Raw genomic sequence first — 56556 nt, forward strand, 5'->3', positions numbered from 1 at the left:
GGCTTATGACGGATCGCGCGCGGCCCCGCGGGGAGTTCCCGCGGGGCGCCGCTTTTTTGGTGGTGTGTCAGACCTTGGCCGCTACGGCGTCAGGCCTTGCGTGCCCGCGTCGTCTTCTTCGCGGGCGTCGCCTTCTTCGTGGCCGCGGCGGCCTTCTTCGTGGCCGCGGCGGCCTTCTTCGTGGCCGTGTTGTTGGCCCTGGCCGTCACCGTCTTCTTCGCCACCGCCGTCGCCGCGGCCGTCTTCCTGGCCGCGGTCGCACGCGGCGCCGTCACCGGGTCCGCGTCGCTGATGCGGTCGGCGCCGAGGATCTCGCGCAGGAACTTGCCGGTGTGGCTGGCCGGCACCCCGGCGACCTCCTCGGGCGTACCCTCGGCGACCACGAGGCCACCGCCGGCACCGCCCTCGGGACCCATGTCCACGATCCAGTCGGCGGTCTTGATCACGTCGAGGTTGTGCTCGATGACGATGACCGTGTTGCCCTTGTCGACCAGGCCGCCGAGGACCGTCAGCAGCTTGCTGATGTCCTCGAAGTGCAGACCGGTGGTCGGCTCGTCCAGGACGTAGACCGTACGCCCGGTGGAGCGCTTCTGCAGTTCGCTGGCCAGCTTCACGCGCTGCGCCTCACCGCCGGAGAGGGTGGTGGCGGACTGGCCGAGGCGGACGTAGCCGAGGCCGACGTCCTTCAGCGTCCTCAGGTGCCGGGAGATGGCCGGGACTGCCTCGAAGAAGTCGGTGGCCTCCTCGATCGGCATGTTCAGGACGTCGGCGATGGACTTGCCCTTGTAGTGGACCTCCAGGGTCTCCCGGTTGTACCGGGCGCCGTGGCAGACCTCGCACGGGACGTAGACGTCCGGGAGGAAGTTCATCTCGATCTTGATCGTGCCGTCGCCCGCGCAGTTCTCGCAGCGGCCGCCCTTGACGTTGAAGGAGAAGCGGCCCGGCTGGTAGCCGCGGACCTTCGCCTCGGTGGTCTCGGCGAACAGCTTGCGGATGTGGTCGAAGACTCCGGTGTACGTCGCCGGGTTGGACCGCGGGGTGCGGCCGATCGGCGACTGGTCGACGTGCACGACCTTGTCGACCAGGTCGTCGCCGTCCACGCGCGTGTGCCGTCCGGGGACGTTCCGCGCGCCGTTCAGCTCGCGGGCCAGGTGCGTGTAGAGGATGTCGTTGACCAGCGTGGACTTGCCGGATCCGGAGACGCCCGTGACGGCCGTGAACACACCCAGCGGGAAGGACACGTCGATGTCCTGCAGGTTGTTCTCGCGGGCGCCGTGCACCGTGAGCCGCCGGGACGGGTCGCGGGGACGGCGGACGTCGGGCAGCGGGATCGCCTTGCGGCCGGAGAGGTACGCGCCGGTCTGCGACTCGGTGTTGGCGAGCAGCTCCTTCAGCGAGCCGCTGTGCACGACCTTGCCGCCGTGCTCGCCGGCGCCTGGACCGATGTCCACCACCCAGTCGGCGACCTTGATGGTGTCCTCGTCGTGCTCGACGACGATGAGCGTGTTGCCCATGTCACGCAGCCGGACCAGGGTCTCGATCAGCCGGTGGTTGTCCCGCTGGTGCAGACCGATGGACGGCTCGTCCAGGACGTACAGGACGCCGACGAGACCGGAGCCGATCTGGGTGGCCAGGCGGATGCGCTGAGCCTCGCCGCCGGAGAGTGTGCCGGCCGCGCGGTTCAGCGAGAGGTAGTCCAGGCCGACGTCGACCAGGAAGCGCAGCCGTTCGTTGACCTCCTTCAGCACCCGCTCGGCGATCTTCTTGTCGCGGGCGTTCAGCTTCAGCCGGCCCAGGAAGTCCGCGCAGTCGCTGATCGACATCCCGGAGACCTCGGCGATCGACTTCTCCATGATCGTGACCGCGAGGACGATCGGCTTCAGGCGCGTGCCCTCACAGCTCGGGCAGGGCACCTCGCGCATGTAGCCCTCGAAGCGCTCGCGGCTGGCGTCGCTCTCGGCCTCGCTGTGGCGGCGCTTCACGAACGGCACCGCGCCCTCGAAAGGCGTGGTGTAGACCCGCTCGCGTCCGTACCGGTTGCGGTAGCGGACCTCGATCTGGGTCTTGTGGCCGTACAGCAGGGCCTTCTTCGCGCGCTGGGGCAGGCCCGCGAACGGGATGTCCGTACGGAAGCCGAGGGCGTCCGCGAGAGCGCCGATCAGACGGCCGAAGTAGTCCTTGGTGTGCCCGTGCGACCAGGGGTGGATGGCGCCTTCGTCCAGGGACTTGTCGGGGTCCGGGACGATCAGCTCCGGGTCGACCTCCATGCGCGTGCCGATGCCGGTGCAGTCGGGGCAGGCGCCGAAGGGCGAGTTGAAGGAGAAGGAGCGGGGCTCCAGTTCTTCGAAGGACAGGTCGTCGTACGGGCAGTACAGGTGCTCGGAGTACATGCGCTCGCGCTCGGGGTCGTCCTCCGGGAGGTCGACGAAGTCGAGCACGATCATGCCGCCGGACAGGCCGAGGGCGGTCTCCACGGAGTCGGTGAGGCGGCGCTTGGCGGACTCCTTCACCGTGAGGCGGTCCACGACCACCTCGATGGTGTGCTTCTCCTGCTTCTTCAGCGTCGGCGGGTCGGAGAGCTGGACGGTCTGGCCGTCCACGCGCGCACGGGAGTAGCCCTTGGTCTGCAGGTCGGCGAAGAGGTCGACGAACTCGCCCTTGCGCTCGCGCACGAGCGGCGACAGCACCTGGAAGCGGCTCCCCTCCGGCAGTTCCAGGACCTTGTCCACGATGGCCTGCGGCGACTGGCGCGAGATCGGACGGCCGCACTCGGGGCAGTGCGGCTTGCCGATGCGCGCGAAGAGCAGGCGCAGGTAGTCGTAGACCTCGGTGATGGTGCCCACCGTCGAGCGCGGGTTGCGCGAGGTCGACTTCTGGTCGATGGAGACCGCCGGGGACAGGCCCTCGATGAAGTCCACGTCCGGCTTGTCCATCTGGCCGAGGAACTGCCGGGCGTACGAGGAGAGCGACTCCACGTAGCGGCGCTGGCCCTCCGCGAAGATCGTGTCGAAGGCCAGGGAGGACTTGCCCGACCCGGACAGGCCCGTGAAGACGATGAGCGAGTCACGAGGCAGGTCGAGCGAGACATTCTTCAGGTTGTGCTCGCGCGCGCCACGGACGATGAGACGGTCGGCCACGCCGGTCCGCACCTTTCTTGAGAGAAGTGACAGGGGCGGGGCCCCCGTGCTTCTTCAGACTAGGGGGAGCCACTGACAACGCCGGTCGGATTGCCCGATTGCATAACAACCCCCGGCCATCCAGCATGCCCGACGTCGCCTCCGACGATATAGCACGTGCTTTCGATTTGCGGACGTGCTTCACCACCTTCACCCGAAGGTGTGGCGGGGCTAATGTCAGGCCCATGATTGATCACGCTCATGACCTGGCATGTGTACGCGACGCGACCGAACGGCTCCTGAGAGCGGTCGCCGAACTGGACAACGCATCGCTCGCCGAGCCGTCACGGCTTCCGGGCTGGACTCGCGGCCATGTCCTCGCCCACCTCGCCCGCAACGCGGACGCGCTCGTGAACGTTCTCGAGGGCCGGCCCATGTACGCGAGCGCCGAGGCGCGGGACGCCGACATCGAGCGGGACGCCCCCCGCCCCCTCGACGACCAGCTCGCGGACCTGCGCGAGACGGCGGCCCGCTTCCAGGCGGTGGGGGACGCCCCCGCGGACTGGACGCGCACGGTGGAGCTGCGCAACGGGGTCACCGACTCCGCGTCCCGCGTGCCGTTCCGCAGGTGGGTCGAGGTCGGTCTGCACCATGTGGATCTCGGTATCGGGTACGAGCTGGAGGATCTTCCGGCCGAGTTCACGCAGCGGGAGATCGGATTCCTCGTGGAGCGCTTCTTTGGGCATCCCGAGGTCCCCGCGACCCGCGTCACGGACGGCACGCACGCGTGGAGCACGGGACGCGAGGCGGCCGAGCCCGAGGTGACGGTCCACGGCGCTCCGGCGGACCTGCTGGGCTGGCTCGCCGGACGTCGCGAGGGGGCCGCGCTCAAGGCGACCGGCGGCGCACTGCCGAAGCTGCCGCCGCTGTAGCGCGACAACGGTCCGCCGGGCACTCCCCCGCTATAGGCTGATCGCCATGACGTACAGCGGAGAGGTCAAGGTCGGCGGACCGGCCGACGTGCACGAGCTGAAAGACCTGATGATCACGAAGATCGCGGTCGGCCCGATGGACAACAACGCCTATCTGCTGCGCTGCCGGGCCACCGACGAACAGCTCCTGATCGACGCCGCCAACGAGGCGCAGACACTCCTCGGCATGATCGGTGACGACGGCATCGCATCCGTGGTCACCACGCATCGGCACGGCGACCACTGGCAGGCACTCGCCGAGGTCGTCGCCGCGACGGGCGCGCGTACGTACGCCGGCCGGGAGGACGCTCCCGGCATCCCGGTGCCCACCGATGTTCTCGTGGACGACGGCGACGTCGTCAGGGTCGGGCGTGTCGAGCTCACCGCGCGGCATCTCGTGGGGCACACCCCGGGCTCGATCGCGCTGGTCTACGACGACCCGCACGGCCACCCGCACGTCTTCACCGGTGACTGCCTCTTCCCGGGAGGTCCTGGAAAGACGACGAATCCGGCGGACTTCACAAGTCTGATGGACGGTCTGGAAGAGAAGGTCTTCGGTCCGCTGCCCGACGAAACGTGGATCTACCCGGGCCACGGAAACGACACCACGGTCGGCGACGAACGACCGCACCTGGCGGAGTGGAGATCCCGCGGCTGGTGAGGTGTCGGCACAGTTCCCCGTGCCGCTTTCGCGGGCGCGTACGCGCGGCGTTCACAGGACCGCAACACCCGTTCCCACTATGCGGACAGTTACGGTCATGACCTGGACAAACGTGGGGTTCGCTGCCAATCTCCCGCCATGTACCTCGCCCCCCGCACCGTGCGCCGTGCGCTGGCCGCCGCCACCGTAGCCCTGCTCGCCACCGCCGTCGGCTGTGCTCCGCAGCCCGAGGACAACGCGTCGGCAAGCCCGTCCGGATCGGCCGCGAAGAGCTGCGCCCAGGGCACGTTGGCCACCAGGACCTCCGGCAAGCTGACGATCGCGACGGACGAGCCGGCGTACGAGCCCTGGTTCAAGGACGACAAGCCGGCGAACGGCAAGGGCTTCGAGTCGGCGGTCGCCTACGCCGTGGCCCGGCAGCTGGGTTACGGCAAGGACGCGGTCGTGTGGCAGAGCGTGCCGTTCAACAAGGCGTTCGCGCCCGGTGTGAAGACCTTCGACTTCGACATCAACCAGGTGTCGATCAGCACCGAGCGCAAGAAGGCCGTCGACTTCTCCTCCGGCTACTACGACGTGCGCCAGGCCGTCATCGCCCTGAAGGGCAGCAAGGCCGCCGGAGCGACGAGCATCGCAGGCCTGAAGGGCCTCAAGCTGGGCGCCCAGGTGGGCACCACGAGCCTCGACTACATCACCGACGTGGTGAAGCCGAAGCAGGAGGCCGCGGTGTACGCCAAGAACGACCAGGCCAAGTCCGCCCTGAAGAACGGCCAGGTCGACGCCATCGTCGTGGACCTGCCGACCGCGTTCTACATCACCGCGGCCGAGGTGACGAACGCGAAGATCGTCGGCCAGTTCGAGAACCAGGGTGCCGCGCCCGAGCAGTTCGGGCTGGTGCTGGACAAGGGCAGCGCACTGACCTCGTGCGTGAGCGGCGCCGTGGACGCCCTGCGCAAGGACGGCACGTTGGGCAAGCTCGAGAAGCAATGGCTCTCCGACGCCGTCGACGCCCCGGTGCTCAAGTGACGGTCACCAAGGGCGAGTCGGCCCGGGAGGGGGCCGACGACAAGGGCGACATGACCGGTGCCGCCGCCGACGGTGACGGCTACGTACCCTCCGAACGGCGGCTGGAGCGCGAGCGCCACCAACGCGCGCGTGCCCGCCGCGCCACGGCCGTCGCGGCGCTCTCGACGCTGGTCACGGCCGTCGTGCTGTATCTGGTCGTGGTCGACGCGCCCGGTTGGCCGCGCACCAAGGAGACCTTCTTCGACGCGCACTACGCGCGCGAGGCGCTGCCGAAGGTCCTTGAAGGGCTGTGGCTGAACGTCCGGCTGCTCGCGGTCTGCGGCGTCGCCGTCCTGGTCCTGGGCATGCTGATCGCGATCGCGCGCACCCTGCGCGGTCCGGTCTTCTTCCCGCTGCGGGTGCTGGCGGCGGCGTACACCGACTTCTTCCGCGGCCTTCCGCTGATCATCAACCTGATGATCGTCGTCCTGGGCGTGCCGGCGCTGCGACTGCAGGGCGTGACGGTCGATCCGGTGCTGCTGGGCGGTACGGCGCTGACGCTGACGTACTCGGCGTACGTGGCCGAGGTGTTCCGGGCCGGGATCGAGTCGATCCACCCTTCACAGCACGCCGCGGCCCGCTCGCTGGGCCTCACCAGCCGGCAGGCCCTGCGCTACGTCGTCCTCCCCCAGGCGGTACGGCGTCAGGTTCCGCCGCTGCTCAACGACCTGGTGTCACTGCAGAAGGACACCGGCCTGGTCTCGATCGGGGGCGCGGTGGACGCCGTGCGGGCGGCCGACATCATCGTGGGCCGCAGCATGAACTACACGCCGTACATCGTCGCGGGGCTGGTGTTCGTGGCGCTGACCATTCCGATGACCCGCTTCACGGACTGGGTGACGGCCCGGATGGACCGGCAGCGGGCCCAGGGAGGAGCGCTATGAGTGACGCAGACACGCCTGTCCTGCGGATGGAGTCCGTCCGCAAGACCTTCGGCGCTTCCGTCGTCCTGCGGGACGTCGAACTGGAGGTCGCGCCGCACACGGTGACCGCCCTGATCGGCGCGTCCGGCTCGGGCAAGTCCACGCTGCTGCGCTGCGCCAACCTCCTGGAGGAGATCGACGACGGTGCGATCTGGCTGGACGGCGAGGAGATCACCGATCCCCGTGCCGACCAGGACGCGGTACGGCGGCGCATCGGTGTGGTCTTCCAGGCGTACAACCTGTTCCCGCACATGACCGTGCTGGACAACATCACGCTGGCGCCGCGCCGGGTGCACGGCGTCGCCCGCGCCGAGGCCGAGGAACGGGCCGGGCAGCTGCTGGAGCGCCTCGGACTGGCCGCCAAGGCCGATGCCTATCCCGACCGGCTCAGCGGCGGCCAGCAGCAGCGTGTGGCGATCGTGCGGGCGCTCGCCGTGCGGCCCCGGCTGTTGCTGCTGGACGAGATCACAGCGGCGCTCGACCCCGAACTCGTGGGCGAGGTGCTGGAGGTGGTGCGGGACCTGAAGGACGACGGCATGACCATGGTGCTGGCGACGCACGAGATGGGCTTCGCGCGGGACGTGGCCGACCAGGTTTGCTTTCTGGACGGTGGAGTCGTCCTGGAGCGCGGCCCCGCCGAGCAGGTCTTCGGCGACCCTCAGCAGGAGCGCACGCGGCGCTTCCTGCGGCGGATCGTGGAGGCGGGCCGGCTGTGACGGCGCAGGCCCACGCGTCGAGGCAGGCCCACGCGTCGACGCAGGCCTACGCGTCGGCTTGGGCCTACGCGTCGGCTTGGGCCGTGCCCACCAGTGCGGCCACGCGCTCCACGCCGAACACATAGCCCTGCACTCCGCATCCGGCGATCACGCCGTCGGCGCGCAGCGAGACGTAGGAGTGGTGCCGGAACGACTCACGCTGGTGGATGTTGGAGATGTGCACCTCCAGCACGGGCATGCCGTCGCAGGTGTTGAGCGCGTCCAGAATCGCGACGGACGTGTGGGAGTAGGCGCCGGGATTGATGATGATCCCGCAGTGGTTCAGGCGCGCCTCGTGGATCCAGTCGACCAGTTCGCCCTCGTGGTTGGACTGCCGGAAGTCCACCGTGCCGCCGTGCGCCGCCGCGGCCTTGGCGCACAGCGCCTCGACGTCCGCCAGCGTGTCCTTGCCGTAGATCTCGGGCTGGCGCTGGCCGAGCAGGTTCAGGTTGGGCCCGTTGAGGATCATGATCGGGGCGTTGGCCAGGGTGCGGGGCACGGTTCCTCCGGTCCGTTCGGGGCGGTACGTCGACGACCGCTGCTCGCACCCGGTCTATCACGGTGGCCGCAGCGCAGGGCGGGCCGTGTGCCCCGGCGACTTCGGCGCACGCCGCGGTCGCCCGATCACCACCGCGCGCCCCGTAACCGCCGATCACAGCGGGTAGTTGACGCGGCATGCAGCCTGTACACGCCGTAAGTGCCCCTTCGATGCCGAGACTCGCCGCCGCGTCGCTGGTGGGGACCGCGATCGAGTTCTACGACTTCTTCGTCTACGGGACAGCGGCGGCCCTGGTGCTGGGGCCGCTGTTCTTCCCGACGTTCTCGCCCGTCGCGGGGACCCTCGCGGCGTTCGGGACGTTCGGGGTGGGATTCGTGGCCCGTCCGCTCGGCTCGGTCCTGTTCGGGCATCTCGGCGACCGGCGCGGGCGGCGGCCGGTGCTCGTCGTCTCACTGCTGCTCACGGGCGCCTCGACGGTCGCGGTGGGCTGTGTGCCGTCGTACGGCACGATCGGCTTCGCCGCACCCGTACTGCTGCTCGTCCTGCGTTTCCTGCAGGGGCTGGGGCTCGGCGGGGAGTGGGGTGGAGCGGTGCTGCTGACCGCCGAGCACGCGCCGGCCACGCGACGCGCGCTGTGGTCGAGCTTCCCTCAGGTGGGGCCCGCGTTCGGTTTCGTGCTCGCCAACGGCGTGATGCTCGCCCTGTCGGCGGCACTGTCGGACGCGGAGTTCGCGCGGTGGGGGTGGCGGGTGCCGTTCTGGGCGGCCGGGGTGCTGGCCCTGGCCGGCCTGTGGCTGCGCTCGTCGCTCGCCGAAAGCCCCCGGTTCCTGGAGATCGACGACCACGCGCGCGTGCCGTTCGTCGAGGTCGTACGGCATCACGGGCGGCTGGTGCTGTTGACGGCCGGCGCGCTGGCCGTCGGGTACGCGGTGTTCTACGCGGTGACGACCTGGTCGCTGGCGTATGCGACGGAGCGGCTCGGGGTGAGCCGGACGGTGATGCTGACCTGTGTCATGGCCGCGGTGGTCGTGAAGGGGGCGCTCACGCCTGTGATGGCGCTGCTCGGCGACCGCTACGGGCGCCGGCCGATGTGTCTGACGGGGTGCTCGGCCTGCGCCCTGTGGATGCTCCCGATGGTGGCGCTGCTGGCCACCGGTGAGCCGTTGCTGATGTTCCTCGGCATTCTGGGTGCCCTGATCGCCTTCATCATCATGTTCGCGGTCATCGCCGCCTACCTGCCGGAACTGTACGAAGCGCGGGTGCGCTGCACGGGCGCCGCGGTGGGCTACAACCTCGGCGGGGTCCTCGGCGGCGCCCTCACCCCGATCGTGGCCACGGCGCTCGCGGAGCAGGGCGGACGGGTGCCGTGGGCCGTGGGCGTCTATCTGACGGGCGTCTCCCTGCTCAGTCTGGTGTGCTTCGCGCTGCTTCCGGAGACGCGGCCGGTACCGGTGCCGGCCGTGGAGCCGGCGACCAGCTGACCCGGTTCCTGCGCCGCTGCCCTATGGATTGATCGCCAGTTCCAGGTATGCCGCGAAGAGCACCAGGTGGACCCCTCCCTGCAGGGGTGTGGCCCGTCCCGGCACCACCGTCAGGGAGCTGACCACCACGGTCAGCGCGAGCAGCAGCATGTGTGTCGAGCCGAGACCGAGGACGAGCGGTCCGGACAGCCAGACGGAGGCGAGGGCGACGGCCGGGATGGTCAGGCCGATGCTGGCCATGGCCGAGCCGAGAGCGAGATTGAGGCTGGTCTGCACCCGGTCGCGGCGTGCGGAGCGCAGCGCGGCGATCGTCTCCGGCAACAGGACGAGCAGGGCGATGACCACACCGACGACGGCCTGGTGCAGTCCGGCCGCCGCCACGCCCGACTCGATGGTGGGCGACACGCCCTTGGCCAGGCCGACCACGCCGATCAGAGCCAGGCCGAGCAGACCGAGGCTGATCCAGGCGGTGCGCGGGGAGGGGGGTTGGGCGTGGTCGTCGGCGGTGATGACCTCGCCCTGCCGGGTGATCGGCAGGAAGTAGTCGCGGTGGCGCACTGTCTGGGTGGCCACGAACAGGCCGTACAGGATCAGTGAGGACAGCGCGGCGAAGGTCAGCTGCACCGTGGAGAACTCGGGTCCGGGCTTGCTGGTGGTGAAGGTCGGCAGGACCAGGCTGAGCGTGGCCAGCGTCGCCACGGTCGCCAGGGCGGCGCCGGTCCCCTCGGGGTTGAAGACCGCCGTGCCGTGCCGCAGCGAGGCGACGAGCAGGCAGAGACCGACGATGCCGTTGCAGGTGATCATCACGGCGGCGAAGACGGTGTCTCTGGCCAGGGTGGAACTCTTGTCGCCGCCGTCGGCCATGAGGGTGACGATGAGGGCCACCTCGATGATCGTGACGGCGACGGCGAGTACCAGGGATCCGAAGGGCTCGCCGACGCGGTGAGCGACGACCTCCGCGTGATGCACCGCGGCCAGGACGGATCCGGCCAGCACCACGGCGATCAGGGCGACGACCGCGCCCGGCAGGTGACGGCCCCAGGTGAACACCAGGAGGACGACCGCGAGTACCGGCACGAGGATCGTCCATTGCCGGGTGAGCGACCGGAGCCGAGTGATCATGCGGCGATGGTCGCAGAGAGGTACAGGATTCGCATTCCGTTCTTTTCGGATACTTCTCGTCCTTTCCACCACGCGGACCGGCACCGGCGGGAGCGGTGTCTGCTTCGCGCAGTCCGCTCCCGCCACGGCCGTATCCGTCGCGGCCTCGGTCAGGCGTCGACGCTGTCCTTCGGAGCGCCTTCCCCGCCGGCGTGCGCGGCCTCGGCGGCCGCCTGCTTTTTGGAAGCCATCAGACTGGTGAGGGTGGTGACGGCCAGGACCGCACAGATCACGCCGAGTGAGACCGGGATGCTGATCTCGGGGACGTGGACGCCGGACTCGTGCAGGGCGTGCAGCACCAGCTTGACGCCGATGAAGCCGAGGATGATCGACAGGCCGTACGAGAGGTGGACCAGCTTCTTCAGCAGGCCGCCGATGAGGAAGTACAGCTGCCGCAGGCCCATGAGGGCGAAGGCGTTGGCGGTGAAGACGATGTACGGGTCCTGGGTCAGGCCGAAGATGGCGGGGATGGAGTCCAGGGCGAACAGGACGTCCGTGGTGCCGATGGCGAGCATCACGACCAGCATCGGGGTCATGACCCGCTTACTGTTCTGCTGGATCCACAGTCTGGTGCCGTGGTACCGGTCGGCCACACCGAATCTGCGCTCCGCGGCCTTCAGCAGCTTGCTCTCCTCGTACTCCTCGTCCTCCTCGTCCGCGCGGGCCTCCTTGACGAGCTTCCAGGCGGTCCAGATCAGGAAGGCACCGAAGAGGTAGAACACCCAGGAGAAGCTGCCGATGATCGCGGCTCCCGCGGCGATGAAGACGGCCCGCAGGACCAGGGCTATGAGCACGCCGACGAGCAGGACACGCTGCTGGTACCGGGGGGGCACCGCGAACTTCGCCATGATCAGGACGAAGACGAAGAGGTTGTCGACGCTCAGCGACTTCTCGGTGATGAATCCGGCGAAGAACTCGCCGGCCGGCTGTCCGCCGCCGAAGACGAGGAGACCGAGGCCGAAGAGACCGGCCAGGGCGATCCAGACGACGGTCCAGATACCGGCTTCCTTGATCGACACCTCGTGCGGCTTGCGCCCGATGAGGAAATCGACGGCGATCAGGGCGGCGAGACCCACGATGGTCAGGACCCACAGGGTCATGGAGACTTCCACTGCACCTCCGGCATTACGTCACGGCAAACACGTCAGCGTTGTCGCTGCCGGAGGTCTCTTCCACCCGCGTCGGGCCGACGCCCCGGGACCGGAACCGGTCCGTACTGACGGGTGCGCCGCAGTCAGGGAGTACTCCCCTCCGTACGGAAACAGTACCCCAATCACCAAGGGAAGGTAAAGAAGAAGGTCAAGTAAAGACCAAATCGCCTGGTCAGTTGGGCTTTACTTGTGCTTGGTCAGAGCCCGGGCCACCTCGGTGAGGACCTGGTGCACGATCTGGCTGCCGTCCGGCACCAGCGACGGTTCGTAGGTCCAGGCGTGCCCGACCCAGGGGTCGGCGAGGTGATCGTCGGGCAGGGGGGTGAGTCGCATCAGCGAACGCCACAGCGGATCGAGCAGGGGGCCGTAGGCCGCCGCGTCCTCACGGTCCGCCACCAGCAGGAGGTGCACACCGACGTCGGGCCCCTCGTCGGCGAGATAGCGCAGCCGGGTCACGGCCCGGTCGTCGAAACCGTGTGGGAAGTCATTGACGATGAGCAGCTGTCGTGCGGTGTCGACATCGGCCGGCAGCGATTCGGGTACGCCGCCGCGCAGGGCCATCTGCACCAGGTCAACCCGCCGGGTGAGCTGCTCCAGCACCTCGGTCACCCCGGCCGCCCCGGTCGCGGGGGGCGCGGCGAGCACGCCGGTCCGCGTGAGCGGACCGAACGCCGCTGCCCCGGCGTCGGCCGGGTCGATGACCTGCACGGCGAAGTCCCCCGCCGGATGCACGGCGAGCAGCCGCGCCGCGAGCGCCACGGCCGCCTCCATGGCCAGGTGCCGCAGCCCGGCGGAGTCCGGGGAGCCGTCGGGCGCGGCCGCCGACCCGCTGTCGACCCACAGGCCGCGTTCCAGCGGCAGCCTGACCAGCATGGGGATGCGCAGCGGCACGCTCTCGGGCAGATGCAGGTCGCCGAGGCGCAGGGCCATCGGCGGCTCGGTGGGCATGCGGTAGCCGTGCCAGACGGGGTTGTCCCAGCCGGCGTACGCGGGCGGCAGCGCGGGCTCGACCACCTCGGCCTCGGCGGTGAGCTGGGCGAGATCGCGGTCGAGGACCGCGCGTGCCTGGTCCACCAACTGCGTCCGGCGGGCGTGGGCCGCCTCACGGGCGCTCTCCCCCGCGGTGCCGAGCCGGCCGCGGGGGTCGGTGAGGACCTGATCGAGTTCCTTCTCCAGGCGGGAGTCGGCGAAGTCGACGGCACTGCGGTACGCGGCGGTCGTGCGGGCCAGGTCCTCGAACATGCCCCAGATCTGGTTGTACAGCCGCTCCTCCATCGACCAGCCCACGGCGTCACCCGCGACGGGCGGCGCGGGCCGGCCGTCGGTGTCCGCGGGCGCCGAGGGCGGTGCGGCGTGCGTGCGGCGGCCGGGGTGCGTGTAGTCGACCCGGGCGCCGGTGTCGCGCGGGCCGGCGCCGGAAGCCTGGGCGTCGTACGGGTTCGGCACGTCGTACGAGGGGGCCGGCTCGGGCCGCTGCGCGGCGTACGAGGGCGTCGGCTCCGGCGTACCGGAGGCGGGGGCGTGCGGGGGCTCCGGGGCACGGGTGTCGTGCGGCGCGCCAGCCGACGTGTCGCGAGCCGCGGCAGCGGAGGCGTCGTGCGGGACGGTCGCGGAGGTGTCCCGCGGCGCGCGGGCCGAGGTGTCGCAGGCCGAGCTGTCCTGCGGCGCGGGTGCGGTGGAGGAGGGCGGCGATGGGCGGGACGGGCCGTGCGCCGCCGCCTCGTGGACGGCGGCCGCGAGGTCGGCGGGCTCCCGCAGCCCCTGGTCGGCGAGGAGTGCGGGGAGCCCGGCCGCGTAGCCCTGACCCACCGCGCGCACCTTCCAGGCGCCCTGCCTGCGGTACAGCTCCAGTGCGAGCACGGCCGTCTCGCTGTCCAGGCCGGTGAGCGTGAAGCAGGCGAGTTCGGTGCCGTCGACGCCCTCGACGGCGGTGTGCGGGGCCGCGACGGCCCCGAACCGCGACGGCGCTCCCGCCCCTGCGGGCAGGGCGAGGAAGACGTCGACACGGTGCACGGCCTCGGGCAGGGCGCCCAGGTCGACGGCCATCCGGTGTTCGGTCGCGGCCTGCCGGGACACCTCGATGCCGGGCGGAGCGGGGGCGCCGGGATGGGCCACCCACTGGGTGCCGTGGACCGTGCCGTTCTCGTCGCCGAGCGTGGCTCCGGCCAGGACCGGCGTCCCGGCCGAGATCCGGATGGTCAGCCGGATGTGGGACAGCGGGTGGTTCTGCCCCCGCACCAGCTCGGCCGTCATCGCCGTCGCCCCCCTGTGTCGTTGTTTCGTGCGCCCTGCCGGTCGAACGGGCGGTCCTACAGATGCGGCAGGATCGCCGGCATCAGGTCCTGGAACGTGCGGCCGTTGGCCGGGTTGCCCAGGGCGGTCATCGTCCAGCCCGACCCCGCGCGGTGCACCTTCGCCATGATCTGGGCGGTGTAGTCGCCGCCGCCGTCCAGGGTGTAGCGGGCGAGTTCCTGGCCGTTGGTCTCGTCGACGAGACGGCAGAACGCGTTCTGCACCTCCTGGAAGGTCTGGCCCGTGAAGGAGTTCACGGTGAAGACGATCTGGTCGATGTGGACCGGGACGCGCTGCAGGTCCACGAGGATCGCCTCGTCGTCACCGCCCTGGCCGACGCCGCCGACGAGGTTGTCGCCGGTGTGCCGGACGGAGCCGTCGTCGCTGACCAGGTGGCGGAAGAAGACGACGTCGACCGGCTGCTTCTCGGCGAAGAGGACGGCCGAGGCGTCCAGGTCGATCTCGCGGGTGCGGGAGCCGAACAGACCGCGTCGCTTCGCCGCCTGCCAGCCGAGTCCCATACGGACCGCGGTCAGGGTGGCCCCGTCCTTCTTCTCCAGGCTGATGGCCTGACCCTTGCTCAAGTTGACGGACACCGCTGAATCCCCTCTCGAAGGTCCCCTGTTGCCGCGCAGTGCGCGGTTGTCCAGAACCCTACGCAGGGGCACCGACAGTGCCGCACCCCGGCCCTCGCTTTGTGTCGGTGTTGCAACACTTGGCGCATATGCCGAGGTGCGGCAGGGTGGCGGGGGCTCAGGCGAGGCCGGCCTCCCGCATCTGGCGCAGTTCCTTCTTCATCTCCGAGACCTCGTCGCGCAGCCGGGCCGCGATCTCGAACTGCAGCTCCGCGGCGGCGGCGCGCATGCGCTCGGTCATCTCCTCGATCTGCTCGGCGAGTTCGGCCGCCGGGCGGTCCGTGGGTACCGTGGCCGCCGCCTTGCCCTTGGCGGCCTTGCCGGCCTTGGCGCCCTTGGCGGTCTTGTCCCCGAGCGACGGGACGGGGGCCTTGGCGCCCTTGCCGTCCTTGGACTTGCGGTAGCCGGAGCCGAGGAGCTGCTCGGTGTCGACCTCTTCACGGGCGATCTGCGCGACGATGTCGTTGATCTTCTTGCGCAACGGCTGCGGGTCGATGCCGTGGGCCTTGTTGTAGGCGACCTGCTTCTCCCGGCGGCGGTTGGTCTCCTCGATGGCCTTCTCCATCGCCGGGGTGATCTTGTCGGCGTACATGTGGACCTGGCCGGAGACATTGCGCGCCGCGCGGCCGATGGTCTGGATCAGCGAGGTGCCCGAACGCAGGAAGCCCTCCTTGTCGGCGTCCAGGATCGCCACCAGGGACACCTCGGGCAGGTCGAGGCCCTCGCGGAGGAGGTTGATGCCGACCAGGACGTCGTACTCACCGGAGCGCAGCTCGCGCAACAGCTCGACGCGGCGCAGGGTGTCGACGTCGCTGTGCAGATAGCGCACCTGGATGCCGAGCTCCAGGAAGTAGTCGGTGAGGTCCTCGGCCATCTTCTTGGTGAGGGTGGTGACGAGGACGCGCTCGTCCTTCTCGGTGCGCTTGCGGATCTCGTGCACCAGGTCGTCGATCTGGCCCTCGGTGGGCTTGACCACGACTTCCGGGTCGACCAGGCCCGTCGGGCGGATGATCTGCTCCACGACGCCGTCCGCGCGGGACAGCTCGTAGGTGCCGGGAGTGGCCGACAGGTAGACGGTCTGGTCGATGCGCTCCTGGAACTCCTCCCACTTCAGGGGGCGGTTGTCCAGCGCGGAGGGCAGGCGGAAGCCGTGGTCCACGAGCGTGCGCTTACGGGAGGCATCGCCCTCGTACATGGCGCCGATCTGCGGGACGGTGACGTGCGACTCGTCGATGACGAGCAGGAAGTCGTCCGGGAAGTAGTCCAGCAGGGTGTTGGGCGGGGAGCCGGGCAAGCGGCCGTCGAAGTGCATCGAGTAGTTCTCCACGCCGGAACAGGTGCCGATCTGGCGGAGCATCTCGATGTCGTACGTGGTGCGCATCCGAAGGCGCTGGGCCTCCAGGAGCTTGCCTTGCTTCTCCAGCTCGGCGAGACGCTCCCCCAGCTCCTTCTCGATGTCGTTGACGGCCCGCTCCATGCGCTCGGGGCCGGCGACGTAGTGGGAGGCGGGGAAGACGTACAGCTGCTGGTCGTCACTGATGATCTCGCCGGTGAGCGGGTGCAGCGTGGACAGCGCCTCGATCTCGTCGCCGAACATCTCGATGCGGACGGCCAGCTCCTCGTACACCGGGAAGATCTCGATGGTGTCGCCGCGGACCCGGAAGGTGCCGCGGCTGAAGGCCATGTCGTTGCGCGTGTACTGGATGTCGACGAAGCGGCGCAGCAGCTCGTCGCGGTCGATCTCGTCGCCGATCCTCAGGGGAACCATCCGGTCCACGTACTCCTGCGGAGTACCGAGGCCGTAGATGCAGGACACCGAGGCCACCACGACGACGTCGCGGCGGGTGAGCAGCGAGTTCGTCGCCGAGTGGCGCAGCCGCTCGACCTCCTCGTTGATCGAGGAGTCCTTCTCGATGTAGGTGTCCGACTGCGGGACGTAGGCCTCGGGCTGGTAGTAGTCGTAGTACGAGACGAAGTACTCGACCGCGTTGTTCGGCAGCAGCTCGCGGAACTCGTTGGCCAGCTGGGCGGCCAGTGTCTTGTTCGGCGCCATCACGAGCGTGGGGCGCTGGAGCTTCTCGATCATCCACGCCGTGGTGGCGGACTTGCCGGTGCCGGTCGCGCCCAGCAGGACGACGTCCTTCTCACCGGCCTCGATGCGCTTGGCCAGGTCGGCGATGGCCGCCGGCTGGTCGCCGCTGGGCTGGTAGGGGCTGACGACCTCGAAGGGCGCCACCGTGCGTTCGATGTGGGAAACGGGCCGCATGTCATCCACCGTACGACCCCGCACTGACAACCGGTCCGGATCAGCGATTCTGCGGGGTCCGGGAGACGTGGTGCGCGGGGCGGCGCTCCTCGTGGGGGGCGGCACGGCGGTCCGGGTGCAGGGCGGCGCGGCGGTCCGGGTGGGAGGCGACGGCGGTGGCCGGGACACCCGGCTTCTGCTGGATCGGCCTGGGCAGGGGCCGGCCCATGATCATCAGCGGGTCGAAGATCACCACAACGCCCGCGAGGAGCAGGAAGGCGAGCGGGCCGATCAGCATCGGTGTCAGCACGGACGGCTCGGGCGCGCCTCCGGCGGTGTGGGTCATGCCGTCGAGATGGACACCCAGGGCGGCCATGCCGGTGTAGTGCATGCCGCTGACCGCGAGCCCCATGACGAGGCTCGCCCCCACGCTCCACATGAAGCCCCGGACGCGTCCGGCGGCCCACAGGGCGGCGGTGGCGGCCACGACCGCTATCACCACGGAGGCGGCGACGGTGAGCGTGTTGTAGGTGAAGCGCCCGTGGAAGCGCACGCCCGCCATGCCGAGGTAGTGCATCGAGGCGACGCCCAGGCCGGTGATCGTGCCACCGGTGAACAGAGCGGTGCCGGTGGCGCCCCGGTAGCCGACGATGAAGATCCCGACCCCGACCATGACGACGGCGAGGCCGAGGCTCGCGTAGGTGATCGACTTGTCGTAGTGGATCGGCGTCCCCTTGATGGCGAATCCCATCATGGCGACGAAGTGCATGGTCCAGATGCCGGAGCCGATCGCGGCGGAGCCGAGGGCCAGCCAGGCGGGCCGCCGGGAGTGCGTGACCAGCAGGGACCGGGTGGTGCAGCGCAGGCCGAGGGCGCCACCGAGGCAGGCCATCAGATAGGCCACCACCGGGGTGACGGCCCCGTAGCTGAATCCGTCGACCGTGCCTAGCATCCGCGGCTGCCCTTCCGCCCTCTTGCGTCCCGGAATCCCCGACTTGTTCCCCCGGCCCAGGACCGCGCCGGCGGTCAGGGTTGTCGCAGAGAGTATGACCCCCACCGGAATGGTCGAACGATTTTCCGGCAAAGAAACACGGCCTTGCCTCAGTTGTGGGGTACCGGTGAGCGGACCTGGACATCTCCATTCGGTGTGTGGCCATCGTGCGCCCGCGTGCCGTTGACCGTCTGCTGTCACTCTGGTTGCTGTCGGAATTCACTCGACGCGAGGAGTCTGCATGCACGCGCGCGTACTTGCCGCCGCGGCCGCCGCCGTCCTGGGGACGGCGACCCTGCCGAGCCCCACACCCGACACCGGGGCCGGCGACGTCGGCGTGCCCACGGTGATCGCCCACCGGGGTGCCTCCGCCTACGCCCCCGAGAACACGCTGGCCTCGATCGACAAGGCCGCACAGCTGGGCTTCTCCTGGGTCGAGAACGACGTTCAGCGCACCAAGGACGGCGAGCTGGTCGTCATCCACGACGACAGCCTGCAGCGCACCACGAACGTCGAGCAGGTCTTCCCCGACCGGGCCCCGTGGAAGGTGAAGGACTTCACCGCCGCCGAGATCGCCCGGCTGGACGCGGGCAGCTGGTACTCCCCGGCATACGCGGGCACACGCGTGCCGACACTGAACGAGTACATGTGCCGGATCGAACACAATCACGAGAAACTGCTCCTGGAGATCAAGAACCCGGAGCTGTACCCCGGCATCGAGCAGCAGACGCTGAAGCTTCTCGGCAACGACGGCTGGCTGGACCACCAGCACCTCGGGCGGCTGATCGTGCAGAGCTTCAGCGCCGACAGCATCCGGACCGTGCACGAGCTGAAGCCCGCGGTCACCACGGGCTACCTCGGGTCACCCACCACGGAGCAACTGCGCCAGTTCGCGCCCTACACCGACCTCATCAATCCCTCGTACGGGTCGCTCTCCCAGGCGTACGTCTCGGCCGTGCACGCCGTCGACGGACCGCACGACAAGCCGCTCGGGGTGTTCGCCTGGACGGTGAACGACGCGGCGTCCGCACGCAGGGTCGCGGACTACGGCGTCGACGGGATCATCAGCAACAAGCCCGACGTGGTGCGGGCGGCGCTGGATGCGCGCTGAGCGGGACGGGCGTTGTCAGTGGCGGGTCGTACCGTGGGCGCATGGACAGCGATGGGCAGGATGAGCAGCGGGTCGTGTGGACCGTGGTGGGCACGGACATCGGTCCGCTGATGCTGGCGGCGACCCGTGACGGCCTGGTCAACGTGGTCTTCCACGCCACGGCCGCGGTGCGCGACCGCGCCGTGGAGCGGCTGGCGGCCCGGCTGGGCGGCACTCCCGTGGAGGATCCGGACTCACCGCTGCTGGCGGAGGCGAGACGCCAGCTGCAGGCCTATTTCTCGGGCGAGCGGCACGGCTTCGACCTGCCGCTGGACTGGTCGCTGATCTCCGGCTTCAACCGGCAGGTGCTGCGCGAGCTGGCGTCCGGCGTGCCCTACGGCACGGTGGTGGGGTACGGCGATCTCGCAGGGCGGGTCGGGCAGCCCGGCGGGGCACAGGCGGTCGGCATGGCGATGGGTGCCAATCCACTGCCGGTTGTGGTGCCGTGCCACCGGGTCGTGGAGAGCGACGGCGGCATCGGCGGCTTCGGGGGCGGGCTGGAGACCAAGCGCAAGCTGCTCGCCCTCGAGGGCGTGCTGCCCGAGCCGCTGTTCTGACCGGGCCCGGCCAGAGGGTTTCGTTTGGATCAGCCCGGGTCCGCGACGCCCGGCACGGCACCTCGCCGCGTTGTCGGATCACCCGAGTACGCCCGGCACGCGGGTGCCCCTCCGCCTCGCGATGCACCGCACCGCACCGCACCGCACCGCACGCCGCGGCCTGATCCGACCTGATCCAGACGAAACCCCCTAGTCGTCGTAGTACCGGGCCTCGAAGACGTTGCCGTCGGGGTCCCGGAAGTAGAAGTTGCGCGGGGCCCTGCCACGGGCGCCGAAGGAGTCGCGGCCCATGTCGCTCACGGGTACGCCGTGCTCCTCCAGGCGGTCCCGGAGGGCGTCGAAGGCGTCGGCGGGCAGGGACAGGCAGATGTGGTTGACCGGGTGACCGGCGGCGTCGGCAGCGCCGGGCAGCATGTCCATGCGCTCGGCGGAGGTGAGCGGGACGAGGTCCAGGATCGTCTCCTCGTTGACGCGCACGGAGGGAAAAGCCGTCCTTCCGTCGGCGTACTCGGCGACTCTCACGGGTGCCAGGCCGACTGCATCCTGGTAGAAGCCGACCGCGGCGACCGGATCGGCCACCCACAGGACGACGTGGTCGAGACGCATGCTGTTCTTCCTCATGCGGCCCAGGCTGGTGGCATCCGCCACAGGCGGCAAGCGTTTAGCGCCGGCCGGCACCCGCCAGGGATGGGGAGAGGAGCGACGGACAGGAGGCGGTGCACGTGGTGCTGATGGTGTCGCAAGAGGTCCGGGAAGCGATCGACGCACGGCGGCCGGTGGTGGCCCTGGAGTCCACGATCATCGCGCACGGCCTGCCCCGCCCGCGCAACCTGCAGGTGGCGCTGGAGCTGGAGGACGCGGTACGCCAGGAGGGCGCCGTACCGGCGACCATCGCCGTGCTCGACGGCCGCCCCTGTGCCGGCCTGGACAAGGAGCAGCTGGAGCGGGTCGCCAACGAGGACGGCATCCGCAAGCTGGGCCACCGCGATGTGCCGCTCGCCGTGGCGACGGGTGCGAGCGGCGCCACCACGGTGTCGGCCACGGCCCAGCTGGCCGCGCTCGCGGGCATCCGGGTGTTCGCCACCGGCGGGCTGGGCGGTGTCCACCGGGAGTGGACGGTGACCCAGGACGAGTCGGCCGACCTCGGCCTGCTGGCCCGCACCCGGATCACGGTGGTCTGCGCGGGTGTGAAGTCGATCCTGGACGTGCCGGCGACCCTGCAGCGGCTGGAGACGCTGGGTGTGGCCGTCGCCGGGTACGGCACGGACCGGTTCCCCGGCTTCTATCTGTCCGACTCGGGGCATCCGGTCGACTGGACCCTGGAGACTCCGGAGCAGGTCGCGGACGTCATGCGGGCCCAGGACGCGCTGGACGCGCCGGAGTCGGCGCTGATCGTCGCCAACCCGGTCCCCGAGGCGGAGCAGCTCGATCCGGAACTGCACGCGCGCGTGCTCGCCGACGCACTGCGCGCCTGTGCGGAGCACGGGGTCACCGGGCAGGCGGTCACCCCGTTCCTGCTGGACTACCTGGTCCGGCACACCGACGGCGCCTCCCTGAGCGCCAATCTGGCGGCCGTGCGCGGCAACGTACGGCTGGCGGCGCGGATCGCGGCGGCGTGGACCAGGGGGTGACCGCGGACGGGGCCCTGCTGGTCGTCGGAGACGTGGTCACGGATGTGGTCGCCCGCCACCGGGGGCCTCTCGCGGGCGGCACCGACACGGCCGCCGCGATCCGTACGGTGCCGGGCGGCGCGGGCGCGAACGTGGCCTGCTGGGCCGCACACACGGGCTGTGCGGACGTACGGCTGCTCGGACGGGTGGGCGCGGACGCGGCCGCGTGGCACGAGCGCGAACTGGTCGCGGCCGGGGTGCGGCCCCGGCTGGTGGTCGATCCGACGGCCCCGACGGGGACGGTGATCTGCCTCGTCGACACGGGTGCGGCGGCGGAGCGCACGTTCCTCACGGACAGCGGGGCGTCTTTGCGCCTTGAACCCGCCGACTGGTCGGACGCGTTGCTCGACGGCGTCGCCCGACTGCACCTGTCGGGCTATCTGCTGTTCACGGAGCCGAGCCGGGAGCTCGCGCGGACGGCGCTCACGGCGGCACGCGCGCGTGGTGTGCCGGTCAGCCTGGATCCGGCTTCGGCGGGCTTCCTGGTGCGACTGGGCGTGGATCGCTTCCTGGCGTTCGCGGAGGGGCTGGACGTGTTGCTGCCCAGCCGCGACGAGGCGTGTCTGCTGACGGGGCTGCCGGATCCGGCGGACGCGGCGGCCAAGCTGAGCCGCCTCGTCCCACTGGTGGTGACCAAGGCGGGCGCGGCCGGCGCGCTGGTGGCCCGCTCCGGCCACGCACCGGCCAGGGTCGCGGCGACGCCGGCGGTCCCCCGGGACACCACGGGCGCGGGTGATGCCTTCACCGGCGCCTTCCTCGCCGCGCTGCTCGCGGGCGCGGCTCCGCAGGAGGCGGCGGCCCGGGGCTGCCGGGCGGGGGCGGAGGCGGTCGAACGGGTGGGAGGCAGACCACCGTGTGCGGGGGGCGACGGCTAGGGGGGCTCGTTCGTGGCGGATCAGGCCGCGGCGTCCGGTGCGGTGCATCGCAAGGCGGAGGGTCCCGCGTACGGGGCGTACGCGGGTGATCCGACAACGCGGCGGCGTGCCGCGCCGGGCGCCGCGGACCCGGGCCGATCCAAACGAAACCCCCTGGCCACGGGCGGGAAGGCCCGCCACCACGTGCGGGAGGCACCGGCCGGCCACGCCTGGGCGGCAAACCACCGTGCCCGGGGAGGGCCCGGGGACGCGGGCAACTGTGGTTCGGCCCTTCCCGGCACCAGTACGGTTAGGCAGAGTGGTCGGAGTCGCGCGGCACGGGCACTTGCGCGCAGTCGTCTAGGCCTTCGTCGCCCACGCCGAGATCATCGGTGCGGTGAGCAGGTCCATGCCGCCGGCCTCGACGTTGGCCAGGTGTTGGTCGATGTCCTCCTCGGTGGCGAGTCCCGCGGCGACGAGCCGGGCACGGATCTGCCGGACCGTCGCGGCCTCGAGGGCGGTGCAGGCAGGCGATGCCACCGGGAAGTACGCATCGGCCTCCACGCCGCTCAGACCGGCTTCACGCAGGAGACGCGGGAGTTTGCGGCCGTACGACAGATCCGCGCCGCGTTCGGCGAGCAGCTCGCGGAAGCCCTGGCGCAGCCGGTTCGCCAGCTTCTGCTCGGGGCCGAACTCGTCGGGGCAGGGCAAAGGCTGGAGCGCGGGGTCTGCATCCTCGAGCAACAGCCGTCCGCCGGGCCGCAGGGCCTGGATCATGGACTGCAACGCCCTTTCCCGGTCCGGGACATGGACGAGGACGAGCCGGGCGTGGACCAGGTCGAAGCCCTCGCCCGGAGGTTCCTCCGCACCGACGTCGTGGACGCGCACCTCCACCGGCGGGCGGGCAGCGGCAGCGAGCCGCGAGGTGTCGATGTCGGTCGCGACGACCTTGCCGGTGGGACCCACCTTCTCGGCGAGCCAGGACACCACTGAGGTACCGCCGGCCCCGACTTCCCAGCAGCGCCAGCCGGGTCCGATACCGAACGCCTCGATGTGCCGGAACGTCGTGGGATCGAAGAGGGTGGCGAATGCGCCGAAGCGCCGTGCCGCCTCGTTCTGCTGGTTGTCCAGGAGGTATCCGTCGGATGGCGTCATACCCCGATCATCCCGGTCACCCGGCTCGTCCGGACCGGCCGGCGGGCGCTTCGTCCCCAGGGCGGAACCAAGCGGAACTCTCCATTCCCACAGGCTTACCCGCGCTTTGCCCTCGGCTGGCAGACTTGCCGGGAAGGGCGCGGAAGCGTTGCGTGAGGGAGATCCAAGCGAGGAGATCCAGATGTCCATGGCGGGGAATCTGCGGAAGGTCACGGGGCTGGGCAGGGTCGGCGGCCTGCGCAAGATGGCGCGACTGGCCCGGCGGCACCCGCGCGTGGACCTGAGTCATCCCGCCAGGTCACCTCTGGGCTCGTCGGTGGTCAATTGCGTGACGTACCAGGACGGTGTGCGCGTGCCGCAGTGCACGGACCTGGTGGATGCCGTGCGGATGGTGCGCAAGACCGGCGAGGGTTTCGTCTGGCTCGGGCTCCACGAGCCCACGGACCGTGAGTTCGCGGGCATCGCCGAGCTGTTCGACCTGCACCCGCTGGCGGTGGAGGACGCGGTCGAGGCTCATCAGCGCCCGAAGCTGGAACACTACGGGGACACGCTCTTCGCGGTGTTCAAGACCGTCTGCTATGTGGAGCACGAACAGCTGACGGCGACCAGCGAAGTGGTGGACACCGGAGAGATCATGGTGTTCGTCGGTGAGGACTTCGTCATCACGGTGCGGCACGGCCGGCACGGCTCATTGGGGCCGCTGCGCGAGGAGTTGGAGGCGCACCCGCATCAGCTCGCCAAGGGGCCGGCGGCGGTGCTGCACGCGATCGCCGACCATGTCGTCGACGACTACCTGAACGTCACCGACGCGGTACAGGCCGACATCGACCAGGTCGAGACGGAGGTGTTCTCGGAGAACGGCGCTCGCCTCGACCCCGGCCGCATCTACCAGATGAAGCGTGAACTGCTGGAGCTGAAGCGGGCGGTGGTGCCGCTGGGCCGTCCGGTGGAGGACCTGGCCACCCGGCCGATACGCGTCGTCGCCCCGGAGATACAGGCCTATTTCCGGGATGTGCTCGACCATCTGATCCGGGCCAAGGAGCAGATCGCCGCGTTCGACGAACTGCTCAACTCGATCCTGCAGGCCCACCTGGCGCAGGTGACCGTCGCACAGAACGAGGACATGCGGAAGATCACGGCCTGGGCCGCGGTGATCGCCGTACCGACGATGGTGTGCGGGGTGTACGGCATGAATTTCGACCACATGCCGGAGCTTCACTGGCGGTTCGGCTATCCGCTGGTCATGGTCGTCATGGCGGGGGCGTGCCTGGTGCTGTACCGGGGCTTCCGGCGCAACGGCTGGCTCTGAGCCGCGGGAGCCTGCGGCCCGGACCGTACCGATCAGCCGCTCCAGGCGGGATGGCGTGGATCGTCGGCGCGTACAAGGACGTCCGCCGTGCTGGCGGGGTCGGTCTCGGACGCGTAGCGCTCGAAGGCGGGGAGCGTCCAGTGGTCGGCCTCGGGGGTGCGGCGGCGCAGCGCACCCGGCGAGAGGAGGAGGTGCAGGGTCAGGTCGAACGGGAACCAGTGACGCAGCAGGAGGGGGCCGTGAAGGAGCAGGATCCCGCCGGGCGGGAGTTGGACGTAGGGGCTGCGGGTGGCCCGGTCGGTGGCCGGATCCCACAGGTCGGGCAGGACCCGCCCGCTGCCTCCCGGGTCCAGCGGGCCGAAGACCTCACGCCACAGGGCTCCGGTGTCGAACCATCCGCCGTAGTACGAATCCGCGTCCCGCCGCCCGTGTTCCAGGCGCAGCGAGGCGGGCCGCAGGAAGCCGTCGGCGCCGATCACGAGCGAGGGCCGGCCGCGCACCCGCAGCGCCTCTCCGACCCGCTCGGCGAGGTCGCCGGGCCGGGCGGCCGGGGAACCGTCGAAGCCGACGCGCGGCCAGGCACTTCCGTCGGCCGCCTCAAGGCCGGCCAGCCGGTCGGCGAGCCGCTCGGCGAGCCGGTCCCAGGTGATTGCTTCCAGTCGCACGGGGTCAATGATGCCGGGTGGCGGGGAGGCGGTGCGGTGCCGGTACCTGCCAGGGAGTGGATGGTGCCCGGCGAGCAGGGAGGCCCCTCCAGACGGAGGGAGAGATGACGAGGCCTGTCGGCCGGGCGGATGGCGCGATGGCGCCAGGGAGAGTCCCGGGGCGGCGGGGCAAGAGGGCAGGGGAGGCGCGGGCGGCGACGGGGAAAGTACCGGATATGGCGCTTCCCTCAACTCCCCACTCCCCCAGTCGGCTTGTCGTCATCCAGGCGTTGAAGCCCAAGCGGTGCGCCGCTTGCCGGCGTGGACCGCTGTCGCTGGTCGTGCTGGAGGACGGGGCACCGCGCTGCCTGCACTGCGTGGATCTCGGGCACCTGGTGTTCCTGCCGCGTGGGGACACCGCGCTGACCCGCAGGTCGAGGGAGGAGAGCGGGCTGTCGGTCGTGGTGGTGCGGTTCAACCGGCGCAAGAGCCGCTACGAGCGGCAGGGCGTGCTGGTGGAGGAGGCGGCGCTGGCCCGGGCCGAGGCCCGCTGTCTGGCGGACGCGGAAGCGCGGCGCCGGCGCCGGGCGCGGGACGCACGGCGCAGGGCGGCCGAGGACGAACGCTTCGCGGCGGCGTTCGCGGCCGAGATCCTCCGGCTGTTTCCCGGGTGCCCCGCCGACCGTGCGCGGACCATCGCGGCGCACGCGTCGGCGCGGGGCACCGGACGCGTCGGGCGCAGCGCGGCCGGGCGGGCGTTGTCGGAGGGGGCGGTGATCTCGGCGGTGGTGGCGGCCGTGCGGCATGTGGACACTCCCTACGACCAGCTGCTGATGCGCGGTGTGCCTCGGTACGAGGCACGGCGTCGGATCGCCCCGGCCGTGGACAGCGTGCTGCGGGCCTGGCAGGACGCCGGGGCGGACGTGGGCTGAGGGCCGGGAAAGCCGGGGCGGACGCGGGCTGAGGGCCGGGAAAGGGGGGCGGACGTGGGCTGAGGGCCGGGAAAGGGGGTGCCGCCACCAGGGAAGGGGGGTGCTGGGGGCAGGGAGACCACAGAGGGGCGGGAAAGAAGAGGGGAAGGAGAGCGGCCCGGGACGAGGACCTCGCGGAAGAAAGCGCTGTCCGTCACTCTGCGCGGCGGTCGGTGCGGACGTATCGTGGCCGGAAGAGTGCCGACAAAGCGCCGAAAAGGTACTGAAGGACGCCGTCCGACGGCGTACGGCCCGTCGTACACCCGGTGCCCCACGTGGTGCCCGTACGCGAGGAAGACGACCATGGCCGATCCCAAGGGGTTCATGACCACGCCGCGCCAGGAGTGGCCGCGGCGGCCCGTCGAAGAGAGGGTGCGGGACTGGGACGAGGTCTACGTCCCGGGAGCGCTGCTGCCCATCATCAGCAAGCAGGCCGACCGGTGCATGGACTGCGGGATCCCCTTCTGCCACGACGCCTGCCCGCTGGGCAATCTGATCCCGGAGTGGAACGACCTGGTCTCGCGGGAGGACTGGCGCGCGGCGAGCGACCGCCTGCACGCGACGAACAACTTCCCCGAGTTCACCGGCCGGTTGTGTCCGGCGCCCTGTGAGGCGGGGTGTGTGCTGGCGATCAACCAGCCGGCCGTCACGATCAAGAACGTCGAGTGCGCGATCGCCGACCGGGCCTGGGCGGAGGGGTTCGTACCGGCGCTTCCTCCCGAGCGGCTGTCCGGGAGGACGGTCGCCGTCATCGGCTCCGGGCCCACCGGGCTCGCCGCGGCACAGCAGCTGACCCGGGCCGGGCACACGGTCGCCGTGTACGAGAAGGACGACCGGATCGGCGGCCTGATGCGGTACGGCATCCCCGAGTTCAAGATGGAGAAGCGGCATCTGGAGCGGCGGGTCGAGCAGATGCGGGCCGAAGGGACGAAGTTCCGTACGTCGATGACGGTCGGACGCGATGTCGGGGCGGCGGAGCTGCGCGGACGGTACGACGCCGTGGTCATCGCCACGGGAGCGACCGCGTGGCGGGAACTTCAGGTGCCGGGTCGGGAGTTGAACGGGATACACCAGGCGATGGAGTATCTGCCGCTGGCGAACCGAGTGTGTGAGGGGGATCTGGAGGTTTCACCGCTGTCCGCGGCCGGCAAGCACGTGGTGATCGTCGGCGGCGGGGACACCGGCGCGGACTGTCTGGGGACCGCGGTGCGCGAGGGGGCCGCGTCCGTGACCCAGCTGGACATCTACGCGCAGCCGGGCGGCGAGCGCGACGAGGATGTCGAGCCGTGGCCGACGTACCCGAAGATCTACCGGCTGTCGGCCGCGCACGAAGAGGCCCGGGACCTGCGGACGGCACCGGCGGCGGACGCGGACGCGCGGCTCTTCGCGGCGTCCACGCTCCACTTCGCCGGGGACGGCAGTGGGCGAGTGCGGTCGCTGCACCTGGTGGAGGTCGACGAGCTGCGGCGCCCGGTGCCCGGCACGGGGCAGACGCTCCCCGCCGATCTCGTGCTGCTCGCCCTCGGGTTCTCCGGGCCGGACCAGGGGGACGGGCTGATCGGACAGTTGGGGCTGGGACTCGCTCCGCGCGGCACGATCGCGCGGGACGACGGCTTCGCGACGAACGTGCCCGGCGTGTTCGCCGCCGGGGACGCGGCGCGCGGGCAGTCGCTCATCGTGTGGGCGATCGCGGAGGGGCGGGCGGTGGCGGCGGCCGTCGACCGCTATCTGATGGGCAGTTCACGGTTGCCCGCGCCGGTCTCTCCGAGGGATCGTCCGATGAGGGTGTAGACGCAGGCGAGGGTGCGGATGAGGTCCGGCCTGCGGCCGGGAGGGTTCCTTACGGTCGTCCGCCGCACCGGCCGGCCCTGCAAGCCCTGCACCGCCCCGGCCGGCCCTGCAAGCCCTGCACCCCGTGGACCACCCGGTCAGCCCTGCACCGTCCCGGTCAGCCCTGCGCCGTCCCGGTCAGCCCTGCGCCGTCCCGGTCAGCCCTGCACCGTCCCGGTCAGCCCTGCACCGTCCCGGTCAGCCCTGCACCGTCCCGGTCAGCCCTGCACCGTCCCGGTCAGCCGTTCCTCTCGTCCGTCCCCGCCACCTTGCCCGTCGACAGGGCCACCCGGTTCCACGTGTTGATCGTGCAGATCAGGGCCAGGACGTGGGCCAGTTCCTCTTCGTCGAAGTGGGCGGCGGCCTCGGCGTAGACGGTGTCGGGGACGCCCGCGTCGGCGACGAGGGTCAGGGCCTCCGTGAGCGCGAGGGCGGCCTGCTCCTTCGGGGTGAAGAAGTGCCGGGCCTCGCGCCAGACGGCGACCATGTGCAGCCGGTCCTCGCTCTCGCCGGCCTTGCGGGCGTCGTTGGTGTGCATGTGCAGGCAGTAGGCGCAGCGGTTGAGGAGCGAGGCGCGGACCTGGACCAGCTCGACCAGCGCCGGGTCCAGGCCCGCGCGGGCGGCGGCGTCGAAGCCGATGAGGGCGCGGAAGACCTTCGGAGCGGACTTCGCGAAGTCCAGTCGGACGCGGCCGGCGTCGGCCTCGGTGATCTCGGGGGTGAAGTCGGCTGCGGTGGCGGTCGTGTTCGTCGTCATGCCTTCAACCTACGAGCCCGAGAGACCGGTTGTAGGGTGCATTTCCGTGACGGAATCATGGGTCAATTCCGCGGAGCGGATCGGCGCCGATCTGCTTCTGGAGCTGTCGGGTCCGGGCGGACGGCGGGCGGCGCTCACCGGGGCGCTACGGGACGCCGTGCGCAGCGGACGGCTGGCGCCCGGCACCCGCCTGCCGCCGTACCGGTCGCTCGCCGCCGATCTGGGCGTGGCCCGCAACACGGTGGCCGACGCGTACGCGGAACTGGTCGCGGAGGGCTGGCTGACCGCCCGCCAGGGCTCGGGCACCCGGGTCGCCGACCGGGCGGAACCGCTGCGGCACGCCGTACGGACGGCCGTGAAGGCACCTGCACGCGCGCGTGGCCCGCGGCACGATCTGCGGCAGGGCACGCCGGACGCCTCGGCGTTTCCGCGGGCCGCCTGGTCCGCCTGCTACCGGCGGGCGCTGCGGGCGGCGCCGAGCGAGGCGTTCGGGCCGGGAGACCCGGCCGGGCGCCGGGAGCTGCGGGAGGCGCTGACCGCATATCTGGCACGCGCGCGGGGGGTGCGGACCGAGCCGGACCGGATCGTCATCTGCTCCGGCTTCGCGCACGCGCTGCGGCTGCTGTTCGGCCAGGGGGCGGGCGGGGTGCTGCGCGGCCCGCTCGGCGTGGAGGCGTACGGGCTGGAGTTCCACCGGGGACTGCTCGCCACGGCCGGGGTACGGACAGTGCCGCTCCCGCTGGACGAGAACGGCGCACGCGTGGACGTACTCGCGCGGGAGCGGGCCGTGCTGCTCACTCCGGCGCACCAGTTCCCGACCGGCGGCCCGCTGCACCCCGAGCGCCGGGCCGCTGTGATCGACTGGGCACGCGCGCGTGGAGCGGTCGTACTGGAGGACGACTACGACGGCGAGTTCCGGTACGACCGCAGGCCCGTCGGCGCACTCCAGGGGCTCGATCCGGAGCGGGTGATCCACCTCGGGTCGGTCAGCAAGAGCCTGTCACCGGCGCTGCGGCTGGGCTGGATGGTCCTGCCGGAGAGGTATGTGGAGCCGGTGCTCGCGGCCAAGGGGGAGCGGGAGGCCTGGGCCGGCGTCCTGGACCAGCTGGCGCTGGCGGAGTTCATCGTCTCCGGGGCGTACGACCGTCATGTGCGGCGCATGCGGCAGTGTTACCGGCGCCGGCGTGACCTGCTCGTCGCCGCGCTCGCCGCGCACGCGCCGCATGTCGGGGTGACGGGCATCGCGGCCGGGCTGCACGCGGTACTGCGGCTGCCGCCGGGCACCGAGCGGTCCACGCTGAAGGCCGCCGCGTGGCAGGGCGTCGCCCTGGAGGGACTCGCCGCGTTCCGGCATCCGCAGGCCGAGGCCACGGTGGGTGACGGGCTGGTGGTGGGGTACGCAGCCGCCGCCGAGCACGCCTACGGCGCGGCGCTGGAGGCGCTGTGCGGGGTACTGCCTCCCGGGCCACCCGAGCTTCCCCGACCTCCCGGGCCTGTCTAGCTCCCCGGCTTTCCCGGGCCACCCCGACCTCCCGGGCCCATCTAGCTCCCCCGGCTGTCCCGGGCCTGCCCAGCTCCCCGGCCTCCCGGGCCACCCGAGCCACCCCGGCCTCCCGGGCCACCCGAGCCCCCCGGCTTCCCGGGCCTCCCGGGTCCTCGGATGAGGAGCGGTGGTTCACAGACGGGGTCGGCAGCGGTGACACAACCCCTTCGCGCCCGGCGGCCCGATGCGACCCGGCGACTCGGGGGGTGGACCTGCCGTACGCCCTGCCAGGCCGGCCGGTGCGTGGCGCGGTGCGGGAACGGGCGGTTGGCCCGGGCCATCACCGGCACCCGGGGGTCGAGGGCCGGCATCCGCCGGCCCTCCCCCACTGTCATGCGGCACTCCATGAACGTCTGGACGAGTGTCCGGCACTCGGGATCGTCAAGTCGCCATCACAACGAGGAAGTTGAGCTGGAGAACAACACATGGACCGGATCAGGACAGCAGGAAGTCGGCCTCTCCCGCCTTGGCGCCTTCGATGAACGCGGTCATCTCGTCCGCGGTGTAGATCAGCGCCGGGCCGTCGGGGTCGGTGGACTGGCGTACGGCGATCCGGCCGTCGGCCAGCTTCATCGCCTCCAGGCAGTTCCCGCCGTTGCCGCCGCTCCAGGGCTTGTGCCAGCCCTCGCTGCCCAGCTCCCGCGCGGGCATGCCGTTGTAGACGTGTCCGCGCGGCTCTATGTGATCCATTCACAGCTCCTTGCGGAGATCCCGGAGGATCTCCTTCGTGCGTTGTGCCGTAGCGGCCTGCGCCGCCATGCGGTCCATGACCTCGAGGTGGGTCGCCACCTCGGCGCGCCCGTCCAGGTAGACGGCGCCGGTCAGGTACTCGCTGTAGACCATGTCCGGCAGCTCCGGCACGGCGAATCGGAACAGCACGAAGGGCCCGTACGTCCCCGGGTGCGGTCCGCTCGCGAACGGGACGACCTGGAGCGTCACATGGGGCAGCTTCGTGGCCTCGAGCAACTTGTCGATCTGCGTACGCATCACCTCCGGACCGCCGACCGGACGGCGCAGGGCGGTCTCGTCCATCACCGCCCACAAGCGCGGGGCGTCGGTACGGGTGAGCAGTTGCTGGCGCCGCATGCGCAGGGCGACGTGCCGCTCGATGTCGTCCGGGCTCGTCTGGCCGACGGCACCGGACTTGAGTACGGCGCGCGCATAGTCCTCGGTCTGCAGCAGGCCGGGGACGAAGTGCGGCTCGTAGGAGCGGATGAGGCTCGCCGCGCCCTCCAGGCTGACGTGCATCGAGAACCAGCCGGGCAGGATGTCGTGGAAGCGCTGCCACCAGCCGGGTCTGTTGGCCTCCTCGGCCACCTGGACGAAGAGTTCGGCCTCGTCGTCGGGTACGCCGTAGGCCTTGAGCAGAAGTTGCAGGTACGGGATCTTGAGGGCGACCTCGGCCATCTCCATGCGGCGGACGGTGGCGGGTGCGACGCGCAGCACGCGGGCGGCGTCCTCGCGTTTCAGTCCGGCGCGTTCCCGCAGGTCCAGCAGGCGCCGGCCGAGGACCACCTGACCCACCGTCGGGGCGGACCGCGGTTCGCTCACGCTCCCACCTCCATCAAAAGCTCCACCGAAAGCTACGTCGACCGTTCCACCGACAGCTCCACCGAAATGTTTCCCGACAGCCCTGCGGCGCCATTCGAAGGTGCATTCGAAGACCGGTCGGATCTCCGATGACCCCAATTGGCGCCGCGCGACGTGCTGTTGCGAGCAGTGTGCCACGGCCTCCGGCCGCGTCACACGGCACTCTGCAATTTTCAGAGTGACACTTGCCAAGTGTTCACGGCGGGGAGATAGTGGCAAGCGTGATTCCGTCCGCGCCCTTAGGAACAGACGCCGCAGACCGTCCCGGTCTCGGTGCCGCCACGGCAGTCCCCCAACGGGGCACGGCCGAGCGCCGGTTTCGCTTCGAGCTGGCCGCCCATCCGGGTTCCGTCGCCCAGGCGAGGCGTCTGGCGCATGCCCGGCTGACCGGCTGGTCGGTGTGCGAGGACACCTGCGACAACGCGGCCCTGGTCGTGTCGGAGCTGGTCACGAACGCGATCGTGCACACCGCGAGCAGTCACGTCGTGTGCGAGCTGCAGGACCACGACGACACCGTGCGCATAGCCGTGCGCGACGAGGGCTGTGCCCCCGGAGAACCCCACCCGTCCCCGCAGCGGCCCGACGAGGAGCACGGGAGGGGATTGCTTCTCGTCGACGCGCTGTGCCGGGCGTGGGGCGCCCAGGAACACGGGCCCGGACTGCTGGTCTGGGCCGAGCTGGCCCGGCGGACCGACGCGGCTGATGACAGCGCCGAGCCGCGCGACGACCTCGGCTGGGGCGCCCGCCCCAAGCCCGGACGCCCCGACGACTCCGACGAGGACGAGCCCCCGGAGGGCCGGTACCGCTCTTCGGAGCAGCCCCCGCAACGGACACCGGAGCATCAGCCCCGCCACGAGGTACCGGGGCAACACCACCGCCACGCGGCCACGGGCCAACACCACCACGAGGCCCTGGAGCAGCACCGCCACGGTGCCCCGGAGCCCCACCGGCACCGGACCCTTGACCGACCCCCGCACCAGCCTCTGCACCGCGCCCCTGAGCAGCACCGCGGCGGGGACCGCCCGTGACCGGCGGCTACGACGCCGACCGCGTGGACGGCACCGGCTCGGCACGGAACAGCCCCGCCGGCATCGCCCCGCGCACCCCCACGAGCCTCGGTCTCGACACCCTGGTGCGGTTGCGGCGTCACCGGTCCGCGCCGGACGCGCCGCGGCGGCTCACGGTGCCGGACGACATGAGCGCACCACTCGGCTGCGACGCCGTGGCCGTGCCCGACCGTCTCGGTCCGCTGGTCGTACCCCGGCTGCCACGGCTGGGCTGTGTGTACGCCGACGGCGTCCGCTGGTGGTGGATCGTTCCGTCGGACTCCGACTACGCCCTGCCCTGGCCGTCCCCGGCCCACTACGCCCCCGGTGCCCTGGTCACCGGCACCGCCCGGCTCATCCACCGGCCGGAGGGAACGGTTCCGTACACCCCGCCGATCCCCCTGTACCTGTCCCTGTGCCGGGTGACGGGGACGGCCCCGGACTGGTCCCGGGCCGTCTCGGCGTAGCCCTGCGCCGGCCTTGGCCGAGGCGCCCACCCAAGGCGCCGGGTGCCCAGGCGCCCACCGAGGTAAGGAAGCCCAGGCGCCGGGTGCCGAGGCGCCCACCGAGGTGCGGAGGCCCGGGCGCCCACTCAGGTACCGGCTTCCGCTGCGGAGCGGCTGCGGCTTGTCCGCGGCTGCTCGCGCGGTCCTCGCGCCCCTTGGGCCGGCCGCCCACCGGTCGGCTGACGGGGCCGGCCTCCGTCCCGGCCGCCCCGCTCCACCTGCACCTCCACCTCCCACCGCACGCTCCCACCACTCCCCCCGCACTCCCCCACGCGCCCTCCCCGACGCCGGCCCGTGCGGGGATAGTGGCCCTTCCGTCACGGTCCGGGAGGTCACGGTGAGGAAGCGGCGGGGGGCGCCCGAACCCGCGGTGTCGGGGTCGGAGCAGCTGTTGTTCGGCGGGCCGCTGCGCTACGACGTGGGCTGGAACGAGCACGAGGACGCCTTCCTGGAGCTGAGCCTGCGCGCGATGGTGGTCCGGCTCCCCGGCATGCTGGCGTCCAGTCTCCGGCTGGCCCGGCAGGCCGACGCCCGTGCCTCGTGGATCGTCCTGGCCGCCGAGGTGGTCCGGGGTGCCGCCCAGGCGGTGAGCCTGCTGGCCGTGAACAGCGCGCTCGGCAGTCTGCTGACTGGCCCGGACATCCAGCAGCGGCTGCGCTCGGCCGCCCCCGCCCTGGTCGCCATGGCCGCCGTGGCTCTCGTGACCGTGCTGCTGCGGGCGGCCTCCACCTACGCCACCGGGCGGCTGGAGCCCAAGGTGGAGCGGGTGGCGACCGAGCTGTATCTGGAGCGGGCGGCGAACGTGGAGCTGGCCGCGATCGAGGACCACGCCTTCCACAAGCTGCTGGACACCGCCCGGTACGGCGCCGAATCCGCGCGCCGCATGATCTCCTACGGCACCCGGGTGATCGGCGCGCTGATCTCGCTGGCGGCCGCCGCGGGCGTGCTGGCGGTGCTGCACCCGGTCCTGCTGCCGCTGCTGGTCACCATGACCCTGCCCAGCGCCTGGAGCGCGCTGACCAACGCGCGGCGCCGCTACGAGTCCTTCCACGTCTGGGTGCAGCACGCCCGCGCCGGCCGGCTGATCAGCCATCTGCTCACCGAGCAGGCCGCGGCCCCGGAGATCCGGGTGCACGGGGTCGGCCCGTTCCTGCTGCGCCATTTCCGGTCCATGTCCCAGACGGCGGAGGCGGAGCAGGCCCGGCTGTCCCGGCTCGCCGCCCGGACCGGTCTGATCGCGGCGGCCTGGACGGGCCTCGCCACACTCGCCACCTACGCCACACTGGGCGCCCTGCTGCTGGCCGGCGCGATGGCCCTGTCGGTCGCCGGTACGGCGGTGATCGCGATCCGCACCGGTGCCGCGAGCCTGGACACACTGGTGCTGGAGATCAACCAGCTGCACGAGGAGGCCCTGTTCGTGGGCGATCTGCAACGGCTGTACGTGGAGGCGGCCGAGCGGGCCATCCCGGCGGGCGGCGAGGCCCTCCCGGAGGACCCGAAGGAGATCCGGTTCGAGCACGTCACCTTCAGCTATCCGAGTGACGCGAGTCCGGATGCCCCGGCCCGCCCCGCCCTGGACGACGTCACCCTCACGCTGCCGCTCGGCCGGATCATCGCGCTCGTCGGCGAGAACGGCTCGGGGAAGACGACGCTGGTCAAGCTGCTGGCGGGGCTGTACACGCCGGACCGGGGCCGCGTTCTGTGGGACGGCGTCGACGCGGCGGGGGCCGACCGGCGGCTGCTCGCCGAACGCATCGCGATGGTGGCGCAGGACTTCAAGCGCTGGCCCTTCACCGCCCGGGTGAACGTGGCCGTCGGCCGCTCCGGCGCGCCCATGACCGAGGAACGGCTGGCCGTGGCCGTGGCCGAGGCCGGGGCCGGGGAGGTGGTCGCGGATCTGCCGCGCGGCCTGGACACCCTTCTGGCCCGCGACTTCAGCGGCGGGCACGAGCTGTCCGGCGGCCAGTGGCAGCGACTCGGCATCGCCCGGGCGGCGTACCGGCGCGGGCGGGTGCTGATCGTGGACGAGCCGACGGCCGCGCTGGACGCGCGGGCCGAGCTGGAGGTGTTCGAGAAGATCCGGGCGCTGGCCGGCAGTGGCCAGACGGTCGTACTGATCACCCACCGGCTGGCCTCGGTCCGGCACGCCGACCTGGTGCATGTGCTGGAGCACGGGCGGCTGGTGGAGTCCGGGACCCCGCAGGAGTTGCTGGCCGGGGGCGGTGTCTACGCCGAGCTGTACGCGCTGCAGGCGCAGCAGTTCACCGCGGAGGTCCCGGCACCGAAGCCGGCCTGAGCGACCTCACTCCGTGTGGTCACCGCCCCGTACGATCACCAGGAACGTGTCCGTCGCGAGGTCCATGACGACTTCCGCCGGCAGGCCTTCCTGACGCCGGGCGTGCGCGAACTCCTCCGCGGGCCAGGAGCCCCGCGGACCACCGGCGGGAAAGCGTTCGAGCACGGTTCGCCCGTTCACCATCTCGCACCTCCAGAAAGCATCGTGCTTATGCGAGTTAACGCCCTGGAGACGGAAAACGCCTCGCTCGGTGACGGGACTGAGACATTACCTACACCCATCCGGCGCGGAGCGTGAGAACACGTTCACTTCGTGACAGGAAACGCACTGTCCGTGTCAGGAGTCGTACTCGTCGTGAAGGCGGAGCGGGTCGCTGCCGGCGGGGCTGCGGCCGAGCGCGGTCAGGTCGAGCAGACCGGCGAGGGTGCCGAGTCCGTCCAGCCCGTCGTCGTACACCGAGTAGGTGTGGAAGACCCGGTCGTGGTCGCGCAGGAAGCAGCTGATGCCCGGGCGCTCGGTCAGGCCCCGGTCCGACGTCACCGTGGCCTCGAAGTCGAGGTTGAAGTCACCGCCGGAGGAGTACCAGGGCACCGCCCAGCCCATCCGCGCCTTGAACGGCAGGATCCGGGTGAAGGGCGCCCGGGAGACGGCCGCGAACGCGGTGTTCCGGGCGCGCAGGTGGGCGAGGTGGCCGACCTGGTCCAGGAAAGCCGAGCAGCACGGGCAGCCGCTCTCCCACTCCGGCGCGAACCTGAAGTGGTGGACGACGAGCTGGGCCCGGTCCTCGAAGAGGTCCAGGAGGGTGGCCTTGCCGTCGCCGCCCTCGAAGACGTACTCCGTGTCGACCTCGACCATGGGCAGCCGCCGCCGCTCCGTGCCCAGGACTTCGCGTGCCCGTCTGACCGCCTCCTCCTTGTGCAGCAACTCCTCGCGCGCCGCGCGCCACTGCTCACGCGAGACGATCTCCGGAAGCGACATGGGTCCTCCTGCCGACGGTCGGTTCGGGGTGGTGACCGCCGCGGGAAGCGGAACTCATCGCCCGGCGCGGACCTTCTCGCGCCGCCTTTTCCGGCACACCCGGCGCAGGGGCCGCCACCCGGCTTCAGCCGGGCCCGTCGGTCCGTTCAGTACGTCACGGGAAGGGCCCGCAGCCCCCGGGCGCGCATCGACTGCCGCCACGTCACCTCTCCCTCGGCGAGGGCGAGTTCGGGGAGGCGTTCCAGGAGGGCCGCCAGGGCGATCTCCGTCTCCGCGCGGGCCAGCGGCGCGCCGAGGCAGTAGTGGATGCCGTGCCCGAGGGCGAGATGCCCGGCGGCGTCGCGGGAGAGGTCGAGGCGGTCGGGGTCGGGGAAGCGGGCGGGGTCGCGGTCGGCGGCGGACAGGGACGCCCAGACCGTCTCGCCCGCCGGAATGGTGACCCCGGCGATCGTGACGTCCTCCGTGGGGAACCGGCGTATGGCGAACAGCATGGGCCCCTCGTAGCGGGCGAACTCCTCGACGGCGGCGGGGAGTCGCTGCGGGTCCTTGCGCAGGGCGGCGAGCTGGTCCGGGTGCTGCAGCAGGGCGAGCACGGCGTTGCCGATGAGCTGGACCGTGTTCTCGTATCCGGCGAAGAGGATGAGGAAGGCCAGGGACATCAGCTCGTCCTCGCCGAGCCGGTCGCCCCCGTCGCGTACGGCGATCAGGTCGGAGAGCAGATCGTCGGCGGGCGCCCGGCGTTTGGCCTCGAGGAGCCGGGTGAGGAAGTCCAGCATGGCCGCCATCGCCTCCTTGGTGGCGTGGGGGCGGGCCGGGTCGGGCGCCGCGAGGCTGTCGGTCCACTGCCGGAAGTCCAGCCGGTCCCCCTCCGGGATGCCGAGCAGGTCGCAGATGACGGTGATGGGCAGCGGTGCGGCGTAGGAGGCGACCAGGTCGGTGCTGCCGTGCGGGCCGAGCGCGTCGAGAAGCCGGTCGGCGGTACGGCGGATCGGGTCGCGGAGCTGCTGCACGCGGCGCGGGGTGAAGGCGCGGCCGACCAGGCGCCGGATGCGGGTGTGGTCGGGCGGGTCCATGTTCAGGAGGTTGGCGTCGAGGGCGGGTGGCAGGGAGAGCCCCTTGTAGGCGCCGGCCGTGGCCCGCCGCTTGTCCAGCGAGAGCCGGGGGTCGGCGAGCGCGGCCCGGACGTCCTCGTACCGGGTGACGAGCCACGCGGCGGTGCCGTCCGGTCCGGTGATGCGGTGCACGGGCGCGGTCTCGCGCAGGCGCCGGTAGACGTCGTAGGGGTGGTCGAGGAGGCCGTCGGCGGGATCCATGGGCTTCAGCCTAAGGTGCCGGGACGACCTGCCGGATCACCTTCCCGACTGCGTTGTGCGGTCGGTGAGTTGGCCGACGGGAGGGAGGAGACTCCCCGGGCGGGAGGGGAGGGGAGGGGAGGCGGGGCGGGATCCGGCCCGGGCACGGGTCGCCCCGCCCCCCGGTCCGTCAGTGTCCGAGTCCCTGGTTCAGGCGGGCCAGCAGGAGATTCGGGTCCTGCTGGGTGAAGTACGCGGCGCTGTCGACGTAGACCGTCCCGTCGTGTACAGCGAGGGAGGTCGGGTTGGACAGTCCGTCCGCCTGCGTGAGGGCGGCGGTGCGGGTGCCGTCCGGATGCACCTCGACGACCTCGTTGTCGCCGATCAGGGCGGCGAGGACGGTGTCACCGTACGGCGCGGCGAACGTGAAGTCGTCGATGTGGTCGAGCCCGGTGGCCCGGGTCTCCACCGGCCCCGCGCAGCCGTTCGGCCGTACGGGAATGCGCAGCAGCGTCCCCCGGTCGCTGTTGGACACCCATACGGCACCGCCGTGGACCTTGACGCCGTTGGCGCCGAAACCGGCGCCGGTGACGGGCACCGGCGTGAGGGCGGTGTCCTGGGCCCACACGGTCGGTGTGCCCCCTGTCCGCGGAACCCGCCACACGATTCCCTGAGCCGAGTCGGCGGCGTAGAGCACTCCGTGCCGCTCGTCGAGCGCGAGACCGTTGGGCAGGGCGGTCGCCGGGAGCTGGGCTATCTGCCGGGGCGCGCCGCCGTCGGGGTCGATGCGCCAGATGCCGGTCTTCGCCGTGCCGGTGGCGTAGTCGACGTAGAGCGTGCCGTCGTGGGCGCGGGCGATACCGAAGACGGTCGCGGCCTTGAGGACGGGGGTGTTCGGGTTCGGCTCGTCGGGCAGGGTGGCGGTGATCGTCGTGTGGCCGTCCGGCGTGACGTGGGCGATCTGCCGGGCGGAGGCGAAGGTGAGATCGGCGGATCCGTCGGGCTCGACCGTGATGTTCTCCGGCGTCTGCCCTGCCGCCAGGTCGAAGTGGGCGACGATGTGCGGCTGGGACACGGTCGGTTCACCGGCGGCCGCGGGGGACGCCGCGAGCACGACGGCGGCGACGACGGCCGCAGCGGCACCGGTCGCGAGTCTGAGACGGGTGAGTCGGGGCATGAACCTCTCCTTGTGCGGGGGACATGGACCTTTCTCTTGGACGCGGACACGCCGCCGCGGGTTGACTCGGTCCGAGCCCACGCGGGCCTCACCCGGCGAGCGGCAGGCCGGGCAGCCGTAGCGCCGTGCGCTCCCGGCGTCCCTTCTCGAACTCGGCCAGCAGGGCGGTGAGTTGCTCCCGGTGCGGGTCTGCGAGGCGGCCGGAGTCGTCGAGGTGGACGGCGCAGGCGGTGGTCGTGTCGACGAGCCGTTCGAGGGTGGCGACCACCTCGTCCGCGCCCTGCGTGTGCCGGGCGAGCGAGGGGAGTTCGGCGGAGGCGAGGGTGATGGCGGCCCGGGCTTCGGCGAGGGTGCGGTAGGCCTCGCGTCGCAGGGTCCAGCGGGTGGCGCGGTCAGGGGACCGGCTCAGCACGTGTGCGAGGTAGGCGTGCGCGGCGTTCCCCGCGGCGGCCAGCCGGGCCCGCACTCCCCCGCCCCGCTGCCCCGGCATCGGCAGATGCCCGACGACCAGGACGATCACGCAGGCGAGCAGCGTCTCCCCGATCCGGCTGACGGAGGCCTGCGGCTCACCGCCGACCATGACCAGACTGAGCACGAGTACTGTCACGACCGCGGTCTGGGCGGCGAAGTGCCGTGTGGCGACGGGGATCAGGGCCCCGCTGACGGCCACGAGCGCGATGAGCCCGCCGGGCCGGGGCAGCACCGCGGCGAAGCCGGCGAACACCACGGCGCCGAGCACGGTTCCCGCCGCCCGGCACAGCACCCGGGAGGCGAGCGGCCCGAGGTCGGGCTTGACGAGGAAGACGACGGTGGCGGGCAGCCAGTACCAGTGCTGGTGCCGGCCGTACCAGCTGGTGTGGTGCAGCGCCTGGGCGAGGGCGGCGCCGGCCCCGAAGCAGAGGGCGACCCGCAGCCCGTACTCGCGCCCGCCCGCACCCGACGCGGCGCGGACGGCGGAGCGGACGGCGTCCTTGGCGCCCCGGCGCCGGGCGGGCAACCGCTGCTCCGCGCCCTCCGCCCGGTCGAAGGCCTCGGCGGCGCGCAGGAGGGCGTCGTCGAGGGCGCGCAGGGCGGGGGCGGACCGGTGGGGGGCGGGCAGCGGGCCGGTGGCGGTGTTGCCGCGGACGGCGGCGGCGAGCCGCCGGGGACCCTCCGCGGCCCTCGCCGAGACCGGCTCCCCCGCCCAGAACAGCGCGGTGGCGGCCTCGGCGAGGGGCAGCGCGGCAGCGTACTGCGCATGCAGCCGGCGCTCGGCGGCGGAAGAGGCGTACCGGCGCAGCCGGGGCCCGGCGAGGGCGTCCTGGGCATGGTCGAGGGCCGCGGTGAGCGCGGCCCGCCGGGCGGTGGCCTGCTCACCGCCCACGGCGTCCAGGAGCGCGGCGACGGCGTCGTACACCGCGGCGACCGCCGCCCGCTCCCCGTCGAACCTGAAGTCGCCGGCGAGGGCACCGGGTGTGGGCAGGGCCAGCCGCAGGACGAGCAGCCATCCGGCACCGGCGAGGAAGGCGAGGGCGCGCAGCCGGCCGCTCTCGGCCCCCGGCATCCCTGCTCCCAGGGCGGCCCCGACCAGCAGCTGTGTCCCGACGGCGGAGGCCACGGGCCCGACCGCGCTGACCCCGCCGGCGACCAGCCCGAGCCCGGTGAGCGCCAGAGCGAGCGGTACGGCGGCCAGCCCCTGCCCGGCACACGTGCCCACGAGCAGCCCGAGGGCGCCGGCCAGCGCGGGCACCCCGAGCCGCTTGACGGAGGCGCGGCGACTGCCGGGCCGGTCGTTGATGCCGGCGAGCATCGCACCGATCGCGGCCAGCACACCGTCGGACGTCCGTCCGGCGACCACACCGGCGGACAACAGCGGCCCGGCGGCGAACGCGCCCCGGGTCACCGCGCTCCAGGGCACGGGACCGCGCTGCGCGCGCAGGGCATGGGCGAGCCAGGGAGGTGCGACGAGCCGGGACACGGGACTCCTGTTCGTACGAGGGCGGGGGGCGCCTTCGGACGACGGTGGCCGGGTGACGGTGTGTCCACCGTAGAGGGCGTTTGCCGAGCGAACGGGGCGATCACGTTTCGCGCACGTGAAAGGTGCCGGGACGGCCGGTTTCTTTATGAACGCAATTCCGCGAGGCCCACCGCGATGCGTCGCAACGGCTCGCGCAGCGCGGGGCCTGGGGGCTCGGGGACCTGGTCAACCCGCCGCAGCCTGAAAAACCAGATGCGGGCAGGGTCGAGAGAAACGACCATCGGGACGTTGTCCGCCTTCTCCAGGAGCAGCCTTCGTGATCGAGCGCGTGACCGCCCCCGCCCTCTTCCCCCCGCCCACCTATTCCCACGCCTCCGTCGTCGAGGCCGGGACGAGGCTGGCCTTTCTGGCCGGGGCCGTGCCGCTCGACGAGGAGGGGGAGGTCGTCGGCCCGGGTGACCCCGTGCGGCAGGCCGAGCAGGTGATCGCCAACCTGCGGGAGCAACTCGATGCCGTGGGAAGCGACTTGGCGCATGTGGTCGCCACGGACGTGTATGTGGTGAGCAGCGAGCCCGCGGTGCTGTCCGCGGTGTGGGAGGTCGTGGAGGCCTCCGGGCTCAGCGCGGGGCCGCATGCGTCGACCCTGCTCGGTGTCGCCTGTCTCGGTTACACCGGGCAGCTGGTGGAGATCACGGCCACGGCTGTGGTGCCGGAGCGAGGAGGAGTGCCGGTGACGGGCGAGGTCGTGTTGCGTCGGGCCGTGGCGGAGGACGGCCGGGCCGCCGCCGATGTGTATCTGCGGTCCTTCGACGCCGCCCTGCCCACCGTCGTCCGCGCGCACACCGACGACGAGGTGCGGGAGTACTTCGAGCATGTCGTCGTCCCGTTGCGGGAGACCTGGGTGGCGGAGGCCGACGGCGCGGGGATCGTCGGACTGATGGTGCTGGAGGGGGCCGTGCTGTCCCAGTTGTATCTGGACCCCGAGTGGCGGGGGTGCGGTATCGGCGACCGGTTCGTCGCGCTGGCCAAGGAGCGCAGCCCGGGCGGGCTGTCCCTGTGGACCTTCCAGGTCAACGAGCCCACCCACCGCTTCTACGAGCGGCACGGTTTCACCGCCGCCGAGTTCACCGACGGCAGCGGGAACGAGGAGCGGGAGCCGGACGTGCGGTACGTCTGGCAGCCGTGAACCCCCGCGTTCCGGCTCGCCGCTACGGCCGTCCCCGCCTCCTCTCCTTGGGCAGCAGCCTGCCGTAGCTGCCCGCTCGGCCGGTGGTCAGGCCCAGGCGGGGGCCAGCCCGGTCACGGTGGTGCCCGGGCCTGCTGCGGCTCGGACACCGCGGACGATCGCCTCCGGCGACCCCGAGTCGGCGGGACCCTGGCCTGCCGGCCAAGGACCGGTGCCGGTGCGCGCCGGCTACGGCAATCCTGCCGTCATCGCCGCCGTACGCAGCACTTCACGGAGCATCTCCGGGGTGAGCCGGCCGGTGAAGGTGTTGCGCTGGCTGACATGGAAGCAGCCGAAGAGGTCCAGGCCGTCGAGGGCGACCCTGGTGCCGTGCGCGAAGGCCGGACGGGGGCGCGGCACGGTCCAGCCCGACTCGGTGAACGCGGGCAGAGCGGCCTGCCAGCCGAAGGCACCGAGGACGACCACGGCCCTCAGCGTCGGGCGCAGCAGCTTCAGCTCCTGCACCAGCCAGGGGCGGCAGGTGTCGCGCTCGCCGGGGGTGGGCTTGTTCGCGGGCGGGGCGCAGTGCACGGGCGCGGTGACGCGGACGCCGTACAGTTCCAGCCCGTCGTCGGCGCTCACCGAGGTGGGCTGAGAGGCGAGCCCCACGTCGTACAGCGCCTGGTAGAGCACGTCTCCGGAGCGGTCGCCGGTGAACATCCGGCCGGTGCGGTTGCCGCCGTGCGCGGCGGGGGCCAGTCCGATGATCGCCAGCCGGGCGTCGGCCGGACCGAAGCCCGGTACCGGCCGCCCCCAGTACGTCCAGTCGGCGAACGCGGCCCGTTTGGTACGGGCCACCTCTTCACGCCACTCGACCAGCCGAGGGCAGGCCCCGCAGTCCGCGACACGCCGGTCGAGCCGGGCGAGGGCACTGCTGTCGTCCATACGGCCACCGTATGCCCGCCGGACGGGCCGGGCTGCGGGCTGGGCCGGGCGGGGCGGGCCGCGGGCTGGGCGGGCCAGGTAAGCCAACCGCTTCACCTGCGGAGGAACACCTCACCCTGACCGCGGCGCGCGTCACTGACGTATCGGCGGGGTCAGCACGAACCACGAGGGTTCTGGGCGTCTACGGAGGGTCCGCGGCTGGGCCGGGAGTTGCGGGAAATGGGGGCCGCGGGATCCGGTGCTGGGACGTCCCCGGGGATCACCCGCCGTGCCGAGCACGTCGATCCGCTCGATGTGTTCCACGCCGACGTCGGGCTCTGCGCCACGCGGCCACCCCGCTCCCCCGGAAAATCGCCTCCGGCTCACACCGCCCGGGGAGCTAAGGTCGGGGGCATGGCTTCCGAGGTTGCGGACGAGAACGTGAACGGTGGGACCGGCGGGCCGGACGGCACCGGCTCCTCCCAGGACGCCCAGGGCGCCGGTGCCTCCGCTGATCAGCCTGTCGATGCCGATCAGCACGTCGATCCGAAGACCACCGCCGCGGTGGCCGCCGCCGCGGCCGCGGGGCCGGCCCCGGGCGAGACGGTTCGGATCGACAGCTGGATCTGGGCCGTGCGTCTGATCAAGACGCGTTCCCTGGGCGCCACCGCCTGCCGAGGCGGGCACGTCCATGTGAACGGCGAGCGGGTGAAGCCCGCCTACTCCGTGCGCGTCGGCGACGAGGTGCGGCTGCGGCACGAGGGCCGGGAACGGATCGTGATCGTCAAGCGCCTGATCCGCAAGCGGGTCGGTGCCCCGGTCGCCGCCCAGTGCTACATCGACAACTCCCCTCCGCCCCCGCCTCGCGAGGCCGTCGCGCCCGCCGGCTTCCGCGACCGGGGCGCCGGCCGACCCACCAAACGCGATCGCCGCGATCTGGAACGCCTCCGCGGCCTCGCGGGCCCGGGCGTCCCCGGCGGCTACGGCACCTTCGGCGGCGCCGCGAGCCCCAGCGGCTTCGCCGCGTCCGGCGGAACCGGTGGATCGGGCAGGCGGGCCGCCCCCGGCGGGCGCGGCGGATCCGGCGGAACCGGCAGGCACGGCGGATCCCGGTCCGGTGAGACCGGTGGCTCCCGCGAGCGCGGTGGATCCCGGCCCGGCGGAACCAGCGGACGCGGCGGATCCTGATCCAGCGAGCGCGATGGATCCAGGTCTGACGAGACCGATGGATTTCCGCGCCCGCGGTGGATCCCGGCCCGGCGGAACCAGCGGACACGGCGGATCCTGATCCGGCGAGCGCGGCGGCCCCAGGTCCGACAGGACCCGTGGGCGTCCTCGGCCACCGTGATCCCAGCGCGTTAGCCGACACGCGGCCGTCGGTGCCGGCGGCTGGGCCCCCGCGCCCGGTCGCCGGCGTTGGCGCGCCGCCGCAGCAGGCCTCGCCGCCTCTGTGTTTCTGGCGCTCCTGGTCTCGGCTGGACCCGTGTGCTTCTGACGGCGTTCGACCAGGTCAGTGTGGCCGTGGGGATCCCGTCGGCGGCGTGGCCCACCCGCGTCACCGTCGCCGTAGCGACCGGAGCAGCTCCCCGTTGTGCCCGCGTCGGGCCCAGGCGATCACGGCGAGCGGCACCATCAGGATCAGTGGGGTCGCCGCGTTCTGGCCGTCGAAGACCGTGAGCTGGACGATGAACGCGCCCGCCATGAGCGCACTGAGCGCGACCGCCGCCACGGACTGCAGCACAGGGATCAACAGCGCGACCGCCCCGGCGAGTTCGAGCGCGCCGATGGTGTACATGGCCCCACTGCCCCAGCCGATCTTGTCGAAGGACTCGACGGCCGAGGGGTGTGCGATGAGCTTGGGCAGCGCGCTCGCGATGCCGTAGAACAACGCGAGCAGGACCTGCACGGATCGCAGCGTGATCCGGGCCGCGCGCCTCCGGGCGCTGAGCGAGCCGGTGGCGGTGACGGGAGCGGCGGTCTCGGACATGGGGGCCTCCTGGGAGAAGCGGTGCCGGTTGCTTTCACCGGGGTAGACCCGGCACGGTCCGGAAACTCATCGCCCTCCGGCCGCCCGGTGCGGCCGCGGCCCGCTATGCCCTCCGCACCGCTCTCACCCAGGTCCCGTCCGGGGTCAGGTACGCGTCCACCTCAAGTCCCGCCTCTCCCAGCGCCGACTCGAACTGCTCCCTTGCCAGGGGGCGGGCGAGGAACGTCTGGGTCCAGGCCTCGAGGGGGCTGCATACCGTGCGCGCCCCGCGGACCCGGCTCCAGCATGTCGGCGGACTCGTCCACCGCCGTGACCGACCGTCATGCCTGGACAACGCCCCGTCCCCGCACACCCGTTCCCATCCCCCCAGGGTTCACTCGTTCGAGCTATTCCGCGTCAGCCGGCGGAGAACGGGAACCATCCGTGTCCCACGTACCAGTGGCCGCCCGCCCTGAGGTGGTCCCCCACGGCCCGCTCCACGGACGTGCGGCGCGGCAGTTCCGCGACCGGCAGGTCGGGGTCTCCGAAGACGAACTGGACGGGTTCGGTGTCGGACGGCTCGGTGTCCTCACGGGCGGTGCGGAACCGGTTCTGGAAGCGGACGATGTGGGAGTCGGCCGGCAGGTACCGTTTCAACTGCGGGTCGAGCAGCCAGGAGTGGCACAGCGCGGCCACCGGCCGCTCCTCGGGGAAGTGCACGGCGAAGAACTCGCGGGCCCGGTCCAGGGAGCGGTCACAGGCGGACGGCGTCAGCCGGCCCTGGAAGTCGGGGATGTGCAGGTTCAGGCAGGGCGTGCCGGGGACCGCGTCCAGTCCGGCCGCCGCGATCACCGGTGCCGAACGCTGACCGAGCCGTGCCCGCTCGAACTGCAGCCGGCCCAGCTGGTACAGCTCACCGCGGAAGTGACGGACGAGCCAGTGCCCCGCATGCACGCCGGTCGTACCGTGCCGTCTGCGGTGCACCGCCATGTGCCGGCCCAGGTCGGCCAGGGTGCGCCGGGAGACCTCGGACGGTATGCCGCGTTCCCGGTGCCGGGCGAGTGTGCGCGGGACCGCGGCGACGAACACGTACGCGGGGAAGGTGGCGCTCAGCTCGGGCGGCACCGCCCCCAGGAACTCCGCGAGGTCGGGTGGGTGGCCGGTCGCCTCCGGGTGGCGGAACAGCTCCTCGACGCACTCCGCGAGGAGCCTCAGCGCGCCCGGGTCAGCGGTGACCCGGCTCCGCCCGGCCACCAGTGCGTTGACGTCCTCGTGCGGCACGGCCAGGTCGAGGAGCAGCTCGGGCAGGTCGTCGGCGTCGGGCAGCAATGGATCCCCCTTCGGCGAGCGACGGACGGCACCTTGCTGCACTCCGTGGATGCACTCCGTGGTCGCACGTCGTGGTCGCGCGTCGTTGATGAACGTCGTCACCGAAGAGTACGTTGCAAGCAGGAGTGTGATACCGGTGCGTACGGGCAGTGAACCGGTGACCGCGCGCAGTCCTCTGCGGGCGCGGTTCTGGCTGTGCCTGTGGGGGCTGGCCTGGGCGGTCTTCGGCACGGCGGCGTTCGCGTTCGCCGGGCGCCCGGGATGGGCGGCGGCCTGCGGGGTCCTGTGGCTGGTCGTCACCGTGGACATGATCATGGTCCTGCGCCACATCCGTCAGGGTCCGCACTACCAGCCGGGCCGCGACGTGCCGCCGTATCCGCCGCCGGAGAACGGACCGCCGTACCCGGGAGCGCCGTACTCGAGGCGGCCGTACCAGGGACCTCCCAGGCACCGGCATCCGTGATCGGCCGACGCGGCACGCGCCGCTCAGCCGTCGAAGCGCGCCGCCTTCAGGTACTGCGGGTTCGGGTCCAGCGCGGCCGCGAGGCGGAAATGGCGTGTGGCCTGGTCGGGCCGGCCCTGGCGTTCATACGTGCGGGCCAGAGCGAAGTGCGCGAACGCGTTGTCCGGCTCGCGCTCCAGCACGATCGTGAACTCCAGCTCGGCGGGCCGCAGTTGTGCCGCCGCGAAGAACGCACGCGCGCGGAGCAGGCGGGCCGCCGTGTTCTCCGGGTGCGCGGCGATGACGCCGTCGAGCAGCTTCACCGCGCCCCGCGGATCCCGCGAGTTGAGCAGTTGCTCGGCTGCACGGAAGTCGATGACATGCGTTTCCGGAGTACGTCCGGTGGGACCGCTGGTCTCGGGCACGGCAGAGTCCTTCCCTCACTGCGGCACTTCAACGCCCGCGGAGGGGGCCGCTATTCCGGGGCTGTCCCGGGGCCCGGTTCCGAGCCCTGTGCCGCGGAAGCCCTGCGCGCCCGCCGCGCGAGGTCCTCCCACACCTCGGCGACGCGCTGGTGCAGCGCGTCCAGGGGTACGTCGTTGTCGATCACGATGTCCGCGATCTCCCGGCGCTGCTCGCGGCTCGCCTGCGCGGCCATACGCGCGCGTGCGTCCTCCTCGGTCATCCCGCGCAGCCGGACCAGCCGGTCGAGCTGGGTCTCGGGGCTCGCGTCCACGACGATCACGAGGTCGTAGAGCGGCGCCAGCGCGTTCTCGGTGAGGAGGGGAACGTCGTGAACCACTACGGCGTCATCGGCCGCGGCGTCCTCCAGCTCACGGGAGCGGGCGCCCACCAGGGGGTGCACGATCGAGTTGAGGACGGCGAGCTTCTCGGGGTCGGCGAAGACGATCGAGCCGAGCTTGGGCCGGTCCAGGCTGCCGTCCGCGGTGAGGACGTCCTCGCCGAAGGCCTCGGCCACGGCGGCGAGGCCGGGGGTCCCCGGCGCCACGACTTCGCGCGCGATGCGGTCCGCGTCGATCAGCACGGCCCCGTGCTCCACGAGCAGCCGTGACACCTCGCTCTTGCCGGCGCCGATCCCACCGGTCAGGCCCACGGACAGCATGGCTGCGCCTCCACCTCACGAACCCCCATCCGCGGGGACGACATGCCGACTCCGGCACCGCCGGTCAGGCCCACCCAAGCCTCCGCGTCCGCGGAGAGAAGTGGGCGCGGTCACCCGGCAGCCTAGCGGATCAGTTGTCGCCTTCCCGCTCCGCCAGGAACCGCTCGAACTCGCGCCCGATCTCGTCGGCCGACGGGATGTCCACGGGCTCGGCGAGCATGTTGCCCCGGGTCTCGGCGCCCGCGGCGGCGTCGTACTGGTGCTCCAGGCCCTGGACGAGCGCGGTGAGTTCCTCGTCGCCCTCCTGGATCTGCCGGTCGATCTCCGTCTGTGTGCGGTGCGCGTCCGTGCGCAGGGAGTGCGCGACTCCCGGCAGTACCAGGCCGGTGGCGGCCGTGATGGCCTCCAGGACGGTCAGGGCGGCGTCCGGGTACGCGGAGCGGGCGATGTAGTGCGGGACGTGCGCGGCGACGCCCAGGACGTCGTGCCCGGCCTCCATCAGGCGGTACTCGACCAGCGACTCGGCGCTGCCGGGGACCTGGGCCTCCTCGAAGGGGCTGCGGTGGCCCGGGACGAGGTCGGTGCGGTTGCCGTGCGGGGTGAGATCCACCGGCCGGGTGTGCGGGACGCCCATGGGGATGCCGTGGAAGTTCACGGACAGGCGTACGCCGAGCCGCTCCACGATCTGCCGTACGGCCCCCGCGAACCGCTCCCACTCCACGTCCGGCTCGGGCCCGGACAGCAGCAGGAAGGGGGCGCCCGTGGTGTCCTGGACGAGGCGGACCTCGATGGCCGGGACCTCGTAGTCGGTCCATCGGTCGCGCTTGAAGGTCAGCAGGGGCCGGCGGGCCCGGTAGTCCACGAGCCGGTCGTGGTCGAAGCGGGCGACGAGCTGGTGGGGCAGTGAGTCGAGCAGCCGGTCGACGATCTGGTCGCCGGTCTCACCCGCGTCGATGTATCCGTCGAAGTGGTAGAGCATGACAAGGCCGGCCGACTCCTGGGCGAGTGCCATGTCGACAACGGCGAGGCCCTTCGGCTCCCATGCGTACAAACCCTGCGGATCAAGCACTGTGACCGCTCCTCCTCGTGTTCCTCCTGGACAACACGCCCTGGAACGCGGGCATTCCCGCAACCGGCCACTGATCAGGGTGGTCGCTCCGACCACCTTGACGCACCGTCAGTTGGTCCTCCCGAAAACGCCTGAGGGACCGCACCTCGAAAGGTACGGCCCCTCAGGACCAGCTATCGGCTAAGCCCAGTGGCTAGCGTTCAGCTCTGGCCGCCGGCCAGCTTCTCGCGCAGTGCGGCCAGCGCCTCGTCCGAGGCCAGCGCGCCGGAGGTGTCCGCACCCTCGGAGGAGTACGAACCGCCGGTCGCGGCCGGAGCCGCAGCCTCGCCACCCTCGGCCGCGGCAGCGGCGTCGGCCTCGCGGGACTTGATGACCTGCTGCTGGTGCTGCTCGAAGCGCTGCTGCGCCTCGGCGTACTGGCGCTCCCACTCCTCGCGCTGCTTCTCGTAGCCCTCGAGCCAGTCGTTGGTCTCGGGGTCGAAGCCCTCGGGGTAGATGTAGTTGCCCTGGTCGTCGTAGGACGCGGCCATGCCGTACAGGGTCGGGTCGAACTCGACCGAGGCCGGGTCGGCACCGAAGGACTCGTTGGCCTGCTTCAGCGAGAGGCTGATGCGGCGGCGCTCGAGGTCGATGTCGATGACCTTGACGAAGATCTCGTCGTTGACCTGGACGACCTGCTCCGGGATCTCCACGTGGCGCTCGGCCAGCTCGGAGATGTGGACCAGACCCTCGATGCCCTCGTCCACGCGGACGAACGCACCGAACGGCACCAGCTTCGTGACCTTACCGGGCACGACCTGGCCGATCTGGTGGGTGCGGGCGAACTGCTGCCACGGGTCTTCCTGGGTCGCCTTCAGCGACAGGGAGACGCGCTCGCGGTCCATGTCGACGTCGAGGACCTCGACGGTGACCTCCTGGCCGACCTCGACGACCTCGGAGGGGTGGTCGATGTGCTTCCAGGACAGCTCGGAGACGTGGACCAGACCGTCGACGCCACCCAGGTCCACGAAGGCACCGAAGTTGACGATCGAGGAGACCACACCGGAGCGGACCTGACCCTTCTGGAGGGTCGTGAGGAACGTCTGGCGGACCTCGGACTGGGTCTGCTCCAGCCAGGCACGGCGGGACAGGACCACGTTGTTGCGGTTCTTGTCCAGCTCGATGATCTTGGCCTCGAGCTCCTTGCCGACGTACGGCTGGAGGTCGCGGACGCGGCGCATCTCGACCAGGGAGGCCGGGAGGAAGCCACGGAGGCCGATGTCGAGGATGAGACCACCCTTGACGACCTCGATGACGGTACCGGTGACGATGCCGTCCTCTTCCTTGATCTTCTCGATGGTGCCCCAGGCACGCTCGTACTGGGCGCGCTTCTTCGAGAGGATCAGGCGGCCTTCCTTGTCCTCCTTCTGGAGGACCAGGGCCTCGATCTCGTCGCCGACGGCGACGACCTCGTTCGGGTCGACGTCGTGCTTGATCGAGAGCTCGCGGCTCGGGATGACACCTTCGGTCTTGTAACCGATGTCGAGCAGGACCTCGTCCCGGTCGACCTTCACGATGACGCCGTCGACGATGTCGCCGTCGTTGAAGTACTTGATCGTCTCGTCGATCGCTGCGAGGAAGGCTTCCTCGTTACCGATGTCGTTGACCGCTACCTGCGGGGTGGTGGCGGTGGTCTCGGTGCTGCTCGTCATGTGGGAAAGGGCTCCGGTACGGACATTGAAGTCGTAGGTACTGCTTACGCCGGGAGCCCGTTTCGCTCTGCAGAAGCCGGACAGCCAAGGAAGCGCCCCACCAGAGACTGGTGATGGCGCCTCGACAACCGAGGGGACATACAACAGATGCGAGCGCAGCCTGCTACGTCTGAGGTGCGCAGGCCCGCAGCGCAACTTGTAGCATACGGGGGCAGCCGGACATGGTCAATGCGCGAAGGCGCACACCGGGGGCGGATCACCGCATAACCGGCAGAAGAAACGTCCTTTGAGGCCACATGGCCTGTGGGACCGCCACCGTCACGGACCCCTTCCGGGTTGGACGGAAGAGTACGACGAGGGAGCCGATCATCCAAGAGCCGGAAGCGTACGAACCCCAGGGATCCGAGGCCGCAGAACCGGAGGCCACGCGGCGTGACGCCGGCGTCGCTGAGAGCTCGCGGGCCAACCGGGGCTGGTGGGACCGCAACGCGGACGAGTACCAGACCGAGCACGGCACGTTCCTCGGTGACGACCGCTTCGTGTGGGGTCCGGAGGGCCTGGACGAGGTCGAGGCCGAGCTGCTGGGCCCGTCGGAGGAGCTGAAGGGCAAGGAGGTCCTGGAGATCGGCGCGGGCGCGGCGCAGTGCGCGCGCTGGCTGGCCGCCCAGGGCGCCCGTCCGGTGGCGCTGGACCTCTCCCACCGACAGCTGCAGCACGCCCTGCGCATCGGTGGATCGTTTCCCCTCGTCTGCGCGGACGCCGGCGCGCTGCCCTTCGCGGACGGCTCCTTCGATCTGGCCTGCTCGGCGTACGGCGCGCTGCCGTTCGTGGCCGACCCGGGGCTGGTGCTGCGCGAGGTGCGCCGGGTGCTGCGGCCGGGCGGCCGGTTCGTCTTCTCGGTGACGCATCCGATCCGCTGGGCGTTCCCCGACGAGCCGGGACCCGAGGGCCTGTCCGTGTCCTCCTCCTACTTCGACCGCACACCGTACGTGGAGCAGGACGAGGAGGGCCGCGCGGTCTACGTCGAGCACCACAGGACCCTCGGCGACCGGGTCCGGGACATCGTGGCGGCCGGCTTCCGGCTGGTGGACCTGGTGGAGCCGGAGTGGCCGTCCTGGAACACCTCGGAGTGGGGCGGCTGGTCGCCCCTGCGCGGCAACCTGCTCCCGGGGACCGCGGTCTTCGTGTGCGAGCGGGACTGACCGGTCCCCGCCGGCCCTCGGGGGCACGCGCGCGTGGAGGTCGTTCTCGCCGTCGTACGACACTGGGGGCGTGATCCGTTACGACGCCCTGGACGCGCTGCCCGTGCGTTCCGCCCTGCCCGCCCTGACCGAGGCCCTGGAGGGTGCCGGGACCGCCGTGCTCGTGGCGCCGCCCGGCACCGGCAAGACGACGCTGGTACCGCTTGTGCTGGCGGGGCTGGTCGGCGGCGGGCCGGCACGGCGGGTCGTGGTGGCCGAGCCGCGCCGGATCGCGGCCCGGGCGGCGGCCCGGCGGATGGCCTGGCTGCTGGGTGAGAGGCCGGGCGAGAGCGTCGGCTTCACGGTGCGGGGCGAGCGCGTCGCCGGGCGGCACACGCGCGTGGAGGTCGTGACGACCGGTGTGCTGCTGCAGCGCCTGCAGCGCGATCAGGAGCTGGCCGGCGTGGACGTCGTCGTGCTGGACGAGTGCCACGAGCGGCACCTGGATGCCGACACGGCGGCCGCGTTCCTGTGGGACGTGCGGCAGGCGCTGCGGCCGGAGCTGCGGCTGGTGGCCGCGTCGGCGACGACGGACGCGCAGGGCTGGGCCCGGCTGCTGGGCGGGGCACCCGTGGTCGAGGCGGACGGGGTCGCGCACCCGGTGGAGGTGGTGTGGGCGCCGCCCGCGCGCCCGGTACGGCCGCCGCACGGGATGCGTGTCGATCCGGCGCTGCTGGCGCACGTGGCGTCCGTGGTGCGCCGGGCGCTGGCCGAGCGGGAGGGGGACGTGCTGTGCTTCCTGCCCGGTGTGGGCGAGATCGCGCGGGTGGCGGGGCAGCTCGGGGATCTCGGGGCGGTGGATGTGCTCCAGGTCCATGGACGGGCGCCGGCCGCCGTGCAGGACGCGGTGCTCGCTCCGGGGGCCCGGCGCCGGGTGGTGCTGGCGACCTCGGTGGCGGAGTCGTCGCTGACGGTGCCCGGGGTGCGGGTGGTGGTGGACTCGGGGCTCGCGCGGGAGCCGCGGGTGGACCACGCGCGCGGGCTGAGCGGGCTGACGACGGTGCGGGCCTCGCGCGCCGCCGGGCGGCAGCGGGCCGGGCGGGCCGGGCGGGAGGCGCCGGGGGCGGTGTACCGGTGCTGGGCGGAGGCCGAGGACGGGCGTCTGCCGGCGTTTCCGGCGCCGGAGATCAAGGTGGCCGACTTGACCGCGTTCGCCTTGCAGGCGGCTTGCTGGGGGGATCCGGACGCCTCCGGGCTGGCGTTGCTCGATCCTCCGCCGGGTGGGGCGATGGCCGCGGCGCGCTCCGCGTTGGCAGCGGTGGGGGCGGTGGACCCCGCCGGTCGGGCGACTGCGGTCGGGGCGCGCTTGTCGTTGCTGGGGGTCCACCCCCGGCTGGGGCGGGCCTTGCTGGACACGGCCGGTGAGGGTGCGGAGGTCGTCGCTCTGCTCTCCGAAGAGGTGCCGCGGGACTACGGGGATGATCTTGCCGCTGCTTTGCGGCGTGCCCGGAGCGGGAGGGACGCCTACGCTGCGCGGTGGACTGCGGAAGTGCGGCGGCTGCGGGCCCTCTCCGGGGACTCTCCCCACCCGCGCGCCCGTGACCGCCGTCGGACGGAAGGCGCCGAGCAGGCCCCACCGGGCACCCCGGCGGGGGTGCGCGTCCGCGGGGCGGAGGTCGCCGGCCAGGTCGGACCGGGCGCCGGTGACGACAAGCTCGCCGGGCTCGTTGCCGCTCTCGCCTTTCCCGAGCGGGTCGCCAGGCTCGACGGTGGGTCGTATCTGATGGCCTCCGGGACTCGGGCCGAGCTGGGGGACGGGTCGGCGCTGCGGGGAGCGCCCTGGATCGTCGTGGCCGTGGCCGACCGGCCCGCGGGGAAGGGGCACGCGCGGGTGCGGCTCGGGGCTGCCGTGGAGGAGGGTGTGGCTCTGACCGCCGCCGGCCCGCTGCTCACCGAGCGGGACGAGGTGCACTGGGCCGACGGGGACGTCGTGGCCCGGCGGGTCGAGCGGCTGGGGGCCGTCGAGCTGGCCGTGCGGCCTCTGAAGGGCGCCGAGCCGGCCCTCGTACGCGCGGCCCTCCTCGAAGGGCTGCGGCAGGAAGGGCTCGGGTTGCTGCGCTGGTCACCGGAGGCGGAGGTACTGCGGCAGCGGCTGGCGTTCTTGCGGGCGCATCGGGGGGAGCCGTGGCCGGACGTGTCCGACGACACGCTGCACGCGCGCGTGGACGAGTGGCTGGAGCCGGAGCTGAGCAGGGCGCGGCGGCGGGCCGATCTCGGGCGGATCGACGCCGGGCAGGGGCTGGCGCGGCTGCTGCCGTGGGCGAGCGGGGAAGCCGCGCGGCTGGACGAGCTGGCTCCCGAGCGGATCACCGTGCCGAGTGGGTCCGGAATCCGGATCGACTACCGGGACCCTGAGCGGCCCGTGCTCGCGGTGAAGCTTCAGGAGATGTTCGGGCTGCGCGACACGCCGGCCGTCAGCGGCGTACCGCTCCTCGTTCACCTGCTCTCCCCCGCCGGACGGCCCGCCGCCGTCACGGCCGACCTCGCCTCCTTCTGGAAGGACGGCTACAAGGGCGTACGCGCGGAACTGCGCGGGCGGTACCCGAAGCATCCGTGGCCCGAGGACCCGGCGACCGCCGAACCCACCCGGCACACCAACGCGCGGCTCAGGCGCTGACCGGTTCCGTCGTCCGAGCGGGGGCCGGGTCCTCGGGGCGGCGGGCGCGGGCCTCCAGGTAGAGGGAGAGGGCGAGGAGCAGCAGGCCTGCCGTCAGGGAGCCCCGGGGGACGTACGAGGTGAGCGTCAGGACCAGGGTGCGGTTGTGCTTGACCAGGGCGACCGTGTGCTCGGTGTAGTCCTCGCGCATCCTCACGTCCCCGGCGAACGCCGTGACCCTGGCCCGGCCGCCCAGCAGGGTGCCGCCGCGCAGTTCCTCCTTGTGGAGTTCCTCGCCGTAGACGGGTGCGCCGGTGACCGGTTCGACCCAGAACCTGCGGACCGTGCTGTACCAGCGGGTGGTTCCGGTCCTGGCGACCGATTCCGGGGTGATGCCCTGGACGGGCATGGTCTTCGGCATCGGGACCTTCGTCCAGGGGATGGTCTGCTCGAAGTAGTAGACGGTCAGGCCGCGGAAGGCCCGGGTGCCCTTGTAGTGGATGGGGCTGGTGGTGCGGGTCTGCGCGTCGAAGTACTCGTAGTCGCGTTTCTGCGTCAGGAAGGGCCACTTGAACTCGATGCCCCGGCGGGTGACCGGGTCGCCGTCGACCATCTCGCCGGTGGCGTGGACGGGGTCCTGGCTGTGGGCGTCGAAGATGTACCGCTCGGGGACCTTCGAGACCATCCTGCCGTCGGGCCCCTGGACGTAGGAGAGGCCGTCCCAGACCACGACCGGCCGGCCCGCCGTCTTCTCGATCTTCTTCGCGGCCTCCACGTTGCCCCTGAGGGTCTGCACGATGGTGACCACGGAGACCTTCTTCGCGCGCATGGTGCCGTAGTCGAGGAGGGTGGCACCCCTGGCTTCCAGGACCATGTCCTGGTACTGGTTCGCGGGGATCCTGGCCAGGCGCGGGAAGGCGTACCAGCGCATGAGCGGGGACAGCGCCGCGCAGAAGACGGCGCAGGCGAGCAGGACCAGGCTTGCCTTGCGGCGCATGGAAGGCCTCCCTCCCGGACGGGCGCGGCTACGGATGCGAGGGCACCGTCGTCAGCAGCGGCTTGGGGGACGTCCGGCCCGTCGGTGCGCCCATGGCGGTCATCGCCAGGACCAGGGCGAGCGCGAGGGCGAGGGCGAGACCGGTCGCGGCGGCGATCAGGGCGCGCATACGGGCCTCCCGGCGGACGGTCGGGCTCCTGACGATCTGCTGATGGTTCGTCAGGTCCGGCACCGTAGCAACGGGCGGGTGAGATGAGAACAGCGGTGCACGCACGAACGAGGGCGCCCTCCCCGCCGGTGCGGGGAGGGCGCCCGGTTCGGGCCGCAGTGGGTCAGGAGGAGGACGGGCTCGGGGACGGGGACGGGCTCGCCGAGGTGTCGGCGGCGGCGACCTTCAGTTCGACGGTGAGGGTGCCGCCGCCGGGGGTGGTGACGCGCAGCAGGAAGGTGCCGGTGGTGTCGTCCGCGTACAGCTTCGGCAGGGTCAGCAGGCCCTTGTCGTCGGTCTGGAGGCCGGTGAGGGTGCGTACGGGCTTGCCGTCGGCGTCCTTGAAGTAGGGGCCCTTGTCGTTCTCGGTGGCGTCCTTGTCGGACTTGATCAGGGTGGCGGTGGCCGCGACCTTGTCCGCGACGGCGCCCTTGTACGTCGCCTTGACCTGGACCTGGTCGGCGAACTCGCCGTCCGGGGTGCAGGTCAGCGGGGTGTCGCTGGTGCGGGCCAGGGTGTCGGCCGCGCGCTCGGTGACGGTGGCCGGGTAGGCGACGCCCTTGACCGAGCGGCCCACGAC

At 71.8% G+C, this 56556-nt stretch carries 50 protein-coding genes and 4 pseudogenes (1 of these 54 only partly in view); 23 read left to right on the forward strand and 31 right to left on the reverse strand.

Translation table 11 applies throughout. The features are described from left to right. Positions 1 to 89: 89 nt before the first annotated feature. On the reverse strand, positions 90 to 3137 hold the full coding sequence (gene uvrA / locus ACWC94_RS12395) for an excinuclease ABC subunit UvrA (RefSeq protein ID WP_450796474.1): 3048 nt from the start codon (positions 3135 to 3137) through the stop codon (positions 90 to 92). A gap of 224 nt (positions 3138 to 3361) precedes the next feature. On the opposite strand from uvrA, the gene ACWC94_RS12400 reads away from it, so the two are divergent. From ACWC94_RS12400 to ACWC94_RS12420, 5 genes are all read left to right on the forward strand, one after another. Beyond that, positions 3362 to 4048: a maleylpyruvate isomerase family mycothiol-dependent enzyme gene (locus tag ACWC94_RS12400; protein WP_450796475.1), complete on the forward strand. Its 687-nt coding sequence runs from the start codon at positions 3362 to 3364 to the stop codon at positions 4046 to 4048. Positions 4049 to 4094: 46 nt separating this feature from the next. After that, on the forward strand, positions 4095 to 4748 hold the full coding sequence (locus tag ACWC94_RS12405) for an MBL fold metallo-hydrolase (RefSeq protein WP_450796476.1): 654 nt from the start codon (positions 4095 to 4097) through the stop codon (positions 4746 to 4748). 138 nt (positions 4749 to 4886) lie between these two features. Further along, positions 4887 to 5771 (forward strand): ABC transporter substrate-binding protein, encoded by an 885-nt coding sequence (locus ACWC94_RS12410; protein WP_450796477.1) that lies wholly within the window; start codon positions 4887 to 4889, stop codon positions 5769 to 5771. Continuing rightward, positions 5768 to 6694, forward strand: coding sequence for an amino acid ABC transporter permease (locus ACWC94_RS12415; protein WP_450796478.1), 927 nt, complete (start codon positions 5768 to 5770; stop codon positions 6692 to 6694). The genes ACWC94_RS12410 and ACWC94_RS12415 overlap by 4 nt, the downstream gene beginning before the upstream one ends. After that, positions 6691 to 7449 (forward strand): amino acid ABC transporter ATP-binding protein, encoded by a 759-nt coding sequence (locus ACWC94_RS12420; RefSeq protein ID WP_450796479.1) that lies wholly within the window; start codon positions 6691 to 6693, stop codon positions 7447 to 7449. The genes ACWC94_RS12415 and ACWC94_RS12420 overlap by 4 nt, the downstream gene beginning before the upstream one ends. A 64-nt stretch (positions 7450 to 7513) precedes the next feature. On the opposite strand, the gene aroQ is transcribed toward ACWC94_RS12420, so the two are convergent. Continuing rightward, positions 7514 to 7987, reverse strand: a complete 474-nt coding sequence (aroQ, locus tag ACWC94_RS12425; RefSeq protein ID WP_450796480.1) for a type II 3-dehydroquinate dehydratase — start codon at positions 7985 to 7987, stop codon at positions 7514 to 7516. A 209-nt stretch (positions 7988 to 8196) separates the two neighbouring features. On the opposite strand from aroQ, the gene ACWC94_RS12430 reads away from it, so the two are divergent. Continuing rightward, entirely contained in the window at positions 8197 to 9468 is a 1272-nt protein-coding gene (locus ACWC94_RS12430; protein WP_450796481.1) for an MFS transporter, read from the forward strand. Positions 9469 to 9489: 21 nt separating this feature from the next. Here the strand turns inward: ACWC94_RS12430 and ACWC94_RS12435 are convergent, their stop codons facing one another. The 6 genes from ACWC94_RS12435 to ACWC94_RS12460 all read right to left on the reverse strand — a co-directional run bounded on the left by ACWC94_RS12435 (position 9490) and on the right by ACWC94_RS12460 (position 17904). Continuing rightward, positions 9490 to 10590 carry a calcium:proton antiporter gene (locus ACWC94_RS12435; protein WP_450796482.1) on the reverse strand — a complete coding sequence of 367 codons (1101 nt, stop codon included), beginning with the start codon at positions 10588 to 10590 and terminating at the stop codon, positions 9490 to 9492. 149 nt (positions 10591 to 10739) lie between these two features. Continuing rightward, positions 10740 to 11741: a TerC family protein gene (locus tag ACWC94_RS12440; protein WP_450796483.1), complete on the reverse strand. Its 1002-nt coding sequence runs from the start codon at positions 11739 to 11741 to the stop codon at positions 10740 to 10742. 222 nt (positions 11742 to 11963) lie between these two features. Continuing rightward, a complete protein-coding gene (locus ACWC94_RS12445; RefSeq protein ID WP_450796484.1) occupies positions 11964 to 14033 on the reverse strand; it encodes a TerD family protein in 2070 nt (689 codons plus the stop codon). A 56-nt stretch (positions 14034 to 14089) separates the two neighbouring features. Continuing rightward, a complete protein-coding gene (locus tag ACWC94_RS12450) occupies positions 14090 to 14668 on the reverse strand; it encodes a TerD family protein (protein ID WP_450796485.1) in 579 nt (192 codons plus the stop codon). A 157-nt stretch (positions 14669 to 14825) separates the two neighbouring features. Next, positions 14826 to 16973, reverse strand: coding sequence for an excinuclease ABC subunit UvrB (gene uvrB / locus ACWC94_RS12455; RefSeq protein WP_450796486.1), 2148 nt, complete (start codon positions 16971 to 16973; stop codon positions 14826 to 14828). A gap of 40 nt (positions 16974 to 17013) precedes the next feature. Further along, positions 17014 to 17904 carry an MHYT domain-containing protein gene (locus ACWC94_RS12460; protein ID WP_450796487.1) on the reverse strand — a complete coding sequence of 297 codons (891 nt, stop codon included), beginning with the start codon at positions 17902 to 17904 and terminating at the stop codon, positions 17014 to 17016. 280 nt (positions 17905 to 18184) lie between these two features. Here ACWC94_RS12460 and ACWC94_RS12465 point away from each other — a divergent pair, with 280 nt between their 5' ends. Then, positions 18185 to 19054 (forward strand): glycerophosphodiester phosphodiesterase, encoded by an 870-nt coding sequence (locus ACWC94_RS12465; protein WP_450796488.1) that lies wholly within the window; start codon positions 18185 to 18187, stop codon positions 19052 to 19054. A 41-nt stretch (positions 19055 to 19095) separates the two neighbouring features. Next, positions 19096 to 19650, forward strand: a complete 555-nt coding sequence (locus ACWC94_RS12470) for a methylated-DNA--[protein]-cysteine S-methyltransferase (RefSeq protein ID WP_450796489.1) — start codon at positions 19096 to 19098, stop codon at positions 19648 to 19650. A 189-nt stretch (positions 19651 to 19839) separates the two neighbouring features. Here ACWC94_RS12470 and ACWC94_RS12475 read toward each other — a convergent pair whose 3' ends face one another. After that, positions 19840 to 20271, reverse strand: a complete 432-nt coding sequence (locus ACWC94_RS12475; RefSeq protein ID WP_450796490.1) for a VOC family protein — start codon at positions 20269 to 20271, stop codon at positions 19840 to 19842. Positions 20272 to 20372: 101 nt separating this feature from the next. On the opposite strand from ACWC94_RS12475, the gene ACWC94_RS12480 reads away from it, so the two are divergent. Together ACWC94_RS12480 and ACWC94_RS12485 are read left to right on the forward strand one after the other, a co-directional pair. Then, on the forward strand, positions 20373 to 21281 hold the full coding sequence (locus tag ACWC94_RS12480; protein ID WP_450796491.1) for a pseudouridine-5'-phosphate glycosidase: 909 nt from the start codon (positions 20373 to 20375) through the stop codon (positions 21279 to 21281). Then, positions 21266 to 22195, forward strand: a complete 930-nt coding sequence (locus ACWC94_RS12485) for a carbohydrate kinase family protein (RefSeq protein WP_450796492.1) — start codon at positions 21266 to 21268, stop codon at positions 22193 to 22195. Before ACWC94_RS12480 ends, ACWC94_RS12485 begins: the two co-directional genes overlap by 16 nt. Before the next feature lie 339 nt (positions 22196 to 22534). Here the strand turns inward: ACWC94_RS12485 and ACWC94_RS12490 are convergent, their stop codons facing one another. Beyond that, positions 22535 to 23329 (reverse strand): methyltransferase, encoded by a 795-nt coding sequence (locus ACWC94_RS12490; RefSeq protein WP_450796493.1) that lies wholly within the window; start codon positions 23327 to 23329, stop codon positions 22535 to 22537. Between the two features lie 181 nt (positions 23330 to 23510). Here ACWC94_RS12490 and corA point away from each other — a divergent pair, with 181 nt between their 5' ends. Beyond that, positions 23511 to 24638 carry a magnesium/cobalt transporter CorA gene (gene corA, locus ACWC94_RS12495; RefSeq protein ID WP_450796494.1) on the forward strand — a complete coding sequence of 376 codons (1128 nt, stop codon included), beginning with the start codon at positions 23511 to 23513 and terminating at the stop codon, positions 24636 to 24638. A gap of 32 nt (positions 24639 to 24670) precedes the next feature. Here corA and ACWC94_RS12500 read toward each other — a convergent pair whose 3' ends face one another. Further along, the gene (locus tag ACWC94_RS12500; protein WP_450796495.1) at positions 24671 to 25303 is read right to left on the reverse strand and encodes a uridine kinase; all 633 of its coding nucleotides are present in this window, start codon (positions 25301 to 25303) and stop codon (positions 24671 to 24673) included. Positions 25304 to 25518: 215 nt separating this feature from the next. Here ACWC94_RS12500 and ACWC94_RS12505 point away from each other — a divergent pair, with 215 nt between their 5' ends. Together ACWC94_RS12505 and ACWC94_RS12510 are read left to right on the forward strand one after the other, a co-directional pair. Continuing rightward, on the forward strand, positions 25519 to 26214 hold the full coding sequence (locus ACWC94_RS12505) for a DUF2293 domain-containing protein (protein ID WP_450796496.1): 696 nt from the start codon (positions 25519 to 25521) through the stop codon (positions 26212 to 26214). A 342-nt stretch (positions 26215 to 26556) separates the two neighbouring features. After that, a complete protein-coding gene (locus ACWC94_RS12510) occupies positions 26557 to 28044 on the forward strand; it encodes a glutamate synthase subunit beta (RefSeq protein ID WP_450796497.1) in 1488 nt (495 codons plus the stop codon). Between the two features lie 277 nt (positions 28045 to 28321). Here ACWC94_RS12510 and ACWC94_RS12515 read toward each other — a convergent pair whose 3' ends face one another. Continuing rightward, complete coding sequence (locus ACWC94_RS12515) at positions 28322 to 28840, reverse strand: carboxymuconolactone decarboxylase family protein (protein ID WP_450796498.1); 519 nt, start codon at positions 28838 to 28840, stop codon at positions 28322 to 28324. A 46-nt stretch (positions 28841 to 28886) separates the two neighbouring features. Between ACWC94_RS12515 and pdxR the strand changes: the two genes are divergently transcribed. Beyond that, positions 28887 to 30341 (forward strand): MocR-like pyridoxine biosynthesis transcription factor PdxR, encoded by a 1455-nt coding sequence (gene pdxR / locus ACWC94_RS12520; RefSeq protein ID WP_450796499.1) that lies wholly within the window; start codon positions 28887 to 28889, stop codon positions 30339 to 30341. A 254-nt stretch (positions 30342 to 30595) separates the two neighbouring features. Here the strand turns inward: pdxR and ACWC94_RS12525 are convergent. The 3 genes and pseudogenes from ACWC94_RS12525 to ACWC94_RS12535 all read right to left on the reverse strand — a co-directional run. Then, positions 30596 to 30703: pseudogene (locus tag ACWC94_RS12525) on the reverse strand (SAM-dependent methyltransferase); the annotation flags it as partial. A 115-nt stretch (positions 30704 to 30818) separates the two neighbouring features. Beyond that, the gene (locus ACWC94_RS12530; RefSeq protein WP_450796500.1) at positions 30819 to 31073 is read right to left on the reverse strand and encodes a DUF397 domain-containing protein; all 255 of its coding nucleotides are present in this window, start codon (positions 31071 to 31073) and stop codon (positions 30819 to 30821) included. Next, complete coding sequence (locus ACWC94_RS12535) at positions 31074 to 31934, reverse strand: helix-turn-helix domain-containing protein (protein ID WP_450796501.1); 861 nt, start codon at positions 31932 to 31934, stop codon at positions 31074 to 31076. It lies immediately after the preceding gene. Between the two features lie 224 nt (positions 31935 to 32158). On the opposite strand from ACWC94_RS12535, the pseudogene ACWC94_RS12540 reads away from it, so the two are divergent. The 3 genes and pseudogenes from ACWC94_RS12540 to ACWC94_RS12550 form a co-directional block, all read left to right on the forward strand. Further along, a pseudogene (locus ACWC94_RS12540) lies at positions 32159 to 32773 on the forward strand (ATP-binding protein); the annotation flags it as partial. 290 nt (positions 32774 to 33063) lie between these two features. Continuing rightward, positions 33064 to 33486 (forward strand): hypothetical protein, encoded by a 423-nt coding sequence (locus ACWC94_RS12545; RefSeq protein ID WP_450796675.1) that lies wholly within the window; start codon positions 33064 to 33066, stop codon positions 33484 to 33486. Positions 33487 to 33862: 376 nt separating this feature from the next. Then, entirely contained in the window at positions 33863 to 35821 is a 1959-nt protein-coding gene (locus ACWC94_RS12550; protein WP_450796502.1) for an ATP-binding cassette domain-containing protein, read from the forward strand. 6 nt (positions 35822 to 35827) lie between these two features. Here ACWC94_RS12550 and ACWC94_RS12555 read toward each other — a convergent pair whose 3' ends face one another. The 5 genes from ACWC94_RS12555 to ACWC94_RS12575 form a co-directional block, all read right to left on the reverse strand. After that, positions 35828 to 36004 carry a hypothetical protein gene (locus ACWC94_RS12555; RefSeq protein WP_360088459.1) on the reverse strand — a complete coding sequence of 59 codons (177 nt, stop codon included), beginning with the start codon at positions 36002 to 36004 and terminating at the stop codon, positions 35828 to 35830. Between the two features lie 153 nt (positions 36005 to 36157). Next, positions 36158 to 36799, reverse strand: coding sequence for a DUF899 domain-containing protein (locus ACWC94_RS12560; protein WP_450796503.1), 642 nt, complete (start codon positions 36797 to 36799; stop codon positions 36158 to 36160). A gap of 146 nt (positions 36800 to 36945) precedes the next feature. Then, positions 36946 to 38112, reverse strand: coding sequence for a cytochrome P450 family protein (locus tag ACWC94_RS12565; protein ID WP_450796504.1), 1167 nt, complete (start codon positions 38110 to 38112; stop codon positions 36946 to 36948). A 169-nt stretch (positions 38113 to 38281) separates the two neighbouring features. Further along, positions 38282 to 39268 carry a hypothetical protein gene (locus ACWC94_RS12570; protein ID WP_450796505.1) on the reverse strand — a complete coding sequence of 329 codons (987 nt, stop codon included), beginning with the start codon at positions 39266 to 39268 and terminating at the stop codon, positions 38282 to 38284. Positions 39269 to 39356: 88 nt separating this feature from the next. Further along, entirely contained in the window at positions 39357 to 41225 is a 1869-nt protein-coding gene (locus tag ACWC94_RS12575; protein ID WP_450796506.1) for an FUSC family protein, read from the reverse strand. Between the two features lie 328 nt (positions 41226 to 41553). On the opposite strand from ACWC94_RS12575, the pseudogene ACWC94_RS12580 reads away from it, so the two are divergent. Both ACWC94_RS12580 and ACWC94_RS12585 read left to right on the forward strand, forming a co-directional pair. Beyond that, a pseudogene (locus ACWC94_RS12580) lies at positions 41554 to 41922 on the forward strand (RidA family protein); the annotation flags it as partial. Between the two features lie 33 nt (positions 41923 to 41955). Continuing rightward, positions 41956 to 42411 carry an N-acetyltransferase family protein gene (locus ACWC94_RS12585; protein ID WP_450796676.1) on the forward strand — a complete coding sequence of 152 codons (456 nt, stop codon included), beginning with the start codon at positions 41956 to 41958 and terminating at the stop codon, positions 42409 to 42411. Positions 42412 to 42639: 228 nt separating this feature from the next. Here the strand turns inward: ACWC94_RS12585 and ACWC94_RS12590 are convergent, their stop codons facing one another. Continuing rightward, positions 42640 to 43335 carry a uracil-DNA glycosylase gene (locus ACWC94_RS12590; protein ID WP_450796507.1) on the reverse strand — a complete coding sequence of 232 codons (696 nt, stop codon included), beginning with the start codon at positions 43333 to 43335 and terminating at the stop codon, positions 42640 to 42642. 393 nt (positions 43336 to 43728) lie between these two features. On the opposite strand from ACWC94_RS12590, the gene ACWC94_RS12595 reads away from it, so the two are divergent. After that, positions 43729 to 44502: an RNA-binding S4 domain-containing protein gene (locus ACWC94_RS12595; RefSeq protein ID WP_450796508.1), complete on the forward strand. Its 774-nt coding sequence runs from the start codon at positions 43729 to 43731 to the stop codon at positions 44500 to 44502. A 367-nt stretch (positions 44503 to 44869) separates the two neighbouring features. Here the strand turns inward: ACWC94_RS12595 and ACWC94_RS12600 are convergent, their stop codons facing one another. From ACWC94_RS12600 to ACWC94_RS12610, 3 genes and pseudogenes are all read right to left on the reverse strand, one after another. After that, the gene (locus ACWC94_RS12600; RefSeq protein ID WP_450796509.1) at positions 44870 to 45301 is read right to left on the reverse strand and encodes a DoxX family protein; all 432 of its coding nucleotides are present in this window, start codon (positions 45299 to 45301) and stop codon (positions 44870 to 44872) included. Between the two features lie 103 nt (positions 45302 to 45404). Continuing rightward, positions 45405 to 45548 (reverse strand): annotated as a pseudogene (locus ACWC94_RS12605) (SAM-dependent methyltransferase); the annotation flags it as partial. Positions 45549 to 45697: 149 nt separating this feature from the next. Continuing rightward, the gene (locus tag ACWC94_RS12610) at positions 45698 to 46609 is read right to left on the reverse strand and encodes an acyltransferase domain-containing protein (protein WP_450796510.1); all 912 of its coding nucleotides are present in this window, start codon (positions 46607 to 46609) and stop codon (positions 45698 to 45700) included. 88 nt (positions 46610 to 46697) lie between these two features. On the opposite strand from ACWC94_RS12610, the gene ACWC94_RS12615 reads away from it, so the two are divergent. Continuing rightward, positions 46698 to 47072, forward strand: coding sequence for a DUF6343 family protein (locus tag ACWC94_RS12615; RefSeq protein ID WP_450796677.1), 375 nt, complete (start codon positions 46698 to 46700; stop codon positions 47070 to 47072). Between the two features lie 23 nt (positions 47073 to 47095). Here the strand turns inward: ACWC94_RS12615 and ACWC94_RS12620 are convergent, their stop codons facing one another. From ACWC94_RS12620 to rpsA, 4 genes are all read right to left on the reverse strand, one after another. Continuing rightward, complete coding sequence (locus ACWC94_RS12620) at positions 47096 to 47476, reverse strand: tetratricopeptide repeat protein (protein WP_450796511.1); 381 nt, start codon at positions 47474 to 47476, stop codon at positions 47096 to 47098. A gap of 50 nt (positions 47477 to 47526) precedes the next feature. After that, the gene (gene coaE / locus ACWC94_RS12625) at positions 47527 to 48174 is read right to left on the reverse strand and encodes a dephospho-CoA kinase (RefSeq protein ID WP_450796512.1); all 648 of its coding nucleotides are present in this window, start codon (positions 48172 to 48174) and stop codon (positions 47527 to 47529) included. Positions 48175 to 48304: 130 nt separating this feature from the next. Continuing rightward, positions 48305 to 49243 (reverse strand): PAC2 family protein, encoded by a 939-nt coding sequence (locus tag ACWC94_RS12630; protein WP_450796513.1) that lies wholly within the window; start codon positions 49241 to 49243, stop codon positions 48305 to 48307. 200 nt (positions 49244 to 49443) lie between these two features. Further along, complete coding sequence (gene rpsA / locus ACWC94_RS12635) at positions 49444 to 50934, reverse strand: 30S ribosomal protein S1 (RefSeq protein ID WP_067042841.1); 1491 nt, start codon at positions 50932 to 50934, stop codon at positions 49444 to 49446. Positions 50935 to 51230: 296 nt separating this feature from the next. Between rpsA and ACWC94_RS12640 the strand changes: the two genes are divergently transcribed. Together ACWC94_RS12640 and hrpB are read left to right on the forward strand one after the other, a co-directional pair. Then, a complete protein-coding gene (locus ACWC94_RS12640) occupies positions 51231 to 52136 on the forward strand; it encodes a class I SAM-dependent methyltransferase (RefSeq protein WP_450796514.1) in 906 nt (301 codons plus the stop codon). Between the two features lie 70 nt (positions 52137 to 52206). Continuing rightward, positions 52207 to 54792, forward strand: a complete 2586-nt coding sequence (gene hrpB, locus ACWC94_RS12645; protein WP_450796515.1) for an ATP-dependent helicase HrpB — start codon at positions 52207 to 52209, stop codon at positions 54790 to 54792. Here the strand turns inward: hrpB and ACWC94_RS12650 are convergent. From ACWC94_RS12650 to ACWC94_RS12660, 3 genes are all read right to left on the reverse strand, one after another. Beyond that, entirely contained in the window at positions 54782 to 55768 is a 987-nt protein-coding gene (locus tag ACWC94_RS12650; RefSeq protein ID WP_450796516.1) for a DUF3068 domain-containing protein, read from the reverse strand. The genes hrpB and ACWC94_RS12650 overlap by 11 nt on opposite strands. Positions 55769 to 55796: 28 nt before the next feature. Further along, a complete protein-coding gene (locus tag ACWC94_RS12655; RefSeq protein ID WP_450796678.1) occupies positions 55797 to 55937 on the reverse strand; it encodes an SPW_0924 family protein in 141 nt (46 codons plus the stop codon). A gap of 163 nt (positions 55938 to 56100) precedes the next feature. Further along, a protein-coding gene (locus ACWC94_RS12660; RefSeq protein WP_450796517.1) for a lytic transglycosylase domain-containing protein crosses the window boundary here: on the reverse strand, positions 56101 to 56556 show its 3' end. The gene runs 1293 nt beyond the window's last position; only the last 456 of its 1749 coding nucleotides appear in the window; its start codon lies beyond the right edge, outside the window; its stop codon occupies positions 56101 to 56103.

This window comes from Streptomyces sp. NPDC001135, assembly GCF_053598395.1.

Excerpts from the sequence above, each read along its gene's own strand:
- ACWC94_RS12400 (WP_450796475.1), top strand. The coding sequence starts at position 3,362 with ATGATTGATCACGCTCATGACCTGGCATGTGTACGCGACGCGACCGAA.
- ACWC94_RS12510 (WP_450796497.1), top strand. The coding sequence starts at position 26,557 with ATGGCCGATCCCAAGGGGTTCATGACCACGCCGCGCCAGGAGTGGCCG.
- ACWC94_RS12655 (WP_450796678.1), bottom strand. The coding sequence starts at position 55,937 with ATGCGCGCCCTGATCGCCGCCGCGACCGGTCTCGCCCTCGCCCTCGCG.
- ACWC94_RS12615 (WP_450796677.1), top strand. The coding sequence starts at position 46,698 with ATGAACGTCGTCACCGAAGAGTACGTTGCAAGCAGGAGTGTGATACCG.
- ACWC94_RS12405 (WP_450796476.1), top strand. The coding sequence starts at position 4,095 with ATGACGTACAGCGGAGAGGTCAAGGTCGGCGGACCGGCCGACGTGCAC.
- ACWC94_RS12445 (WP_450796484.1), bottom strand. The coding sequence starts at position 14,033 with ATGACGGCCGAGCTGGTGCGGGGGCAGAACCACCCGCTGTCCCACATC.
- ACWC94_RS12565 (WP_450796504.1), bottom strand. The coding sequence starts at position 38,112 with ATGGATCCCGCCGACGGCCTCCTCGACCACCCCTACGACGTCTACCGG.
- ACWC94_RS12570 (WP_450796505.1), bottom strand. The coding sequence starts at position 39,268 with ATGCCCCGACTCACCCGTCTCAGACTCGCGACCGGTGCCGCTGCGGCC.
- ACWC94_RS12650 (WP_450796516.1), bottom strand. The coding sequence starts at position 55,768 with ATGCGCCGCAAGGCAAGCCTGGTCCTGCTCGCCTGCGCCGTCTTCTGC.
- ACWC94_RS12435 (WP_450796482.1), bottom strand. The coding sequence starts at position 10,590 with ATGATCACTCGGCTCCGGTCGCTCACCCGGCAATGGACGATCCTCGTG.
- ACWC94_RS12560 (WP_450796503.1), bottom strand. The coding sequence starts at position 36,799 with ATGTCGCTTCCGGAGATCGTCTCGCGTGAGCAGTGGCGCGCGGCGCGC.
- ACWC94_RS12555 (WP_360088459.1), bottom strand. The coding sequence starts at position 36,004 with ATGGTGAACGGGCGAACCGTGCTCGAACGCTTTCCCGCCGGTGGTCCG.
- ACWC94_RS12595 (WP_450796508.1), top strand. The coding sequence starts at position 43,729 with ATGGCTTCCGAGGTTGCGGACGAGAACGTGAACGGTGGGACCGGCGGG.
- coaE (WP_450796512.1), bottom strand. The coding sequence starts at position 48,174 with ATGCTGTCCGTGGGCCTGACCGGTGGGATCGGCGCCGGCAAGAGCGAG.
- ACWC94_RS12505 (WP_450796496.1), top strand. The coding sequence starts at position 25,519 with ATGGCGCTTCCCTCAACTCCCCACTCCCCCAGTCGGCTTGTCGTCATC.
- uvrB (WP_450796486.1), bottom strand. The coding sequence starts at position 16,973 with ATGCGGCCCGTTTCCCACATCGAACGCACGGTGGCGCCCTTCGAGGTC.
- ACWC94_RS12490 (WP_450796493.1), bottom strand. The coding sequence starts at position 23,329 with ATGACGCCATCCGACGGATACCTCCTGGACAACCAGCAGAACGAGGCG.
- ACWC94_RS12460 (WP_450796487.1), bottom strand. The coding sequence starts at position 17,904 with ATGCTAGGCACGGTCGACGGATTCAGCTACGGGGCCGTCACCCCGGTG.
- ACWC94_RS12410 (WP_450796477.1), top strand. The coding sequence starts at position 4,887 with ATGTACCTCGCCCCCCGCACCGTGCGCCGTGCGCTGGCCGCCGCCACC.
- ACWC94_RS12600 (WP_450796509.1), bottom strand. The coding sequence starts at position 45,301 with ATGTCCGAGACCGCCGCTCCCGTCACCGCCACCGGCTCGCTCAGCGCC.
- rpsA (WP_067042841.1), bottom strand. The coding sequence starts at position 50,934 with ATGACGAGCAGCACCGAGACCACCGCCACCACCCCGCAGGTAGCGGTC.
- ACWC94_RS12475 (WP_450796490.1), bottom strand. The coding sequence starts at position 20,271 with ATGAGGAAGAACAGCATGCGTCTCGACCACGTCGTCCTGTGGGTGGCC.
- ACWC94_RS12430 (WP_450796481.1), top strand. The coding sequence starts at position 8,197 with ATGCCGAGACTCGCCGCCGCGTCGCTGGTGGGGACCGCGATCGAGTTC.
- ACWC94_RS12530 (WP_450796500.1), bottom strand. The coding sequence starts at position 31,073 with ATGGATCACATAGAGCCGCGCGGACACGTCTACAACGGCATGCCCGCG.
- ACWC94_RS12470 (WP_450796489.1), top strand. The coding sequence starts at position 19,096 with ATGGACAGCGATGGGCAGGATGAGCAGCGGGTCGTGTGGACCGTGGTG.
- ACWC94_RS12420 (WP_450796479.1), top strand. The coding sequence starts at position 6,691 with ATGAGTGACGCAGACACGCCTGTCCTGCGGATGGAGTCCGTCCGCAAG.
- ACWC94_RS12515 (WP_450796498.1), bottom strand. The coding sequence starts at position 28,840 with ATGACGACGAACACGACCGCCACCGCAGCCGACTTCACCCCCGAGATC.
- ACWC94_RS12590 (WP_450796507.1), bottom strand. The coding sequence starts at position 43,335 with ATGGACGACAGCAGTGCCCTCGCCCGGCTCGACCGGCGTGTCGCGGAC.
- corA (WP_450796494.1), top strand. The coding sequence starts at position 23,511 with ATGTCCATGGCGGGGAATCTGCGGAAGGTCACGGGGCTGGGCAGGGTC.
- ACWC94_RS12465 (WP_450796488.1), top strand. The coding sequence starts at position 18,185 with ATGCACGCGCGCGTACTTGCCGCCGCGGCCGCCGCCGTCCTGGGGACG.
- ACWC94_RS12640 (WP_450796514.1), top strand. The coding sequence starts at position 51,231 with ATGGCCTGTGGGACCGCCACCGTCACGGACCCCTTCCGGGTTGGACGG.